Annotated in this window: 44 protein-coding genes; 7 read left to right on the top strand and 37 right to left on the bottom strand. The window is 44.7% G+C overall.

Going from position 1 to position 56307, the window contains the following annotated elements:
* Positions 1-216: 216 nt before the first annotated feature.
* Both BJR36_RS14950 and BJR36_RS14945 read left to right on the top strand, forming a co-directional pair.
* Entirely contained in the window at positions 217-1188 is a 972-nt protein-coding gene (locus tag BJR36_RS14950) for an ABC transporter permease (RefSeq protein ID WP_091235819.1), read from the top strand.
* A gap of 1 nt (position 1189) precedes the next feature.
* Positions 1190-1984, top strand: a complete 795-nt coding sequence (locus BJR36_RS14945) for an ABC transporter ATP-binding protein (RefSeq protein WP_091235818.1) — start codon at positions 1190-1192, stop codon at positions 1982-1984.
* Between the two features lie 124 nt (positions 1985-2108).
* Here the strand turns inward: BJR36_RS14945 and BJR36_RS14940 are convergent, their stop codons facing one another.
* The 8 genes from BJR36_RS14940 to BJR36_RS14905 form a co-directional block, all read right to left on the bottom strand.
* Positions 2109-2792 (bottom strand): DUF4956 domain-containing protein, encoded by a 684-nt coding sequence (locus BJR36_RS14940; RefSeq protein WP_091235817.1) that lies wholly within the window; start codon positions 2790-2792, stop codon positions 2109-2111.
* 34 nt (positions 2793-2826) lie between these two features.
* Entirely contained in the window at positions 2827-3534 is a 708-nt protein-coding gene (locus BJR36_RS14935; protein WP_091235815.1) for a polyphosphate polymerase domain-containing protein, read from the bottom strand.
* Positions 3524-5296: a CotH kinase family protein gene (locus tag BJR36_RS14930; protein ID WP_169823724.1), complete on the bottom strand. Its 1773-nt coding sequence runs from the start codon at positions 5294-5296 to the stop codon at positions 3524-3526. The genes BJR36_RS14935 and BJR36_RS14930 overlap by 11 nt, the downstream gene beginning before the upstream one ends.
* Positions 5283-6767, bottom strand: a complete 1485-nt coding sequence (gene pelG / locus BJR36_RS14925; protein WP_091235812.1) for an exopolysaccharide Pel transporter PelG — start codon at positions 6765-6767, stop codon at positions 5283-5285. The genes BJR36_RS14930 and pelG overlap by 14 nt, the downstream gene beginning before the upstream one ends.
* Complete coding sequence (gene pelF, locus BJR36_RS14920; RefSeq protein WP_091235826.1) at positions 6768-8168, bottom strand: GT4 family glycosyltransferase PelF; 1401 nt, start codon at positions 8166-8168, stop codon at positions 6768-6770.
* A gap of 62 nt (positions 8169-8230) precedes the next feature.
* Complete coding sequence (locus tag BJR36_RS14915) at positions 8231-10048, bottom strand: DUF2194 domain-containing protein (protein WP_091235811.1); 1818 nt, start codon at positions 10046-10048, stop codon at positions 8231-8233.
* A gap of 3 nt (positions 10049-10051) precedes the next feature.
* Complete coding sequence (locus BJR36_RS14910; protein WP_169823723.1) at positions 10052-10885, bottom strand: tetratricopeptide repeat protein; 834 nt, start codon at positions 10883-10885, stop codon at positions 10052-10054.
* Positions 10886-10963: 78 nt separating this feature from the next.
* Complete coding sequence (locus tag BJR36_RS14905) at positions 10964-13066, bottom strand: NAD-dependent epimerase/dehydratase family protein (RefSeq protein ID WP_091235808.1); 2103 nt, start codon at positions 13064-13066, stop codon at positions 10964-10966.
* Positions 13067-13462: 396 nt separating this feature from the next.
* Here BJR36_RS14905 and BJR36_RS14900 point away from each other — a divergent pair, with 396 nt between their 5' ends.
* The gene (locus tag BJR36_RS14900) at positions 13463-13948 is read left to right on the top strand and encodes a ferritin-like domain-containing protein (protein WP_091235806.1); all 486 of its coding nucleotides are present in this window, start codon (positions 13463-13465) and stop codon (positions 13946-13948) included.
* A 177-nt stretch (positions 13949-14125) separates the two neighbouring features.
* Here the strand turns inward: BJR36_RS14900 and BJR36_RS14895 are convergent, their stop codons facing one another.
* The 3 genes from BJR36_RS14895 to BJR36_RS14885 all read right to left on the bottom strand — a co-directional run bounded on the left by BJR36_RS14895 (position 14126) and on the right by BJR36_RS14885 (position 18403).
* Complete coding sequence (locus tag BJR36_RS14895; protein WP_091235805.1) at positions 14126-15124, bottom strand: LacI family DNA-binding transcriptional regulator; 999 nt, start codon at positions 15122-15124, stop codon at positions 14126-14128.
* Positions 15125-15373: 249 nt separating this feature from the next.
* Entirely contained in the window at positions 15374-16981 is a 1608-nt protein-coding gene (locus BJR36_RS14890) for a transposase (protein ID WP_091235804.1), read from the bottom strand.
* Between the two features lie 375 nt (positions 16982-17356).
* Complete coding sequence (locus tag BJR36_RS14885) at positions 17357-18403, bottom strand: AraC family transcriptional regulator (protein WP_169823722.1); 1047 nt, start codon at positions 18401-18403, stop codon at positions 17357-17359.
* A 211-nt stretch (positions 18404-18614) separates the two neighbouring features.
* Here BJR36_RS14885 and BJR36_RS14880 point away from each other — a divergent pair, with 211 nt between their 5' ends.
* On the top strand, positions 18615-19688 hold the full coding sequence (locus tag BJR36_RS14880; RefSeq protein ID WP_091235801.1) for a family 43 glycosylhydrolase: 1074 nt from the start codon (positions 18615-18617) through the stop codon (positions 19686-19688).
* Positions 19689-19788: 100 nt separating this feature from the next.
* Here BJR36_RS14880 and BJR36_RS14875 read toward each other — a convergent pair whose 3' ends face one another.
* The 15 genes from BJR36_RS14875 to BJR36_RS14805 form a co-directional block, all read right to left on the bottom strand.
* Positions 19789-20622 (bottom strand): alpha/beta hydrolase, encoded by an 834-nt coding sequence (locus BJR36_RS14875; protein ID WP_091235798.1) that lies wholly within the window; start codon positions 20620-20622, stop codon positions 19789-19791.
* 72 nt (positions 20623-20694) lie between these two features.
* On the bottom strand, positions 20695-22875 hold the full coding sequence (locus BJR36_RS14870; RefSeq protein ID WP_091235797.1) for a glycoside hydrolase family 3 N-terminal domain-containing protein: 2181 nt from the start codon (positions 22873-22875) through the stop codon (positions 20695-20697).
* A 199-nt stretch (positions 22876-23074) separates the two neighbouring features.
* Positions 23075-24457: a carboxylesterase/lipase family protein gene (locus BJR36_RS14865; protein ID WP_242875597.1), complete on the bottom strand. Its 1383-nt coding sequence runs from the start codon at positions 24455-24457 to the stop codon at positions 23075-23077.
* 284 nt (positions 24458-24741) lie between these two features.
* Positions 24742-25632 carry a carbohydrate ABC transporter permease gene (locus tag BJR36_RS14860; RefSeq protein ID WP_091235793.1) on the bottom strand — a complete coding sequence of 297 codons (891 nt, stop codon included), beginning with the start codon at positions 25630-25632 and terminating at the stop codon, positions 24742-24744.
* 11 nt (positions 25633-25643) lie between these two features.
* A complete protein-coding gene (locus BJR36_RS14855) occupies positions 25644-26576 on the bottom strand; it encodes an ABC transporter permease (RefSeq protein ID WP_207648882.1) in 933 nt (310 codons plus the stop codon).
* Between the two features lie 120 nt (positions 26577-26696).
* Complete coding sequence (locus BJR36_RS14850; protein WP_091235791.1) at positions 26697-28235, bottom strand: ABC transporter substrate-binding protein; 1539 nt, start codon at positions 28233-28235, stop codon at positions 26697-26699.
* A 328-nt stretch (positions 28236-28563) separates the two neighbouring features.
* Entirely contained in the window at positions 28564-29328 is a 765-nt protein-coding gene (locus BJR36_RS14845; RefSeq protein ID WP_169823721.1) for a response regulator transcription factor, read from the bottom strand.
* On the bottom strand, positions 29328-31031 hold the full coding sequence (locus BJR36_RS14840) for a sensor histidine kinase (protein ID WP_169823720.1): 1704 nt from the start codon (positions 31029-31031) through the stop codon (positions 29328-29330). Before BJR36_RS14840 ends, BJR36_RS14845 begins: the two co-directional genes overlap by 1 nt.
* Positions 31032-31083: 52 nt before the next feature.
* A complete protein-coding gene (locus tag BJR36_RS14835; protein WP_169823719.1) occupies positions 31084-32004 on the bottom strand; it encodes an SDR family NAD(P)-dependent oxidoreductase in 921 nt (306 codons plus the stop codon).
* Between the two features lie 11 nt (positions 32005-32015).
* A complete protein-coding gene (locus tag BJR36_RS14830) occupies positions 32016-32492 on the bottom strand; it encodes a nuclear transport factor 2 family protein (protein WP_091235823.1) in 477 nt (158 codons plus the stop codon).
* A 560-nt stretch (positions 32493-33052) separates the two neighbouring features.
* Positions 33053-34432, bottom strand: coding sequence for an ATP-binding protein (locus BJR36_RS14825; protein ID WP_091235782.1), 1380 nt, complete (start codon positions 34430-34432; stop codon positions 33053-33055).
* Positions 34432-35136, bottom strand: coding sequence for a LytR/AlgR family response regulator transcription factor (locus tag BJR36_RS14820; RefSeq protein ID WP_091235779.1), 705 nt, complete (start codon positions 35134-35136; stop codon positions 34432-34434). Before BJR36_RS14820 ends, BJR36_RS14825 begins: the two co-directional genes overlap by 1 nt.
* Before the next feature lie 112 nt (positions 35137-35248).
* Entirely contained in the window at positions 35249-38134 is a 2886-nt protein-coding gene (locus BJR36_RS14815; RefSeq protein WP_091235777.1) for a glycoside hydrolase family 3 protein, read from the bottom strand.
* A 265-nt stretch (positions 38135-38399) separates the two neighbouring features.
* A complete protein-coding gene (locus tag BJR36_RS14810; protein ID WP_091235822.1) occupies positions 38400-39365 on the bottom strand; it encodes a Gfo/Idh/MocA family protein in 966 nt (321 codons plus the stop codon).
* Between the two features lie 134 nt (positions 39366-39499).
* Complete coding sequence (locus BJR36_RS14805) at positions 39500-40282, bottom strand: helix-turn-helix transcriptional regulator (protein WP_091235774.1); 783 nt, start codon at positions 40280-40282, stop codon at positions 39500-39502.
* Between the two features lie 148 nt (positions 40283-40430).
* Between BJR36_RS14805 and arfA the strand changes: the two genes are divergently transcribed.
* The gene (arfA, locus tag BJR36_RS14800) at positions 40431-41936 is read left to right on the top strand and encodes an arabinosylfuranosidase ArfA (protein WP_091235772.1); all 1506 of its coding nucleotides are present in this window, start codon (positions 40431-40433) and stop codon (positions 41934-41936) included.
* Positions 41937-42060: 124 nt separating this feature from the next.
* On the opposite strand, the gene BJR36_RS14795 is transcribed toward arfA, so the two are convergent.
* From BJR36_RS14795 to BJR36_RS14760, 8 genes are all read right to left on the bottom strand, one after another.
* The gene (locus BJR36_RS14795; protein ID WP_091235769.1) at positions 42061-43632 is read right to left on the bottom strand and encodes an ABC transporter permease/substrate-binding protein; all 1572 of its coding nucleotides are present in this window, start codon (positions 43630-43632) and stop codon (positions 42061-42063) included.
* Between the two features lie 3 nt (positions 43633-43635).
* Positions 43636-44763 (bottom strand): ABC transporter ATP-binding protein, encoded by a 1128-nt coding sequence (locus BJR36_RS14790; protein WP_091235767.1) that lies wholly within the window; start codon positions 44761-44763, stop codon positions 43636-43638.
* Positions 44764-45060: 297 nt separating this feature from the next.
* Positions 45061-45687 carry a GntR family transcriptional regulator gene (locus tag BJR36_RS14785; protein ID WP_091235766.1) on the bottom strand — a complete coding sequence of 209 codons (627 nt, stop codon included), beginning with the start codon at positions 45685-45687 and terminating at the stop codon, positions 45061-45063.
* Between the two features lie 127 nt (positions 45688-45814).
* Entirely contained in the window at positions 45815-47587 is a 1773-nt protein-coding gene (locus BJR36_RS14780; RefSeq protein ID WP_091235765.1) for a putative glycoside hydrolase, read from the bottom strand.
* A gap of 20 nt (positions 47588-47607) precedes the next feature.
* Complete coding sequence (locus tag BJR36_RS14775; RefSeq protein WP_091235763.1) at positions 47608-48732, bottom strand: polysaccharide deacetylase family protein; 1125 nt, start codon at positions 48730-48732, stop codon at positions 47608-47610.
* A gap of 104 nt (positions 48733-48836) precedes the next feature.
* Entirely contained in the window at positions 48837-49685 is an 849-nt protein-coding gene (zupT, locus tag BJR36_RS14770; RefSeq protein WP_091235760.1) for a zinc transporter ZupT, read from the bottom strand.
* A 66-nt stretch (positions 49686-49751) separates the two neighbouring features.
* Positions 49752-50459 carry a DNA alkylation repair protein gene (locus tag BJR36_RS14765; RefSeq protein ID WP_091235758.1) on the bottom strand — a complete coding sequence of 236 codons (708 nt, stop codon included), beginning with the start codon at positions 50457-50459 and terminating at the stop codon, positions 49752-49754.
* Between the two features lie 107 nt (positions 50460-50566).
* Positions 50567-51133 carry a DUF1801 domain-containing protein gene (locus BJR36_RS14760; protein WP_242875595.1) on the bottom strand — a complete coding sequence of 189 codons (567 nt, stop codon included), beginning with the start codon at positions 51131-51133 and terminating at the stop codon, positions 50567-50569.
* Between the two features lie 215 nt (positions 51134-51348).
* Here BJR36_RS14760 and BJR36_RS14755 point away from each other — a divergent pair, with 215 nt between their 5' ends.
* Positions 51349-51537 carry a type II toxin-antitoxin system HicA family toxin gene (locus tag BJR36_RS14755; protein ID WP_091235756.1) on the top strand — a complete coding sequence of 63 codons (189 nt, stop codon included), beginning with the start codon at positions 51349-51351 and terminating at the stop codon, positions 51535-51537.
* Positions 51538-51556: 19 nt separating this feature from the next.
* Positions 51557-51955 carry a type II toxin-antitoxin system HicB family antitoxin gene (locus tag BJR36_RS14750; protein WP_091235753.1) on the top strand — a complete coding sequence of 133 codons (399 nt, stop codon included), beginning with the start codon at positions 51557-51559 and terminating at the stop codon, positions 51953-51955.
* An 82-nt stretch (positions 51956-52037) separates the two neighbouring features.
* Here the strand turns inward: BJR36_RS14750 and BJR36_RS14745 are convergent, their stop codons facing one another.
* The 3 genes from BJR36_RS14745 to BJR36_RS14735 all read right to left on the bottom strand — a co-directional run.
* A complete protein-coding gene (locus BJR36_RS14745; RefSeq protein WP_091235751.1) occupies positions 52038-53351 on the bottom strand; it encodes an MATE family efflux transporter in 1314 nt (437 codons plus the stop codon).
* Between the two features lie 288 nt (positions 53352-53639).
* Positions 53640-54188: a DUF5104 domain-containing protein gene (locus BJR36_RS14740; RefSeq protein ID WP_091235749.1), complete on the bottom strand. Its 549-nt coding sequence runs from the start codon at positions 54186-54188 to the stop codon at positions 53640-53642.
* Positions 54149-56307 (bottom strand): DUF4474 domain-containing protein (locus tag BJR36_RS14735; RefSeq protein WP_091235746.1); only part of this gene is annotated, 2159 nt, incomplete at its 5' end. The genes BJR36_RS14740 and BJR36_RS14735, both read right to left, overlap by 40 nt.

Below are 56307 nucleotides of genomic sequence, written 5' to 3'. Positions count from 1 at the left end.
ATTTGTCAAGTTTTTTCGGTGAAAAAGTGGGTGATTTTAAAAATAAAGGAGTTGAACCCCTTATAGAATAAGGGCTAGAGATTCCGAGAAAGTATATAGAATAACGGGGTGTCGTAATCTTTCGGCATCCCGTTATATGATTTCAACAATCAACCGCTCTATCGGTTTGTAAAACTGCTGAGCCACTTACTTCACTAAAATAAGGAGAAAAAAAGAATGAGTTATTTTGTTTCCCTCAATCCCCTCAATCTATTGAATGCCCTGCCCGGCTGCATCGCACAGGGCCTTATCTGGGGCATTATGGCGCTCGGCGTCTATGTCACCTTCCGTCTGCTGGATTTTGCCGACCTGACCGTCGACGGTTCTTTCGCAACCGGCGGTGCCATTACGGTTATGCTGACCTTGTCCGGTCTTCCAATCCCCGTCGCTTTATTGATCGCAGTGATCGCTGGTATGGCTGCCGGTACAGTCACAGGGCTGCTGCATACCGCTCTTGGAATCCCTCCGATCCTGGCGGGCATTCTGACTCAGATCGCCCTTTACTCCGTCAACCTGCACATTATGGGCATGGCTGCAAACCAGGCGATCAGCGTACAGAAGTATGATCTCCTGATTTCCCTGATGAATGTTTCAAAAGCAATTCTTGTGGGCAGCCTCTTCGCTGCCATCCTGATCGCAGTCCTTTACTGGTATTTCGGAACAGAACAGGGCAGCTCCATCAGGGCCACCGGCTGTAACCAGGCAATGAGCAAGGCAAACGGCATCAATATCAACTTCACAAAAGTATTGGCGCTGGCCCTTTCCAACGGCATCGTCTGCCTGGGAGGCGGTCTGATGGCCCAGTACCAGGGCTTTGCCGACATCAACATGGGCCGTGGTTCCATCGTCATCGGTCTGGCTGCCGTTATCATCGGCGAAGTGTTCGGTGACGCCTTACTCAGAAAACATATGAATTTTGCATTCCGCCTGATCTTTGTAGTACTCGGCGGTGTCATCTACTATATCGTCGTAGGCATCGTCCTCTGGCTGAAACTGAATTCCAATGATCTGAAACTGTTCACCGCAATCATCGTTGCTGTTTTCCTGGCGGTCCCTTACCTCCAGAGCAGACGGAAAAGCTCTTTTGCCCGCACTGCAAAGGCATCTGCGGCTGCCTTAAAAGCACTGAACAACAAGGAGGTACAGTAGTATGTTACAGATTATCGACGTTCACAAGACATTCAATCCCGGCACCATCAACGAGAAAGTCGCTCTGAATGGCGTCAACCTCCATCTGGATGCAGGTGATTTCTGCACCATCATCGGCGGCAACGGCGCAGGAAAATCCACCACTCTGAATGCTGTTGCAGGCGTCTGGCCGGTGGATCAGGGCATCATCCTCCTGGACAAGAAGAACATCACAGGACTGCCCGAGCATAAAAGGGCCGCTTACCTTGGCCGCGTTTTCCAGGACCCCATGACCGGAACAGCTGCCACAATGGAAATTCAGGAAAATCTTGCCCTGGCTGCACGCCGCGGCAAAAGCCGTACCCTGAGCTGGGGAATCCACAAACAGGAAAAGGATAAGTACCGCGAACTGCTGAAAATCCTGGATCTCGGACTGGAAGACCGTCTGACCTCCAAAGTAGGACTGCTCTCCGGCGGCCAGCGCCAGGCGCTTACCCTGCTGATGGCTACTCTGCAGCAGCCGAAGCTGCTGCTCCTGGACGAACATACCGCTGCACTGGATCCAAAAACCGCTGAAAAAGTACTCCGCGTAACGGATCAGGTGATTGCTGAAAACCACCTGACTGCACTGATGGTTACCCACAACATGAAGGACGCCATTGCCCACGGCAACCGTCTGATCATGATGCACGAGGGCCGGGTCATCCTGGACATCAAGGGCGAGGAAAAGAAAAAGCTCACCGTAGCCGATCTGATGCATCAGTTCGAAGTCGTTTCCGGAAAAGAGTTCGACAGCGACAAGGCTATTCTGGCTTAAGATATCATATCACCACCGTTGGAACGTGCGCCCGCCGGGCGCACATCATGAGAGGGGGCATTCCGCAACACACGGAATGCCCCCTCTCATATATACCGGGTCTGTCAATGCCACCCTTTTCTTTTTATCCATTATACTCCCCATTGTATTGTATCAGGGTCAGATCCCTGACCTGTGGAATTGATCGTATGGTCTCAGTAAAATGAAGATTATCCTGCCTGCCCGAAACCTGCACTGTCAATTCAATCTCATCGTTACGCATGGTCTTCGATTTCACAAAATATTTCATTTTCGCCAGCTTCCTGAAAATCTCATCGCCCGTTTCATCACCCGCATAATGGACGATCATGATAAAGATATTCCCTTTTTGACTGCCGTTACATAAAATCCAGATCATTCCAATTACAAAAACAGCCCCCATTGCAGCCAGTATGTACATGCTGGCGCCGATTGTGATCCCGGTAGTGATTGCCCAAAACATATAAAGCAGGTCTAGCGGCTCCTTTACGGCCGTACGGTAGCGCACTATGGATAATGCACCTACCATACCAAGGGAGATCACGATATTCGTGCTGATGGCCAGCGTGACCATACATGTCAGAACCGTCATTCCGACTAATGTTATGGCAAAGTTCCTGCTGAAAACCACTCCTTTGTAAAACTTCTTATAAATAAAGTAAATCAAAAAACCCATCAACAGGGCTGCAGTCATATCTATCAGAATCGTCAGTACGGTTCCCAGGCTGATTGTCTGGTTGTACATATCCGATTCCAGGATGGATTTCTTAATCATTTCTTCAACACTCATTACTTCCTGTTCCTCCATTTGTTTTTTCGCTTTTTCAGCTTATTATCCCATATTTTTTTTCATAGCATAGCACGTATTTGGATGCTGCCGTCAATTCACTGTTCTCCGGCGGCAGAATATTTCTGATGATCTGGGGAAGAAATTCGGTATATTTCACCTCCATAATCAGCTCTTCCGGAGTCAGGACCCCGATGGCAGGCAGGGACTTGTCGAACAGGTCATAGCTCAGCATTCCTGCCCGGACGTTCATATCAAAGGTGATCCTTACTGTGCCTGCCTCATATACATAGGGAATCCTTTCATAATCGACAATCACCTTCGGCCGCATGACGCTTGTCATGCATTCGGCATAAAACTCCCTGCAGAGGGCTTCCTCACGGCGTCTTAGAAAAACATAATCGCCTGCAAGTATCTTGTCAGCTTCCTCCCGGCTGAGATTCGCTGCTTCCTTACAGATATAATTGCCCTGTTTGCTCTTTTTCTCTAATTTGATCTGCCCGTCGCTGCAATTGTACACGCGGATCCTGTATTTTCTCCTGCTTGCGATTCCAGACATCTTTTCTTCATATGCGCTGTTCCAGATATCATCGAAATAGAGGCTCCTGATCATATACTGGCCGTTTACCGCATTGGTATCCAGGCTTACGATATCTGCAATCCTGGCAATGATCTTTGCCTTCTCCAGTTCACTGATGCGGAATTTGAGTTCATGGCGATAATTTGGACTATTCTCATTTTTCATAGGTATCCCCCTCTATGCTGCCGTCTTCCAGTACATAAAAGCATTTTATACCGTATTCAACTCCTTCATCAGTTCTGTAATAGTCAAAGGCGTGCTGCCTGTAACCAGATTCGTTTTCAGCCGTTATCCGTATGAAATACTGGCCCGGCTCCAGTCTGTCTGTCTGATATCCAGGAACTGCAATGCCTTCCTGTCTTATGACAGGGTTCTCAAAAGTATAGTCTTTCGCAAGTTCGAATGTATAGGTTATCATTTCATCATCAAAATCGTAAGCGTTATCCCACGAATAGAGAAACCCTCCGTCCTGCAATGTGGGAGCGCCGATATAAAAAGGCATGGGTGATTCCAGGCTCTCCTTATACAGCTGATAATTCTCTTCAATCTCTTTTGGCATTCCCTCACATACCTGAAGATATTCCTGATCTGTCAGTCTGCTTGTCATCTTATCGGGCAGCTGGTTCTTATATTCCCTGACCAGGGTGCTATACCCCGTTATCATCTCTGCCAGCTTCTCTTCTGCCAGCAATCCCCGGTACTCTTCGATTTTATCCTCCAGCTTCTGACGGTAGTCATCGGATTTCAGCACCCTCTGGATCAGTATATTACCCCAGTAATTGCTTACGCCATACTGCCACCCATTCTCGACTGCAGCATTATCCAGTTTCTCCTGCGTCAGCTTCAGCGCACCGTCGTTGTCCCAGGATATGAAATACCATTTATCCAGATTCGTGGGGCTGTACATCAGTGTGTTTCTTGACTGGGTGTCCGTATTTCCAACCAGGATATGGAATGCCATCCACGAGAAGAAGTTCTCTTCATCAAACCATTTTCCAAACACTTCCTCGACCGGTTTTGCATAGTTGTTGACGTCCTCCAGCATTTCTATTAATTTGCTGTGGTCGTCATTTCCTTTGCTCTCAAGAATTTCATTGAATGCCGCCTCATCATAACCGGCATCGCTTTTCAACTTGATCAGATCCTCGTATCTGTAGAATTCGAATACATTCAGCTTATAGAGATGACCGAAGCGGTCCAGCCCGTGATTTTCAAGGAATGTCTTATTGGGCTGTTCCACCTGCGTATACAGACCATAATCTACAAATCCCGTATCTGCCCCTGCTGTTTCATCCTTTACATACAAGTGCACGAACTGGGTCCTGAGGCTTATCATTCCCGGCAGCTCTTCCATCAGGTCATAGCAGAGTTTATTCCTGAAGCCGACTCCGTCATAGACATGCTTATTCAGGTTGATTGTCTGCTGCTCCCTCCACGCTCCCTTTCCATCTTTGATTTCGATTTTATAGGACTTCACCGCTGCTGCCGAGGATGACTGCCCGCGAATGCTGACGATCGCATTCGGAATCATGGCGCCATATCCCAGCTCTCCGGCAACCGGTCCGTTTTCGTTTCCTGCCTGAAGAATGCCCTCGACCTGATAGCGTTCAATGCCCAGATCCTCATAATAATAGACAGAGTGCCCGTTCAGCTCCTCCCATGTATGATTCGTATTTTCTGCTGCATTCCCCTGTCTCACCGTAAGATACATGGTGACGACGGACGTATCCTCATCATTCACATACAGCATGTCATTATCTTTGATGGCTGTACCTGCTGAAGATTCCTTTTTAACATAATCGGAGCCATTTGACTGGATCTGCGCCTTTTCATCGCTGCTGTCATCCATCACGAATGAACAGCCTGACAGAACGGCAGCACATGACAGCACACACAACAGCAGGCTGCATCCTTTATTTTTCCACACAGGCATTTTCTCCTTTCAAATATTTATTTTCATATCTTCGATCCAGATATTCACTCAGATCAGTAATAAACGTTCTTTTTTCCCGAAACACGACTGGCTGGCGGCAGAGAACATGGTACCCCAGCTTCTGCAGATAGCTGCCGAGCCTCAGCAAAGCATACACAGAGAAGGCAGCGCCTCCTGCCATAAAGCCAAACCCATAATACCGGATGCTTCCATTCATCAGAAGCACGGTCCCCAGGATGCTGAATGCCGCAAACAGCGTTCCGCTGACCAAAGCCCCCCTGTTATCGGCAAAATACAATTGTATGAGCATAATACAGTTCCCTATTGCATAAAAAGCATATCCGACACAGAGTACTCTGTAGATTCCCAATGTTTCGTCTGAAAAACTCATCGGAATCCTGGGCAGGAGAATGGTTCCTCCTATAATAAAGACAATGGTTGTAAACACCTGCTTCGTAAACGTGTATTCCAGCTCTTTTACGAGGGTCACCTTCATTTCCTCTTCAGCCTGCAGAATATCAGTCAGGGAACCGCCGTCATTAAAAAGACTGAAGCAGTTGCGGTATTTTGGATAAAAATTCACTTCCACTGAGGTTACAAAATTGATCGTCGTGATCAATATGGAAAGGAACGCAAACAATGCTGGAATATCATAGGACGGGGCCCCGTAAAAAGAGCCCTGGATCTGAATCCCTACGGGGCTGAACCACATCAGGACCAGATGGGCGAACAATCCTGATACCATAAGTATTCCCAGCACAGCCAGCGCCGGACAACGGTCGATCCATTTCAGAAAATGGAAGGAACTTCCTGCTCCTTTCGGGAAATACTGAAGCAGCAGCGAGTAGTACCATACCATCATAATGCCGTACCCTAATGTCATGGTGCATAAAAGGGAAGGAATGGGCGGCTGGCCGTTCACAATCAGAACATAGCCCGCCAGCAGCGCCGCTGACAGAGAGAAGAAGAAGGTCAGAAGAATATTCTGGTAATCCTTGATGGCAGTCAGGTAATTGATTTCAGTCCAGACCACGACCAGTTCCCCGAACAGAATCAGGCAGAGCAGCTGATCGGTTATCGAAATTCCTGCGTTCCAAAGGAAGATTCCGTAAAGAACGCTTCCGATTCCAAGCATGATGGAAACGCTGCCGTGAAAGCTCGGCATAACCAGTTCATTTTTCTCCTCATAAAGGGCATCTGCGATAAACCTGGTGGTCACCATGGAAAACATGCTTGACACCGCAAGGGATGCCAGAAGGGTATAGGTAATCATGCAGTTAAGCAGCTCCTGGCTATGTTCATCCGCGCCTCCATAGGCCGCTAAAATACGCACGCCAAGAAGCAGCAGGATGCCAAGAATCATGGGACCGGTACACACAATGCCTGCATATCCATATGCCTTCAAAAGAGCAAATATGCCCTTTTTTTGAAACAGTTTTTTCAGTTCAAATCCAATGCCTGCCATCTATACCACCTCTTTATACAATTCTTTATAACGGCTCATGCTGCTCTCGTGGGTATAATATCTGCGGACCCTCTCCTGACCCGCTTCACCCATGTTCATTCTCATATTTTCGTCCGTTGCCATCCGGTACATGGCATGGGTAAGTGCCTCCTTATTCATTGGCGCCACACATATTCCCGCCGCTCCTATGGCATCTTCGCGGCTTCCGTCGATCAGTTCCCTGCAGCACCCCACATCTGTCACTACGCATGGCCTTTTTGCTGCGAAAGATTCCAGAACTGACAGCGGCTGCCCTTCTGATATGCTTGTAAGAATTGTAAAATCAAATTTCTCCATATATTCGATTACATTCACAACTCCGGTAAATATTATGTCTTCTGTTCCCAGCTGCTGTACCAGCTGCCTGCATTCTGTGAAATATTCTTCATCATCCACATCCCCCATGATATGAAGCCTGGACTCTGGCAGGGAAATCTTCAGTTCTGCGAACGCATAAATCATGGTCTTGATATCCTTTATTTTGGCAATACGCACTACTGCTCCTATATCGATATATCCATCCTTTTTTTTCACAGGAATTCCCGAAAACCTGTCATAATGGACGCCGTTAGGCAGTACCCTTAATTTTTGCGGATTGCAGCCCAGATCCTCCTGAATCCGGTTCGCCCTCTCAAAAAGGGCAGTGATTACATCTGCATGGCTATAGGCGCAGTCCGAGAAGGTATAAAACAGATCAATCCATTGCTGCTTATAATATGGAATCACCCATTTTGCACGGAGGATTTCTTCCTCACGCTCTCTCGTATAAATACCATGCTCCGTAAGTATAAACGGCTTTCCATACTTCCATTTTCCCATGCTGCCAAGCAGTCCGCTATAGCCGGTTGCGGTCGCATGATAAATATCTGCTTCGGGAACTTCTTTTGTCATCAGGAACAGTTCCGGAAGCAGCATAGAACGGACAGTATGAAAAAAATCCGAAAATGCTGCGAACGGATATTTTTTCAGACATATGTTTTCTAATATATTCCAAAATTCAAGGCTCGTCATAAGCGCCATGGGTTTCATCCGCTTATTCTGAAAAAGTTCAAACAAGGTATCCCAGTTCAGGCTTCTGCACTCCAGAAGCTTTTCAAGTTCCTCTGCTTCACATTCCCTGAGCTTCACTTTATTTCTTCCGGATGCCTTCATTTTCAACGCATCATCCAGAAATACCTCATGTATTTCCGTGACATTCCCGGGTATCTGGAATTTAAACTTTCCTCTTTCCTCTGCTTTTGCGGCAATGCACCACAATATGAATTCCACATCCGGCATTGCCTGAATATATTGATGGGTCCAGCTGGACACACCCCCGTAAACATATGGATAGCTTCCTTCTAATATCAAACAAACCTTCAAATTATTCCTCCCGTTCCCGAGTCTGCCTCCTGCCATGCTGCAGTGATCCTTCTGTTTCAGCCTCACCAGGTAATGGTAACCTCATCCTGAAGCGCATGTATCAGATACAGATTCCCTTCTATATGTTCATATTCTCCGCCATCAATGGTGCCAATCCTGCCCTGGTTAAGACGCAGCATCAGATACGCTTCCTTTGAAAATCCACCTAGCTCGATATGCAGCTCACGATCGCCATAGGATTGTTTCACCGACAGCTTGTCATACTGTTCGACCGCCTGTCCCATCTGGCTTCCTGTAACGTTCCTGATGTCCGGTGCTGAGTCGCCGATCCAGCCCAGATAATCCTCGAACCTCCTGCTCAACTCTTCCCATCCCAGATCAGCGCCCCTCTCTGCATCCAGTGCATCATCCTGATGCAGGAAATGGGACTGCACATAGTGAAAATTCAGTTCTGAAAAGGCCGCCAGCTCCATATAGCTATCAATAATACATCCTGAGACAATTCTTGGCGTATCAATCAGGCCGTCCTCTCCAACCCCGAATTCCTGTATGTATTCACAACCACCGGCTGATGGCAGATAGACACTGGATATGGTCGTGATATCCGGAAAATAGTCTGCAATCATCTTCCGCCCCTCTTCCGACAGGATATTGGACGGCGGTACATAAACCGAAAATTTTTCATATGGAAACAGCTCCTGTGAAAATCTTAACAGTTCTTCCAATGAAGCTTTCATCTCATCTTCATCTGGCCACAGCCTGTAACCGTCATAAAGCCCAAGATAATTAAACCCTTCCATACAAAGGGGCATATGATTATAGCCGTGAAGACCTAATTCTCCACCGTTGTTCAAAAGCAGATTACCATATAATTCAAATTTTTCTGACTCCGCCTGCTCTTCGAATGGTCCCTTTACCCGATCCGAGTAAGTTTCTACAATCATTCCGGTATGGACGATGCCGTATTTTTCTTCCCACTCCAGCACTGTCGGCAGCCAGATATTCATATAAAAATCCTTGATGCTTGTCTGGTAATCCTTTGTGATGTACTCGTTCTGTCCGTCAGGAACCGGTGCCGGGAAATCATCAATATAGTAGGCCGATGCATTAATAACCGGATATGCAAAAGCGTCCTGGAGCAGGCTATATGCCGCCGTCAGAAAGCCTCTGTTAATCTTTCCGGTTTCACCCATATTCATAACTACGAATCTGCCTTCTCCATACTCTCTCTCCCACAGAAGCGGAACACCACTGTCTGCCGAATCAACCAGCACCTTACATTCGTCATCAAGCTGTACAACAATGGCATACCCGGTGCTTTCTCCAAAATCGAAGTCCCTGCCGCCTCCAATCATAAATCCATCTTCAACATGAATTTTCGAAACTGTCGTAAACCCATTTCCCCCTTCACTGATCCCCATTTTTCCAGACAGAATCTGAAAGTAGCTATTTGGCTCATAGGTATCCGTATTCATAAGTCTTCCGCCATTTTTTACCCAATCGCTTATCTTGACGATATCCTCTTTCAGATGTGACAGATCTGAAACTGCAAGTACCACCGTCTGATATGGTCCCAATTCCGGGAGGGTCTCCTTTTCCAGATCCACAACATCATAGCCTACCGACAGGCTCTCAAGGATATAGGACATGCTTTCCTCAAATACAACGCTGGTCTCAACTGCCGAATCCATGATAAGCAGACAGTCCTTCCCTGCATCGACAGCGCCCGAATAGACGGTAGTTTCTTCCATTTCCGTTTTTACACTTTGAATATCCTGCTTCTCCCCGCCTGCAATTCCCTTTCTTTCAGCAAGAAGGACCAGCCCGCAGATTGCCAGCGCAAGCAGTGACCATATAATTTTAAAGGAATTCGTTTTCATGATTTAATTCACCTCTGCGTTCCAAAAGCCGAACCATTCTTTCCCTTTTCTTGACAGATATATTTTGTTTTCCTGGATTTCCTTAAAAAGTTGCCTGATTTCGACTCCTTTACCAGAATTCCTGTAATAATTCAAATAAAGCATATATATCTTTTCTTCCTCGGGCCATCTGGCCTTCGCAGTCTTCAGCATCCCTTCAATTCCGGCATACTGGCCTGCTGCAAGTTCATTTTCTATAAACAGCAGGTATATCCTCTTTTCATCGGGAGCTCCTTCAAGCGCTTTCTCTAAGGCCTTTTTCAGTTTGCTTCTCTGTATTAAAAGTATGTTTCCGGAAATCAGCCCGGAATCTATATAATTCTGAAGCAGATTTATATAACCCTCCAGAAGCTCCCAGTCTTCCGGACATTTTTTCAACTGTAAATAGCTTTTCCTAATTTGCTTTTCAAAATCGCTTTGTATCTCCATAATCGTCGTAGTCGCATAATGGGTCAATTCCGTGTCATCGCTTAAACTTACCCTTTTCAGCATATGCACATACTCATTCGGATTCTTATGCAGGATATCGAGCATCAGGGAGCGACGTGTTTTTGCATCATTGATCAGCATGGCCTCTTCTAAAGGAACCGTTACCGTTTTCTTTTCAGTCTTTTCCACCTCAATCCGCCTGTATTTCTGGTCTCTCAGGTTCAGCTTTTCGATGCCGACCGTCTTTGTTCCCATTTTTTTTCTTCTTATGATGCACTCTTCAATCAGCAATGCGCAGAACCCCCAGAATGGAATCAGGACCACCATCGGCATAATTAGACTGCCGGTATGAAATATTCTTTTTCTCATAAATATATATACGAGAATGCATATGAACATATGCATTCCAAAAATCAGCCACAAAGTCATACTATTCCCTTCAACCAGTTAAGAATGAACCAGTTCAAACTGGATTTGATTTTTTTGAAGCCTCTCTGCAATGACAGAAAGATAGCCGCTGTTCGTTTGGGAAAGGATCAGATATACCTGCTCATCTTCCCCTAATCCGATGATATCATTATCCCTTACCATCTTCGAAACCGTATCGCTTAATTCCGTTAATTTTCTGCCCGTATTAAAAAGTCTGATCAGCAGATATTCCGATATTTCCTTTTCCTTCATCTGCCGCTTCACTTCCAGCACCTTCTGGAAATGTTCTTTCCTGAGTATCCTGGTATTAGGAATCATGGTTCCGCATTCTGCCTGTTCCCTTCTCTCAATGGCCCTGATCAGAGAATTCTTGATCAGCCCGGAAACTATTTTGAACCTGTTTGAAAAGTCGAGGTTCATCTGCCTGTCCTCCGCATACTGCAGACATATCAGGCCTGCTATTTTTTTATTATGGGTGATTGCGATCGCATAGGCTGGATAATCAGGCAGACATTTTGTATTTATCCACGTTTTATCCGCATTCAGCCTGTCCATCATTTCCGGATAATCAGAAATCCTGACAGACTTCTGCAATACGGTATGAAGAGCCTTTGAGCAGACATTCAGTCTGGCATAATCACTGTCTTCCTTAACGGAATAGATTGCTACATAACAATTCTCCAGAACGTCCTCCAGAACTTGAACGGCTTCGTAGAATATCTGTTCCGGAATGGTGGATTCCAGTTTTTTCGTCACCTCATAAATTCTTCCATAACTGTTTTTATACCCGATAATCTGGCTGTTGAATGCATCCTTATTTTCCAATGCCTTCATATATAATTCACTGAGAAATATATATTTCTGTTCCAAAACCTCCTGCTCCTGCTTTAAAAATCTGATGGCATCATTGCTTTTATCGCTTGTATATCCGGAAACGGAACCTGCCAGAAAATAAGCCGCAAAAGGCAGCCAGTTCTGCACGTTATAGAAGACGATCTGCCATTGCAGTTCAACCGTTGCACTGAAAACATAACCGATACATGCAGCTGCAGCGGCCAGCATACCGATATCCAGCCCCCTCAGAACCCCCATTACTACAACGAAAATGAGCCGGAAATCCAAAAAACCAATCTGCGCATTATCTGCTGTCCAATAATCCAGGTATGTTGTAAGCGCAAAAAAGAAAATCAGCTCAATAGATACTGACAGCACATCCTTTACTTTCGTATTCGCTCCAAATAAAAAACTCTTTCTCTTCTTGTACTGGCTTCTGCATGATGCAATCATTCCCGGAAGCTGCTCATCCAGGCTGCCAACAGGAAACCATCCGTATTTTTGCCTTGCTTCCGGTCCCTTAGCATATTGTGGTATGGCAATTCTTTTATGAATATAGCTCACCTCTATATCAGCTACGTGACTCCTGATCATTTCTGACAGCTGATGATAAGTCATTCCATTTCTTCCAGCAATGTTCATCTCCAGATATCCTTTAGGCGGATCGTCCAGTATCCTGTCCAGCAAGATGCCAAGGTCTTCATCCCAGAGAAAATCCACCTCATCATCCGGATTTCCCGGGAACGCAATCTTCTTCTCAAGGACAGCTGCATTTACCCATATTCCCAATTGGGAAAACAGATGCGGCTTCACATTCATCTCCGTGTTATATATATAGGGTACTCTGACCAGCGTAAGATTGATGCCGTATTCCTTTGACGAATTCCGGCACAGGCTTTCACAGGCCTGCTGCAGGATGAATCTGCTGCTATTGCTGTTGTTTTCATGCGTTCCCTCTTCAAAATCATTGTCAGTAATATAGATAAAATTCGTCACTTTATTCTGTCTGCAGAGATAAAGAGTATTTTCAAGATTTTCAAGTTCGTCAAAGGCCTTGATTGCCCCATCTATCGTATTCGATATATAAATGACTGTTTTAAAACTATAAGTTTTGAAGATATTCTTAAATTCGGCTTCATCAATGTTATAATCGTATGGCGTCACGCTCAGATTGCCGAAATCCTTAATGCCGCTCTTTCCACATACAACGATCTTATGGTTCTGATCAATTTTTCGAAAAAAGCCACTTGCCATAGGTGATAAATTTCCAGTAAATAAGATGCCCATATTCCTGTTTTCTCCTTTTGGACTTACCTGAATAATAACGCTTCAGAACTTCGTCCTTCCTGATCTGATAAGACACTATTTTTGTATTTATTCAATCAAACATATACAAACAAAAAAACACACACAAATATTAGTTATTTTATCACTTATGTTATTATTTAACAATCAAATTCAACAACTCTTTTTTCCTATTCTTTGCATTTCCCAGGTCCTTGCACAAATGACTGAACTCCTCTCTGCATATCTGGCTATAATCATCAAAAACCATAATTTTTCATTTAAATATCCTGTTCTTATGCTATAATATAAGCAGAAACGGGGCTTCGAACAGGCCGGATCATCAGACGCCTGATTACAGATTGCTGGCGTTGCATAAACGAAAAGGAGGATTTTTCTATGAACACATTGGAATTTGCAATTCAAATGGAACTTGATGGTGAAAAATACTACCGTGAACAGGCAGAACTTAACAAAGGTACCCATTTAAATTCAGTCTGCAATCTGATGGCAGATGAAGAGAAGACGCACGCTGAAATCCTGGAAGGCAAAAAAAGCAACCTTGCCTATGAACTCCCGGATTCCAAACTGCCTGCCGATGCAAAAAACGTTTTTGCTGACGCAAAAGACATTGAAGTTAGCGGCAAACAGCATGCTCAGCTGCTTTTCTACCGGACAGCTGCCGAAATGGAAAAGAAGAGCATCGATCTGTACAGCGAATTCCTGGCAGGCGCTTCTACGGATGATGAGAAGAAGCTGTTCGAATACCTGGTCCAGCAGGAAACGAAGCATTTGGAGCTCATAGAAGAATTGGACCGCCTGCTCACCCATGCTGAAGACTGGATTGAATCTCCGGAATTCGGAAGACGGGAAGACGAATATTGAAAAAAAGGGGAACTGTTCAGATCATCTGTGACTATGAAGGACGTAGTCCTGAATAGTTACAACAAAGGATTGCTATCTGCCTTGCGGCAGATAGCAATCCTTTTTCTTTCAAACAAACCATATTCCTGTTTTCTATAATTTACTATTCTTTCATAAGTTCAATACATATTCCGTTTGTTACGTCGTTTCCCGCTCCACCAGCGAAGCATCAAATACTACATGCTGCCGGTTCGGCTGATGGTCCGCATCTGCATCGATGTGCTCCACAATCATTCCCGTAAGCCGGACCCCCATCTCTTTAGCCGGCATTTCCATGGAAGTCATTGTTGTTTCCATCATACTTCCGATAGAATGTCCCGTAAGGCTCATTACCTTGATCTCATCCGGAATCTTTATTTTTCTTTCTTTCAGGGCCCTTATCACGCCTAATCCCTGAAGATCCGCTGCAACGATAATCGCGTCGAGCTCCGGATCTTTCTCCAGCAGTTTCGCCACGCCGGCATATCCATCCTGGAAGTAGTCCCCCAGATGCTGCGTCGATTCTGTCACCATCTCTTCGCATCCGCATTCTTTCATTGCCCTGTGATATCCCCTGTATCTCTCCTTATAAGGTATGATATCCATAGGTCCGTTTATGAATCCGATATGCCTGCAGCCCTTTGCATACAAGTATTTTACGCCCTCATAGCCGCATGCATCATAATCCGCCACCACGCTGCTGAATTCCTTATCCTGCTTTCTGACCATCTGGACGACTGCAATGCCTGAAGCACTAATATCCCGCAGGAGCCTCATATTCTGTCCTGTGGACGCAATGATGATCCCGTCCACCAGGCCATTACGGAAGCGGTTCAGGCATTCCTCCTCGGAATCCGGATTGTCATTGGTATTGCAGATCATGATGCTGTATCCCAGTTTACGCGCCTCGAGTTCTATCCCCTGTACAATTTCACTGAAAATCGAAAAGTTGATACCCGGAACCACGACGCCGATCGCATTCCGTTTGCCCTGCCGCAGGCTTTTCGCAATCAGGTTTGGTTTATAGCTGAGCCGCTCCACCGCTGCATAGATCTTTTTCTTAGTCTCCGGATGGACGTAAGAGGTATTGTTCAACGCCCTGGATACGGTGCTGACATCCACGCATGCCAGCTTTGCAACATCTTTTAAAGTAGCCATCTTTGCACTTCCCCTCTTCCACATACAATTTTATGCAATTTATATGCAATCGTTTGCATCTATCTCAGTTATACCATATTCCGCTGCATTTTTCAAACCTTAATATTGATGATGTTGGGGTCAATTAAGGATTTTTATTCCCCCAATACTTTAGCACCTTGAAAATTTCACACATATTTTTCAAAAGAACATTACTTAAAAAGGATAAATCGTTAATCATCCACTAAATAAGCCTGTTTTTTTATTATATCAGCTGGCTAACAATGAATTTTGCGCATAGTGTCCCAAGCCATTTCGGAAAGTAAATAGCTTACGTACATTCAATGCTGCAATTTTGCATCCAAAGAAAAATCTACTCCGGATTTTTCCGCGGACAGACATTCGATCTACCTGATACTGACTTCTCAAAATAGAAGGAATGGTCTCAACCCCGTTGCGTAGTCGGGCGAGTGCTTTAAGTTCATCAGTTTTCATGTAACGACGTGTTTTAGCACGATATTGTGCTGTAGCAGATATATCCACTGAACAGACATTTTTATATATTTTAACTCTGCATTCATTCTTATGTGGACAGTTGAGACAAAGTTCTTTTAAAAAGGAAGCATGCACATGCCCATTACTACTAGAACAGCAACAGCTTTTCGGAGAATATCCAGCCGGGCATTTCATAATTAGGGTGCCCTCTTTATTCATTTCGAAATCAGCATAAATATCTGGTACATCTCTTCCGGTTAAATCAGTTGTAACCAATCGGATATTTTTAGCGGCTGCCAGACTTGTGTTCTCTGCTCCGCTATACGCGCCATCTGTAACAAGGATTGTAGTTTCCTTTTGTAGTTCTGTTTGTTGTAAATTATCTTTAAGAAACTGACTGTCACTATAAGTATTTTGTTCGAATTGGTAATCCGTAACTACAGAACCATTTTCGCCGACGGATTCTTCAAAGTTTGCCACGTAGCCGCGATATTTCTTACCGGCTTTTTCGCGATATGTTGCATCTGGATCAGTTGGATTTTGAAGCATGGATGAAGAAAATCCACCATCTTCTTTGTTACGAAGCCTTCGTACTGAATTCTCAACGACTGTTTGTTCAGAAAGGCATCTTATTAAAAGTTGATATTCGGTAATCGTATCATAGTCAGAATTGCATAACTTCAATAGTTTATCTGCATCACGGAGAATAGCATTGGTGCGCTCATCCGTCCCAGTGCTGTCATTGTAGTAAAATGTTTGATTGAAATCATTTGGATTATAGTAATGCTCCAAACCTTCCAGAATATCATCTCTGTTTTCCTTGTGAATGTATGCTACAAGTTTTGCTACACAGGTATAAAGTAGCTCTGCACGGCTAAGATTTTTGATGTTTGCTTCAATCATCAGAGAATCCATTCGCTTAATATGGGAATTTATATTCATCATCTTAGCAATCTTACCGCTTAAATCGGCTACACATTCATGCAATAAGTCAATCCCATAAGCAGACTCGTAATCATAGCAGCGTTTTCTAAAACGAGAAAGTGTTTTATCACTCAGAGGCTGTTCTTCATAACTGGTTGTATGCAATGCATACTGATATCTTGGGTCAAGCATTAGATTTTCTACAACTTCATCATCGGAAATTTGGAACAGTTCCTTAATAATAAGTGCGCCAACGCTGACATTCACTGGTGTATTGGATCGGCATTGGGTTCTGGTTGAGTAAAGCACACGAAAACGTCCTTCATCTATAAATGGAAAAATCTCTTCCGCAAAGATTTTGGCCCATGAGTTTTCCAATACTTTTTTCTCACGAGCTGTTAATATATTTGTGATATCCGCTAATGAGTATTGTTGTGAACTATTGGTATGGAATGCCATAAAACACCGCCTTTCTGATATATCCATTATAACAGAAAGCGTCAAAAATATATGTGTGTAATTTTCAAGGTACTAAAGAGGGGCTATTTGACCCCAACATCATATTGATTAGAGCGTCAAAAGCACATCATGAACCTCGGCTTCGTCAATTTGCACATCCGCCACCTGACACGCAGTGATACAAAACATTGTTTAATGAGCAGCTTTATGAAGACGTTGGTATTTGGGCCGCGTATTCTGCGGCCCTACGTACCACTACGTCTTCATCTAAGCGAGAGCGCGCTGCGAATGAACATGTTTTGCATCACGTCCTCATTGTTTAAACTTGTGCGAATTGACGAATACTATTTTGTAAATGGGCTTTTGACACTCCACTCAATGTTGAAAATCAGCGGCTTTCCTTCTATACTCACTTGGCGAACAGCCATGGAATTTCCCAAAGGCTCTGTAAAAACTGCTGGCATTTCCATAACCAACCAGTTCTGCAATTTTTTCTGCACTCAGGGACGTCGTAGCAAGATATCCGGCAGCGTTGTGCATTCTCAAATCAAGCAGCACTTCTGAAAAGTTACGGTTCGTAGCCGCATAGATAATGCGTGTCAGCTGGCGTTCGCTGTAGTTGAACTGTTCTGCCAGATCCTTCAATGTGACTGTGTGATAATGATTCTGTATATAGGAAAAAATTTCTCCAAAACAGGGATTCCAATGGAACGACGCATCCGAAGGCAGGTATACCTCATTTTTATAGCTGCGCAGCAGCTGGATGAAAAACATGCTCATTATGGAGTTCATCATCTGAGGACTGTATATGTCGCCACTCTGGTATTCCTTATAGATCTCGTACAGCAATGACTGAATCCCTCCGTCTTCCCGGGTTTCAAAATGGAGATAGGACTTGCCGCCTTCTCCGTTTAGCGCTTTCTTGAAAAAGGCAGACATCAGGTTCTGGTCCGTCAGATTGTTCCAGAACACCATATTGAAGGTACTGGTGCGAATCATATAATAGAACAGGACACAATCGTCGCTGTAGCATGGGCTGGCATGGCGGGTTGCAGGCGAGAGCAGGACAATGGTCCCCGGACCCATTGTAATCACTTCATTTTCAAAATGCAGTTCGCAGCTTCCTGTAAAAACATAGTAGAGCTCAAAGTAATCGTTAGTATGCCAGTGGGCCGGCATATATCGGAGCATTCGTCCTACAGAAATATCGAATTTCTGAGGTATAAACGTTTTTTCCTGCTGGCAGTTTCTGATGTCACTGTCAATCCAGCTCCAATGCTCATTCTCTTTATTCTGGAATTCTTTTCTCGTAGCGAAATATTCCCCGAGAAACACAGACAGTTCAGAAGAAGTCAGAATTCGATCCTTCCATTCCGGATGAGAATCTGTGTAGTTTTTTAACGAATATTCAAATTCTGTCATTGGCAGATGTAATAACTCGTCTATATTGTGCAATTGGATCGCCCTCCATTTATTCTGAAAAATCCGCAGGTGTCAGGGTGCAAAATACCTTTTGACACCACCGCATTATAACTGCATGTCCGATGCTGCAAGAACTTCTGTCTGCTTGTGAAATGGCAGATATTCTGTCTGTATTATACAATAACCTTATAAAAAAAGGAGTGTGCTCATAATGAATTATTCTTCAATCCGTCCAGGCCAGGTATGGCTGGACACCAACGGAAACCGGATCCAGGCCCATGGCGGCTCTATCATGTATCTGGACGATACGTATTACTGGTATGGCGAGAACAAAGAAAAGACAGTTCCCGGCAGTGGAATCTGGCACTGGGGCGTGCGCTGCTATGCTTCAAAGGATTTATATAACTGGGAAGACAAGGGTCTGATCATTCCACCCGAACCGGATGATTTGACAAGCAGCCTGCATCCAACTGCATGCATGGACCGCCCTCATATCATCTATAATGCGCAGACAAAAAAATATGTCACATGGCTCAAAATCATGAACAAGGACCAGACACAAAGCGAGACAGTTCTGACTGCCGATGCGTTCCTGGGCCCTTACACAAAGGTAAGGGAAGGATTGCGTCCGTTGAACATGAGTGCAGGGGATTTTGACCTGGTAGTTGCGCCAGACGGAAAGGCATACTACTATTTCGAGCGCGTACATAGCGAGACCATCTGTGCCGACCTTACGGATGATTATACCGATGTGACCGGCTATTACAGCACTCATTTTCCCCGTCCCTATCCTCCCTATGTACGGGAAGCAACCGCACATTTTATGAGGAACCATAAGCATTACCTTGTAACCAGCGGCACCACAGGCTATTTACCAAATCCAAGCGAAGTCGCCATAGCCGACAGCTGGCATGGACCATTCCAGGTACTTGGCAATCCACATCCTTCTGACGAAAGCAATACCAGTTTCCACAGCCAGATTACCAGTGTGTTCAAGGTGCCCGGCAAAAAAGATCTGTACATTGCCCTCGCAGACCGATGGCTTCCAGAGCATATGGATCTGTCCTATGATACTTATTCACAAATATTTGAGTCCATGTTCAAATATGGATCCAGGGAGGAAGCTCTTGCCAACGCCACTCCTGAGGCACTTGCGTTTGCAGACAATATGGATATTGAATCGAACACCGCTATCGCAGATTATGTCTGGCTGCCGATCCGATTTGATGGGGAAATGGCTTATATCGACTGGAAAAACGAATGGCACATAGAGGATTTTGAATAACTAAAATCAAAACTCCCAACGATACTCTTTTCTGTTCAGAATATCGTTGGGAGTTATTATTCTTAGATTTTCAGCAAACAACAGTGAAAAAGTATCCTGCTTATATTCCTACATTTCCGCTATTTATCCCAAGCCCTGCCGTTTCCACCGGCAGCCACTCAATACCTTTTTTAATATAGGTATCCCAGAAATCCCATTCGTGGTCACCAGGTCCCACTTCAAAGGTGATCTCTGCCTGATTCTCTTTTAAAAAGTCGGCAAAATCCTGGTTTACGCCAAGCAATGAATCCTGGTCTCCACAGGCCATAAAAAATGCCGGTAATTCTTTGCCTTCCTTGATCAGCTGTTCCACTAAATACTTTGGATTCTTATCACTTGTGAGCACTTCATCCAGATTGCCAAAGCAGCTTTCTGCATAATCTCTCGTTTCCAGGAAAAACGGCGCTTCATTTGTGCGGTCCGGCAGGCTCTCTGTCAGCAGCGCAGAGGAAAGTGCCACAACATATCCAAAGGTATCACTGTATTTCAGGCCATTGCGGATTGCTCCATATCCGCCCATGGAAAGCCCGCCGATGAAGGTATCTTCCCTTCTATGAGAAAGCGGAAACATCTTTCTGGTAAGTTCTACCAATTCTTTTCCAATAAATTCTCCATAATAATTGTTGCCTTTTGGCTGATCCACATAAAAAGCGTTGTCTCCGGAAGGCATTACGACAACAAGATCATTTTCCTCGGCAAAACGCTGGATTCTTGTTCCGTTTACCCAGTCTGTATAGTTGCCGAACACGCCATGGAGCAGGTACAGCGTCTTGTAAGGTTTGTCTTCTCTGACCGGCATTCCCGGAAATACCATTTTGTCAGCCGGCAAAATAACATTTACCGGTACTGTACGCATAAGTGATTTTGATAACAGATTCATTTGAATAAAAGCCATATTCTTCTTCTCCTCGCTGGTTTTTTGTGACTTTTCAGGACTATTTTCTTCAAAGCTGCAATTTTTTGATATTTACAATTCTATCATATCTTTGAGGCATTCAGCGGAATTCTTTCCAACAAATATTTCAAATATTCCTTCTTCAACTATATACTCCATATTCATGTCGTAATATCCCAATTCTCTGTATGGCACTTCGAATGTGACAGTCTTCTTCTCCCCTGCTTTTATAAATACTTTCTCAAACGCTTTCAGCTGCTTCACAGGGCGCGCACGCCTTGCAACAAGATCCCTGACATAGCACTGCACGATTTCATCCCCGTCTCTGTCCCCGGTATTCTCCACTTCTACACTGGCAGCAAAGCCCTCTTCCTTTTCCACAACCGTCAGATTGCTGTAGGCAAAGGTGGTGTAGCTGAGTCCGTATCCAAACGGATAGACCGGAGCCAATGGCGTGTCCAGGTATTTGGACGTGAATTTACCTTTTCCGCCAGGTCTTCCAGTATTAATGGCAGCATAATAAATCGGACACTGTCCAGTTGCATATGGAAATGTAGTCGTTAATTTGCCGCTTGGGTTTACATCACCAAACAAAATATCCAGAATTGCATTTCCGGCTTCTATCCCCGGGTGCCATGCTTCTAAAATAGCCGGGATATTTTCTGCCACCCATGGCATTGCAAGGGGTCTGCCATTGAATAAGACTGCTACGACCGGCTTTCCTGTTGTCAGTAAGGCTTCTAAAATTTCCTTCTGATATTCCGGTATGGTGATGTCTGCACGGCTGGCAGCCTCTCCACTCTGGTCTTTCACTTCACCGATTGCAGCAATAAGCACGTCACAGCCATCTGTCGCTTTTAATAATTCCAGTGGATCCACCTGTTTTTCTGTATGTCCGGCTGTGTATGTATATGCCACATTTTGCCCTTTGCATGCATCAACGATGCTGACACATGTATTACCATCAGCTCCGATTGCCCAGGCTCCGGTCATTTCACCACGATTATCCGCCAGATCGCCAACGATTCCTACTTTTATTCCCCGCTTCAGCGGAAGTATGCCTTCATTTTTCAGAAGTACCATTGATTTTCCGGCTGTCTCTCTTGCAAGGCTTCGGTATTCCGGCTTCAAAAGCTCTTCTTGTTCACGTTCTTCTGATGTCTGATATGGATTTTCAAATAATCCCAGTTCAAATTTGACACGAAGGACATCCGCTACTGCCTTGTCTAAAATGGCTTCTTCTACCTGGCCGGATTCTACCAGGTCTTTCAAATTCTCAATATAGGAATTCGAAGACATATCCATTTCCATTCCGGCTATAATCGCTTTTTGGGAAGCCTCTTCCTTATCTTCGGCAATTCCATGGTTCACGCACTCTGCGATTGCATTTGCATCACTGACTGTCATTCCATCGAATCCCCATGTATCACGGAGCAGATCTGTCAAAAGCCATTTGTTAACAGAGCAGGGAACTCCGTTGATGTCGTTAAAAGCCGGCATAATTCCGCGTGCCCCTGCTTTTACACAAGCTTCGAATGGCGGGAGATATTCTTCATGCAGCTTCTGCATAGACAGATCAACACGGTTGTAATCACGTCCTGCTTCTGCCGCGCCATATGCTGCAAAATGTTTCACGCAGGCAGCCATGGAGTCTTCTTTTGATAAATCATTGCCCTGGAACCCTTTTACCTTTGCTTCCCCGAACTTTGAGGTCAAGAAGGTATCTTCACCTGCACCTTCACTGACACGTCCCCATCTGGCATCCTTGGCTACGTCTACCATAGGTGCAAAGGTCATGTGCACACCGGCCGCCGTTGCTTCCTTTGCCGCAACACGGGCTGTCTTCTCCCAAAGCTCCGGTTCCCATGCGCAGGCTTCTGCCAATGGAATCGGCATAATTGTCTTGTATCCGTGGATCACATCGTAGCCAAATATAAGCGGAATTCCAAGCCGCGTCTCTTTCACCGCTATTTCCTGAAGCCTGTTGGCCGTTTTGGCATTTTTGATTCCATTATAAGATCCTATATTTCCTGCTTTTAAGTCTTCATCATGGAAATCTTCTTCTGCCGTGCTCATAAGTCTTCCGAATTCTTCCTGACTGATCCTGCCATCAAACATCATATCCAGCAGCTCTTCAAAACTGACTTCAAATGCCCCCACCAGGGATGGTCCGCACTGCTGCAGCTGCCCCACTTTTTCTTCCTGGGTCATTCTGGCAATCAGCTCTTTTATTCTATCTTCATACTTTTTCATAACAAAACCTCACTTTATTATTTTCGACAAACGTGTCAGTGCACTTGTCAGGACTGCGTCCTTCATAATCAAAAAGATGCGCACAAATTGCAAAACCAGCAATTTGGCGCATGCAGTATTCAGATTTTTATGTAGCAAATTCAGCGTAAAAATACCTCGCGGCACTGGATCTCTGAACAGTTACCTGCAAACACACTGACTACACATCAAATCTCTTCACATAAAAATCCAAACTATCACAAGGCTTCCATTCCTCCAGGGATTCCCCGTTTGGATTCCCTGTCTTCATAAAATTGGTCCAATAGGCAAGCATCCTATCGCTCAGTTGATAATCTTCCTCCGTCACCGGTCTCCAGCATCTGTCTAAGGTGCCAAAGGTATACCATAATTCAGCGGAATGGAATGCGCCCGCCTCATCTCCCGGCAGCTGTCTTGTGAAATAATATACATAAGCTGGTTTATGATGAAACGCTTCCCTTTTCTGGCTGAATGCAATGGTTCCGTCAAACAAGTTGCCTTTATGCCCGGATTCCAGATCTTCTTCCGTCACAAAGATATCATTTTTATTGCTTCCCAGAAGATAGGGAATATCTTTTATGGCATCCCTGTCGATCAGGCTGTAGTATCCATCTTTCAAAACATATCCGTCAATATTAGGGATTAAAACAAGGCCTCCGCCTGTTTGAAACATTTCTCCCATGAATTTTCCGATTGCCGGTGTTAATTCCTCTGTTGTCATTCCGCGTAATTCTTCAAGGCTGCCTGCGCCTGTTTCCGCTACAAACCGCTCTCCAAATTTCATTGCCTCTTCAAGCAGCATATCCCTGTGCAGACCTTTGCCGTAACTGCCGCCGCTCTGCATAATCGCTTTTGCAATCATGTTTCCCGTCAGTTCAGAGGATACCAGGGTCTGAACGCTCATGGCACCTGCTGATTGTCCTGAAACTGTAATATTATCTCTGTCTCCGCCAAAAGACCCGATATTTTCATAGACCCACTGTAATGCCATAATCTGATCAAGGGTTCCATAGTTTCCGGAAATGCCCCGCTCATTTTCGGCACTAAGCCAGGGATGCGCAAGAAAACCATAAATATTAAGGCGATAATTGATGGTAACCAGAATAACGCCTCTTTTACAAAGCGCTTCTCCGTCAAATTCCATTTCACTGCCATATCCGCCCATGAACGCTCCGCCATGGATCCAGAATTCTACCGGCAGCTTCTCATCTGTCTGCTCTGCCGGGGTACAGATGTTCAGATAAAGGCTGTCTTCACTGATTGGGACCTCGTATGCCGGGTTTCCGTAAAATTCTTTTTTATAGAAACCATCATTGCTGTTTTCCTGTACACTCTTGCAGGAAAAGCAATCTGCCATGTATATATCTTCCCAGCTCTCCACAGGCTGCGGCGCTTTCCAGCGCAGCTCTCCAACTGGCGGTTTTGCATAGGGAATCCCCTTAAAAACTGTGTATCCCTGTTCTTCTATCCCTTTTATTCTGCCGTATTTTGTAGCTGCAATCACAATGCTCATAGGAACCTCCATTATTGTCTGTTTGTAACTATTCAGGACTACGTCCTTCATAGTCACATATTATGCACACAAATTGCAAAATCAGCAATTTGGCGCACGCATGTCTCGGGTTTTTATGCAAACTCAGCATAAAAACACCTCGCGAGACAGGTATTCTGAACAGTTACGTCTGTTTTTACATTCGCCAGCCATCACGCAGTGATACAGCACATGATTTAATGAGCAGCTTTATGAAGGCGTTGGTACTTAGGACGCGTACTTTGCGTCCTTACGTACCACTACGCCTTCATCTAAGCGAGAGCGCGCTGCGAATAAACATGTGCTGTATCACGTCCTCACCCTTTAACCGCACCCATGGTGAGACCCTTTGAAAAGTACTTTTGAAAGAAAGGATATACCATTAAGATTGGTAAAATACCGATTACTGCGATTGCCATTCTGACTGTTGTTGTCGGCAGATCAGCCAGGTTGACGCCAGCCGATGCATTTGAGGCAAGGAATGCTATGTTGTCATTGATATTGTTCAGAATATTCTGCACTGTGTAGTACTGGGATCCGGCGTCCTTGCTCAGATAATACAATCCGTTCTGCCAGTCATTCCAATATGCGATGCCCATCATCAGGCCAACTGTTGCAAGAATCGGCACTGACAGTGGAAGTGCAATATGGAAGAAGTTGTAGAACTCGCTGGCTCCGTCAATGCGGGCCGCTTCATAAAGTTCTTCCGGGATGCTGTTTTCAAAATAATTGCGGACCAGCATAATCAGGAAAGCACTCATCAGAAGATTCGGAATGATCAATCCCCAGATCGTATTCTTAACCTGGAAGGTCTTTACATACATAATGTACGTCGGAACCAGCCCGCCATTGAACAGCATGGTAAATACTACAAAGAAGTTCAATATTTTTCTTCCTGGAAGCTTTTTCTGTGAAAGCATGTAGGCAAGCATGGAAGTCATGACGATTCCTACGCCGGTGCCGATGATCGTAACCAGAATTGTCATCAGGTATGCACGGCCGATCATTGCTGCCTGACTTAAAATATAGCTGTATGCCGCCAATGACCATTTTGCCGGCCAGTATGTATATCCATCCGTCATTGCAACTGTTTCATCTGTAAAAGATGCAATAATCAGCAGCAGAAATGGCATAATTGCCAGCAGTGACATAATAGAAAGTATGATGTTGGCTCCAAGAGACCACCCTTTTTGTCCTTTTGTCCTCATTTTTCTGCCTCCTAAAATAATGCGCTGCTCTTATCAGCTTTAGATACAATCTTATTTGCGACTACAATAAATATAAATCCTACTACAGACTGGATAAAACTTGCTGCAGATGACATACCCACATCATTTACTTTCAACAATGCGTTGTAAACATAGGTATCAATCGTCTGGGTCACAGGATTCAATACACCCTGGTGCATCGGTACCTGGTAGAACAGACCGAAATCGGAACGGAAAATCTGTCCCATGCTTAAAATTAAGAGCATAATAATGGTTGGTTTTAACAATGGGAGTGTAATCAGCCTGTGCTGCTGCCATTTGGTGGCGCCATCAAGCTGCGCTGCTTCATAATAGCTGGTGTCGATTCCAATGATGCTGGATAAATACAGAATCATACCAAATCCAATGCCTTTCCACTGGTTGACAAAGGTAAGGATAAATGGCCACCATTTTGCTTCCTGATAAAACTCAGGCGCATTTCCTGTGATTCTTTCGATTATTTTTGTAAACAGGCCTGACGTCGGAGAAAGGTATGCATATACCAGATAAGCAATAATAACCATGGACATCAGATATGGAAGCAGAATTGCTGTCTGATAAAACTTCTTTGCTTTTTTCCCGGCAACTTCATTTAGGAGAATTGCTGCTGTTACACCAAATACCATTCCCAGAATAATCCATACGATGTTATAGCAGATCGTATTTCGAATCATAATAAATGCGTCTTTTGTCTTGAACAAGAACTCAAAGTTTTTAAACCCGCTCCATTCGCTATCCCACATTCCTTTTGCATAGTTGAACTTTTTAAATGCAATCTGGAGGCCCACCAGCGGCATATAGTTATTGATAAACAGGTATGCCAGTCCGGGGAGGCCCATCAGATAAAATGGAAGCCAATGCAAAAATCCCTGTCCTTTTTTCTTTTTTATTTTCTTCTGCTCCATTCTCTTTCCCACCGTTCCTATCAATAAGGCTGCCACCAAATATTTCTCTATGTGGCAGCCTCAATTTTTCAATTATTTATAATTATGAATGTCTATGTCTTTCATAGCCGCAATCAATTTCTATTTTGCAAGATACGCGTCTAACTGTTCCTGGTTTGCTTTGATCACATCCTCAATTCCTGCCGCTTCAATTGCTGCAATCAGTTCATCCATTGCTGTATCCACATCCGCAACCTGACCTGCATTTAACATCGGCAATTTTTCCTGAAGCACTGCACTGATGGCACCTGCTTCTGCAGCGTAATCAGATCCGTCAAATGCATAACCGAAGCTTAATGATTTTTTTGCGCCGTCCTCGAATGCCTGCAAATCATCATAATAGGAATCTGTTAATGGGCTGACAACCTTTAAGTCCATTGGATTTCCAAAGTGAACAAATGGTGAGAAATAACTGTTTCGGTCTGCATTTGCAGTTCCGTCTCTGGTAATCACGTTTTCCGTTCCTTCAACAGCTGCGTAATCTGTTCCTTCGATACCGTACTGGATCAGGTTCGCAACTTCTGCATCGCCATAGATCAAGTTGATTACGTCCATTGCCTTTTCAGGTCTCTCGCATGTAGATGCGATTCCAAGCATGAATTCTGTTGCCGAAGAAGTAGAGATAACTGCATCTGTCAGCTGTATCATTCCGGTTTCAAAATCAGGGCTGAGCCAGCTTGTAATCTGATTAACCGTATAAGCCGATGTAGTTCCGAAAATCTTCTGCTGTGAAAAATATTCCTGAACCGTTGTCGTGTCTGTTAACTGGCCTTCAGGAAGATAACCGGCATCTGCCCATCCTTTCACACCCTTGAAATAATCTCTGATTCCGTCAGTTGCATAGATATTTTCTACAGTGGTGCTTTCAGTGGGATCCGTGATTCCTCCATAAATGGCCGAATCACCATAACTCTCGATGCCTGAAAAGAATTTGTAATTTAACTGTGCTGAATTTCCAAAATTTGTAAGATATACGCCATTTTCTTTTAAGATTTCTCCAGCTGCTGCCAGATCATCCAAGGTCATATAGTCTTTCATTTCAATACCGTACTGATCAGCCATTGTCTTGTTATATACAAAACCAGTTCCCATTGCTGCATATGGATATCCGGATACTGCATATACATGTCCGTCGATAGTTCCTGCTTCCATTACGTTTGCAGTCACTTTGCTGACATCCGCTCCACGCTCAGCGATCAGATCATCTAATTCAAGTAACAATCCATCTGGAACTGCGGAACTGAGTGCCTGTGTCAAACCAACCGTGATCACATCGATTTTCTCGCCTCCGGCAACCTGTAAGGATGTATTGGTAGGCAAATCACCGATAAATGTAGGTACAAGGTGTACGGTACAATTGATTTTTTCTAATGCGATCGCATTGATTGCATCCTCAACTGCCTTGATGTTTTTATTTTCTTCAAACAATCCAACGTACTGGACATATACTTCATATGGATCCTCATCGAAATCAATCTTTGCTTCACCGGTTCCTTCTGAAGATGTCTCTTTGTCCCCTGCATCGCCTGAAGCAGTTTCTTTCTCTGTTTTACCGCAACCTGATACCAAAGAAGCAACCATTGCAAGTGCTAAAAGTGTACTCAATACTTTCTTTTTCATAATTCGCTCTCCTTTTACATGATTTTTCGATGTCAGCTGGTGGAATAGCTAAGGCTCATAACCGCACCGACTTCATGTATTTATCCTACCAACATTATGACATATTTAATAGAACAATAATGCTATCTTCTTAGCACATTTATGACTTATGTTGCTTTTTACATGATTATACAATAATAATGTAATGATTTTTAACTACAGACAAACAATCAAAGAATGAAATAATGAAAAATAAACCAATTGGCTCCGACACCCACAAGGACACCGAAGCCAACTGACTTAAAGATTACGATCTATTGAATTATTTTGCAAGAAATCCCAGTTCGTTCTATTTTTGATTCTGGCGATAGGCAGCCGGTGTCATTCCTGTGTTCTTTTTGAATATTTTTGTGAAATATGAATAATTGCCATATCCTACACTGTCTGCCACTTTATTGATCGGGTAATCCGTTTTTGCCAGCAGCTCTTTTGCCAGCTTCAGACGTTCATCCGTAATATATTCCAGAATGGAAAGCCCGGTTTCCTTTTTGAACAGGCGCATTAAATACTGGGCATTCAGATGGACCTGGTCTGCTATTTCTTCGATGTAGATATTTTCCTGAATGTGCTGTAAAATATACCGTTTTGCCTGATGAACCACGTTGTCCTGTTTCTCTTTTGATTCTTTTTCTGCAAGGGTGCGGATAATCGTTTCCGGAATCTCTTCTAATTCCGGCTGCTTGTTCAGGCGTTCTATGAGCTGCGTCAGTATCTGATCCAGCTCCTCATAATCAATGGGCTTTAAAATATAATCTGCGGTTCCAAGCTGGAGCGCTTTTCGGATATATTCATATTCCGGATGGCAGCTCACATAAATGCATTCCACTGCCGGATAATAGATTTTGACCCACTCATATAAATCAAGCCCATTCCCCTGAGGCATCTCGATATCGCAAAGCATGAAATCTATTTTTTCATTTTGGAAAAGCGTTTGTGCCTGCTGCATTGAATTTGCAGTATATACATGTTCAATTCCATATTTGCTCCAGTCCACTCTTCTTTTTAAAGCATTTACCGCTACCACTTCATCGTCAACTAGTATGACATTCAGCATCATATATCCTCCTGTTTCCTGTATTTTTCTCTGACCAGGGGTACAATCATTTCTACACGCGTTCCATGGGGATGTTCCCTGGCTATTCTGAATGCAATTTTTCCGCCATACAGAATGTCCAGCCGTTCGATTGCGTTTTGAATTCCAACTCCCAGGCCGTCCTGGTATTCCCTTGTTCTACAGAATCGTTCTATTTTTTCGATAAGCTCTTCACTGATTCCTTCTCCCGTATCCGACAAACGAATACGCACCTTGTTATCTCCCAGCTTTTGTGCAATCACAAAAATATCGATCTGATTTCCGATTTTCAAGGAATGTTTGATTGCATTTTCCGCAAAATTCTGTATCAACAGAGGCGGTACCAGGCAGTCCCCGATTTCTTCATCATATTCCACCACTGCAAAAAAAGTCTCCGGGTATCTTGCCTGCTGGATCTCAAAATAATTCCTGATATGATCCATTTCTTCATGCAGCTCCACAAAATCTGATTTTGCGTTCACGATATAACGGAAATATCTGGACAGAAACAGGATCATTTTCTGAATCAGCGGAAACTCCTCCTGCTCATAGCTGTAAAGAATATTCATGGCATTCAGAATAAAATGGGGCTGTATCTGCTGACTCAGGAAACGCATCCTGATCTGCTGCTTTTCCAGCTTTTCTTCATATACGTCAATTTTCAGGTTCGCCACTTCATCCATCATATGATTGAAATTACTGTTGATCTGTTCAAATTCACTTCCTGATTTTTCTTCTTTGATTCTGATATCCATATCGCCCTGTTCGATTTTTTCCATTGCGCTCAATAATTTATTCAATGGCTTGATCATCCATTTTTTGATAGACAGAATGATAATCGGAATAATGCAGAGCGCTATGACAGATGCAATCTGAAGCATACGGATCATGACAGGAAGTGCATTTGTCATCTCGCCCTTGGACATGATCTGCACCATATTCAGGTCAGAATCATCAGAAGGTGCACTGATCAAAACATATCCGACGCCATTATGCTGATAATAGGATTTCCCCAGATCGAGCTGTTCCAGCGCATCTGCATTTGCATAGCGGACCCTTCCATCATCATCGGTAAATGCTTTGATAATACCGTCATCCATGTTATTCAGTTCCATGGCAGCTGCCAGACGTTTCAATTCAATCCAGGCTCCATAATAGGCATTCTTATAGTGGGCCACCAGTACCACGACCTCTACTTCGTTAATGGTAACCACTTTCCATTTTCCAATCTGATCCGGGCTGTTTTTCGCAACATCAGCCACATATTCCGGCAATTCATCGGCACAGTCTGAATAATCGCACTGTACCAGATCAATATCCTTATCCGGGAAAAGGGCATAGAATCCTGTCATCCAGCTGTTCTCCGTGCCTGCATCCTGAAGCTCCTTATAAAGCAGGACAACAGACTGCAGCTGTTTATAATATTCTTCCTCATCTGTGACCTCTTTGGAGTTGAGTCTGCCAAAATTAACACTATCCCTCGACATGTAATGAATTTTAGCGGCCGCCCGTTCCATGGAACCATCAATCTGGCTCATATATAATTCCAGTGCATTCCTGGTTTCCTGGGAAATCTGTTTCTGTACCTCATTCACTGCAGTATTACTTAAAATCAACGTCAGGATATTAATTGGAATGATTACGATAACGACAATTAACACCAGCCGGAATACTGATGTTTTCATGATTTTTTTCAAATTGAAGCGTGTCTTCATATACTCTCCCTTATTACCAGCATCAATTTATTATCCCTGCCATCTGCCTGCTGAGTTCCCATATACGCTTTCCCATTTTGCGGTCGCGTGCATGAGGGGCCGGCTTTTCTTCGATGGTCAGGTGAAAAAATCTTCCGCTTACGCCGTTCATTTCAGGATCGGCAGCCAGATAATAAATCGCCTCTCCTGCTATGACGGGATCTTTTAAGAAATGCCAGGTTACATGGTGCAAAAACCATTTATAGAGCGGTCCGTTGTTACTGCCTACGTTGGTCCTGACGTCCCCCGGGTGAATTGCATTGATCGTGACCCCCGAACCCTCCAGCAGATCTGCGAACTCCCACACCGTAAGGAGCTGGGCTGTCTTAGCGGCACCGTAGCCTCTTAATCCCGTGTAATGACGCCTCCTCCAGCTGAGGTCATCGGGGTCGAGTCCATTGAACCTGTGGCCTTCCGAATTCACATCAATGATCCGTGCCGGGGCGCTCTCCTTCAGCCGGTCAAGAAGCAGATTGGTCAGCAGAAAAGAGGCCAGATGGTCGACGCAGAAAACCAGTTCATAACCCTCTTCCGTATACAGGGGGCTGGTGGAATGCATGCCCGCATTGTTGATCAGCACATCGATTTTCGCATATCTGTCAAGTATTTCCCCCGCTGCCCTCCGCACATCCTCGAGGCGGCTAAAATCCGCAATAACAACATCCACTGGAACATGGTATGCAGCTTTAATTTCCGTGCTGATGTCTTCCGCCTTCTTTGTATTCCGGCACACCATAACAATATGGGCGCCTCCCTTTGCCAGCCTCTTTGCGGCTTCAAGCCCGACTCCGGAAGTTGCACCGGTAATGATACAGATTTTACCGGTCATATCCGCACTGCTCTTCTTCTGCTCTGCCTTTGCATTTTTGATAAACATAAGCTCATCAGGTAGTTCCCGCTTCATATCCCCGCCTCCTATCCGAAAAATCTGTGCATGAATTTTCTGTACATTTTCCCAAATCCGGGAATCTGATTGAAGATATCCCCCCATAGATCATAATAATCCCTCTGCATCAGGATTCTTCCATCTTCATGAAGAGTGAGTTTTGTGCAGCCAAAAATCGGCGTATCGGGCGACTTCTTGAAGGACATCGTCATCTTCCATTCCAGAATGATGACATTGGAATCCTGGACCACACTGGAGAGGTCCATGCGCAGGCTCCTGCACCGTTTTGTCAGCCGTTCGCACATGGCGATAAAGTCCTCGATGCCTTCAATCCTTTGGATGGCATCCTGGAAAATGATCTCCGGATGGTAATAAGGAAAAATATGGGACCAGTCGGGTTTTCCGTCGGTATTATAAGTCTGTGACCAGAGTTCACGGACCGTATCTACGTTGAGTTCCGCTAAATTTTCTCCGCCGGCATTCTTTGGCAGTTCTGATTGTGTCATAAGCATCCACCTCTCCACTATCTGCATTTTTGTATTTTTACATTTTTTCTTTCTTCTTCACAAGCCGGATAGCTTGACTCTTGTTTTTATATTACCACGGGAACCCTGCAAGAAGCAAAAAAAACCTGCCTCCTTCATATAACCTTTTCAGTATGGGTTACTGCTCACTTCGTGATCAGTAACACGCTCCGCGATGTGCAGAAATGGTTGAAATTCACCATTTCGTGCTGCAATCCCCGGGTTTTATATGATTTTCACTTCGCTACACTCACGAAAATACCTTACGCCAGATGACATGTGAACAGCAACTCAGAATGTTCACTTAATTTTCAAAATATGTTCATAGATTGAACATATTCCAAAGATATAATAAATATATCAAATAACCCACTTACATGATTTTTTCATTTCACATACTCTTTTTCATAATAGCCGGCAGGATGAACTCCTGACGGCTACTCCTTTTTTCAATCAACCGTTTAATAGTTCCTCTCCTATAAAAAGTAAGCCGCAAGCTCCGTTCAAAGGAGCTTGCGGCTTGCTTTTTCATTTCACCATAATCATCTTTTTCCAGTTTCCGCTTCCTTCAGCAGCCGGGTAAACTCTGCGGGAATTGGTATGACAATCTGCAGCATGAAAATTCCATTTTCCAGACTTGTATATAAGGTGCCTCCGTATTTTTCCGCCAGATGCTTCATGCTCTTCATGCCAAAGCCATGGAAATCCCAGTTTTTCTTTGTGGTTACCGGTATGCCGTCCACAATCTGCAGATTCCCCTCATAATAATTATTGGTCTGGATGCAGAGGAAGCTTCCATTGGCAGAAATCGTAAGGCTGATGACCCTCTTCTCCTTGTCCCTCTGCCTGATGACGCATTCAATGGCATTATCAATCGCATTTCCAAGAAGCGCATAGATATCAAGTGTGCTCATAAAATCCAGCTGGTTTGCATCTACAATACAGGAAAGGCGGATGCGGTGTTTTTCGCAATAAAGGCTTTTTTCCGACAAGATCGTGTTCAGCACCTCATTCTCCGTCTTCACCACCGTATCGTATATCATGATGGACTCTTCCACTTCTTCAATATACCTTTCCAGCTCTTCACTTTTCGCTTCCTTCAATGCCTGGATCTGATGCTTCAAATCATGGCATTTATGGTTGATCATCTCGATGTTTTCCTTGGACAGCCTGTACTGCTTCTGCCTCTCATGGAGCAGCTGCTTTACGATCTCCTTTTCCCTGTTCAGGGTACTGATGCGAAAAATGCTGTACTGTACCACCAGCACCAGCGTACAGCTGAAGAAATCATAAGTTGCACCCTTATAGTTGACCTGGCTGTAATCCGTTGTTCCGCTCAGGAATATATCCTGTCCCAGAAAGGCAGTGAAGAACAGCACCACGAGCATGACTAGGAAATAGAGGACAGTCTGGATACTGTCTTCATACAGGATTCCACCGCAGGCTTTCAGTTTCGCGGCAAATATCCGAGCAATCAGATAATACCAGAGAGCGCAGGTCACAATGCATATCAGAATATATAGCCACAAGTTATTTGTAACTTCCTTCCATATACCCCTGGCAATCACTTCGTTTACCACAACATATTCGATATGCTGTACGGAATATCCGGCTATGCCCATAAACAGGGCATCGCTCAGGGTTATCACATAGCACATGCGGATATGTATCAGGGACAGGATCACCAGAAAAATATACCAGGAAACAGATACCGATTTTGTTAAGAAAGAAGAATGAAAAGCTTCTGTCCATGACTGGATCTGCAGATAATTGACTGCAATCGCGATAAGCAGCGCATATCCTATGCTGGATTTCATCCAGAAGTTTTTCTTTCTTTTTGCGAAGGCCCATACAAAAAGCTGCTCAGCTACAAGAAGCTCAACAATAAAACGTAGTTCTTCAAACACATTAAGTGCATCCATTATTGCATCCCTCCTACATATCTGGTGAATTTCATCAAAAATTCATTCTTTTTATTCCTGCTGATCTGCAGATCATCACCGCCGACTTTTACGATATTGCCACTGATTGATTCCACGTATTTCAGGTTTACCAGGTAACAGTGGTTGCTCCTGACAAAATGGTATTTTTCAAGGCTCTCCTCTGCTTCCTTCATTACCCCTCGGACTGTGTAATTGCCTTTGGCAGTATGATACAGCAGATAATGACGAATCACTTCAATATAGCGGATGTCCGATACATGCAGGTGTACCACGCCTTCCTGTGCATGCAGAGTCAGTTTTTGGTCCTGGTTTCTGGCGATATAGCGGATTGCTTTCTGAATTTTCAGGACAAAATCAGGATAGGATACCGGTTTTATCACAAAATCGACAGCTTCCACTTCATAACCGTGAATGGCATACTGGGCCATGTTGGTGATGAACATCAGCACCACACGGGAGTCCATGCGCCGTAGTTCTTTTGCGGTCTCAATTCCATTCAGTCCCGGCATCTCGATATCCATCAATACCAGATCATAATCCCTGCTGTAATTGTTCAAAAAGTCATTGGGGTTATGGAATACTGATACCTGTATGCTCATATTATTTTCTTTTTCAAATCTTTTGACATAATCATCCAGTAAATCCGTTGCCTTTTTATCATCATCGATCACAGCCAGCTTCATAGTTATCCTCCCAGAAACATTTTTATAGAAATCATCATAACGATTCAGAGCACCTGATCGTTTAACCTCAAAGAACTCTGCAGCCGTTTCCGGCTACAGAGTTTCAATCTGATTATTCTTCTGTTACAATTTCAATATTGCGTTTTTTTTGTTTCATCAGTCTTCTTGTTAAGGATATAACTGCTGTGGCAACCAGAATGCCGGCGACTGCATCAACTGTAATTAATGCCTTCTGCCAAAGCGGCATGACTGCGACCACTTTACTTCCTGCTGATAATCCGTTCATTGCATTGCTGTTTGCAACTGCATATACAACATTCTTTGCTGCTCTCTGCATGTTTGTTAACACAGTCGGTGTCATATCCTCGTCTGTCAAAGTCCAGAGTGTTGCATCCGTATTCAGCCACAAGTCTGTTCCTGCTTCAAGTCCTTCACGGAGATCCTCGTAAGCAAATACAGAGTAGGATGCCTGGTCTGTTACAACCATTCCTTCGAATCCCCATTCATCCCTCAGAGTTGAAGTCATAAGTCCGTAATGCCCACCAGTCCATCTGCATCCGATCCTGTTCATGCTTGCCATCATGCCAAGCGCATCGCCTTCACGAACAGCAATTTCAAATGGCTGTAAATAAAGTTCCCGGACAGACTGCTCATTTGCAAACATTGCACCGCCGACGCGGTTGCATTCCTGATCATTCAGGGCAAAATGTTTTACTGTAACCACAGTTCCTTTTGACTGTGCTCCGGCAACTGTGCCTGCGGCCATCTTACCTGAAAGGAAACCGTCTTCTGAGTAGTATTCAAAGTTTCTGCCACTGTATGGCGAGCGATGGATGTTGCATGCCGGCGCATACCATACTGCCACGCCAAGCGCCATGCTGTCTTCGCCTATACATGCACCGAATTCTTCCGCTAGATCCAGATTCCAGGTAGAAGCGATTACTACTTCCGGTGGATAAGAGGTTCCGCTTTCACCACCGACCAATGTACCCGATATGCCGGCAGGGCCGTCTTTATCTATTGTAGCCGGCAACTGAATCGATTCGACGCTATTGGTTGCATATCCACCGACACGTACCAGCTGATCCAGCTCTTCAGCAGACATCTGTTCTGTCAGGACATTCCACAATTCATTCTGATACTCTTCCCCGATCAATGTAGCGGCATTCAATTCGCCAATTTCTTCACTGATTGTATCTGTTACAGGCCCTTCCGCATTTTCAGCTTCAGAGAAGGAAATCTCTAAATCTGCCAGCATTTCATCAGATGCTGTCAATACACCGTCCGCATATGTTGCCGGCCAGGTCTCGGTCCAGCTGCTTCTGCTTAAATACTGGAATTCAGGATCGTAATAGCTCATGTCAGCTTCTTCAAACTGATTTGTAATCGCATTTCCCGTATCCTGGGATACCGCATAAGTTTCTGCATCCAGCTTGTCTACCGTTACTTTTGTCGTAAACTCTGCATTTCCATCATAATCCATACCGTCTGCCGTTGTTTTTCCTTTTGCAGCCAGTATATTGTTCAGCGCGTCATGGGCATTTTCGCCTGCCGCGAAGTAGTAGTCTCCGGCGTCAACGATATAAGTGCTGTATCCCTTTGCGTCATAGGTCTTCATTTCTTCTTTGTCTACTGAAACGGTTACGGTCTCACTCTTACCAGCTTCGATTTCAGCTGTTTTTTCGAACCCTGCCAATTCGACAGAAGCTTTTTCAATCCCATTCTCTTTGTCATAATCGGTATATGGAGACTGCATGTAGATCTGCACGATTTCCTTGCCTGCCAAATCTCCTGTGTTTGTTACGGTCGTCGTGATTTCATAAGTATCCTCTGTTTCACTCACCGTGAAATCAGACCACTCAAACTCTGTGTAGGACAAGCCATATCCCAACGGATACTGTACTGCTGCCGTATAGTCGTAATTTGCTTTGTCTTCATTTCCCAGCACAACATCCTCATATCTTGTTTCATAATAATGATATCCCACATAGATGCCTTCGCCGTATACCATGTAAGCGTTACCGCGGTCCACTTCACTGTTTGCAATGCTGTATTTTCCAAAGTTTTCCATGCTCGGCGCGCTTAAAGAATCATATGCGTAGGTGTCGACCAATGCTCCGGACGGATTCACTTCACCTGCCAGCACATCGGCAACTGCATAGGCACCGGTTTCACCCAATGCACCGATCCACAGACATGCATCGACATCGTATTCTTCCAGGAACCCTAATTCCATTGCGTTCTGTGTATTCAGCAGCACAACAACCTGATCGAAGCTGTCGCATGCCATCTGAAGCATCGCTCTTTCATCATCATCCAGCTGCAGGTAGGCGTATCCGCTTTCCAGCGGCGCCGAAGAGAGATCTGAACTTTCACCTCCGGAACGGCCAATCACGACAACCGCTGCATCGCTATACTCTGCAAAGCTTGCTTTCACTTCATCTGTATAGACATCTTCCGGGACTTCGTTCACCGCAAAGGAACCCTTTCCGTATACGTCAGGAGTCGTTTTTCTGTAAGTGGAACCCTCTCCCGATTCATAGAAATCCCATAATGTCTGATTGAGTGCAAATCCTGATTTTTCAAATGCCATTTCCAAATCAACTGCTTTTGCAGCATCAACGGAACCAGCTCCGCCTCCGCCATAGACAGGGTCCACGCTGTCCTGGCCGAATATACTGATTCTGGCTCCGGATGCCAAAGGAAGTGCATCATTTTCATCTTTCAGCAGCACGATGCCTTCTTCTTCTATTTTCGTGCCAATTTCCTGCAAATGTGCAATTCGCTCTTCTTCACTGTCAAAATCGCTGGTATAGTACTCTGACGATTCACCCGCAGCAGATACGATCTTCTGGTTCGACTGATTGAAATGTACCGAAATAAGATTCTGATATTTCAGTGCATAATAGTTTCCAACTACAAGACCTGCTACAATTACAACGCACAAAGCATATGCAACTGCCGTTGTTACTTTTGAAATATGTTTTTTACCTTTCATTGTGATCCTCCCGTGTTTTTGTTTTTGTTTCTTTCTTACACGGAAAGAATAGCATAAGGGCATAACCTGTTGGGTTTTCAGGCACATCTTGTGATCTGTCTGGCATATCCTGTGAAACCTGCTACACAGTTCATAGGGTTCAAAGTCCCCCTATGTCCGTGTCTTTGTTGATTACTTCAAACTGAAGGCCCTTAAGCTGAAAATCGTCCAATTCGGCATCTCTCAACGGGATATCGGGAATTGTCGCAGGATGTTCATGGTTCCTCTATTCTCCATGTATCTGCCTTAACACATCTTCAAACACCCTGGCCACCGCAATATTATCCCTGTGAGGCATGATCCCGCTCTCTGTCTTTCCGTTCCTGAAAAGCTCTGCAAAATGCTGGATTTCATAGCAGAACCCGTCTTCAAATTCAGATTCGAACATTTCGCACAGCTGATGGTTCTTGTCATACAGTTCCGTTTTGCGGGATCCCAGGAAATCATAGACCACCACATATCCGTTATCACCATAGACATACGCATCCCGGTTCGTTTCAGCGCGGAGGCCGCAGCTCAGGGTTGCCAGTGCCCCGCTTTCAAACTTCATCGCCATTGCCAAATAGTCATCTACGCCCGTCTCGCACAGGGTTCCTGTCGCTTTGACTTCCAGAGGATTTTCATCCAGGATTCCGGTAGTGAATGCAATCGGATAAATGCCGGCATCATAGAGACTTCCTCCTGCCTTATCTGGATTGTATAGACGGTGAGCCGGATCAAACGGGAAATTAAAACAGAACGACGCCTGGACAAGCCTGACCTGTCCGATTCTTCCTCCTGTTACCCATTCCTTCGCCTTCTGAAAGGTCGGAATGAATCTGGACCACATGGCCTCCATCAGCAGCACTCCGTTCTCTTTCGCCAGACCAGTAACTTCTAATGCCTGCTGCTCCGTCAGGACCATCGGCTTTTCGCATATAACGCCCTTTTTATACCCGATGCAGAGCTTGATCAGCTCATAATGGCGGTCGTGGGTCTGGGCAATGTAGACCACATCAATGGATGGATCTGCCGCCAGTTCGGAATAGTCCCAGAAATACTTTTCTACGCCATATTCAGTTGCAAACTGCCTGGATCTGCCTTCGTCAGATGATGCGACCGCAGCCAGCTCCACCCCTTCCACCGTTTTCAGCACCTTTGCAAACCGGTGTGCTATGCCTCCAAGACCCATAATACCAAATTTCACTTTCATATTACTGTACCTCTCTTTCTTGTCAAATACTCCATACCTGACATGCTGCTTCATTTTGTTCTGACTCTATTACACACAAATAAAATTTATCCAAAAACATCATTCTCCCACAGCTTTTTTCCTGTCCCTTATTTCTATGTATCCATCTTCCCATACTGGCTCGGCGCACATCCGCAGATCTTTTTAAAGCATCTTGAAAAGTGGTAGATATCATGGAACCCTGATTTCTGTGCGACCTGGCTGATCTGCAGCGCTTCGTTCGTCATCAGATATTTTGCTTTGTCGATGCGCGCCTGGATCAGCTCTGCTTTGGGGGTCGTATAGAACAGCTTCTTATATCCGGCATAAAGCTGGCTTTTTTCCAGATTCATGATCCGGCACATCCGCTCCACGGGCCAGTCTTCTTCGCAGTAGGACAGCATCTGCAGGCGCAGGGACTGGAATTCCGCATACATGGAGTTCTTCACTGATTGCTTCTGCGAAATGCTCCGGTATTCACGGTCCATATAAACCAGAAGCTGCCGCACGTATGCATCAAGCTGGTTTTCATAATGCAGTGCCTTCTCCAGATATTCCCTGTGAATTTTCCTGATGTACCAGTTGATTTCATCAATCCCTTCCGGGTAGAAGATGGTGTTGAGAGGTATCCCGTACTCCGCTTCCACGTCCTGTTCAGAATCGGGAATGAAATGCACAAAGCTGTTATAGAATTCCGTACAGGCCTGATATTTCTGCGCAAATCCAGGTGTGTACAGCATACATGCGCCGGGCTTTGCCAGAACCTCCTGTCCGTTTATTTCAAAATTCATGGGGGCCAGAACCAGAAGAAACAGATAGCTGCTGCTTCCATTCGGCCGGTAAATTATGTCATTATCCGGATTATGGATATTATATCCACAAAAATCAATCATATACATCGTCACTGCTCCTTCCTGTTCACTATCGGACAAAATGCCAAATCAAACGGATGAAAATCTATTTATAGGAGATGTTCCCTGATGCTATAATACAACAAAATCCACGAAAAAACACTACTACTTTACCAGAAAGGAATTTAAAATCAAAATGAAAAAAGCAGCTATACACATTGACAGACATTTTATCGTCGGAGAAGTTGACAAACGCATCTTTGGTTCTTTTATCGAACACCTGGGCCGCGCCGTATATGATGGCATCTATCAGCCGTCCAGTCCCCTTTCCGATGAACAGGGATTTCGCAGGGACGCCCTGAAACTGATCCGCGACATCAATGTCCCGATCGTCCGCTATCCGGGCGGAAATTTTGTATCGGGCTATCACTGGGAGGATGGAATCGGCCCGAAATCCGAACGCCAGCCGAAGCTCGACCTGGCCTGGACGGTCATTGAAAGCAACCAGTTCGGCCTGAACGAGTTTATGGACTGGACGAAAAAAGCGGATACCAACGCCATGATGGCAGTCAATCTGGGAACCAGAGGCATTGAGGATGCAAAAAACATCGTCGAATACTGCAACATCAAAAAAGGCTCCTACTACAGCGACCTCCGGAGAAAGCACGGCTACGAGGAACCATATGACATCAAGCTTTGGTGCCTCGGCAACGAGATGGACGGCCCATGGCAGATCGGCCATAAGACGGCAGAGGAATACGGCCGCCTCGCCCAGGAGACAGGCCGCATCATGAAAATGGTCGACCCTTCCATCGAGCTTGTGGCATGCGGAAGCTCTTTCCTGCAGATGCCCACATTTGCATCCTGGGAAGCGACCACCCTGGAGCACTGCTACGACCAGGTAGATTACCTGTCCCTGCACCAGTACTACGGCAATCCGGACAGCGAGACTCCCGACTTCCTTGCAAGCTCCGTTGCCATGGACGAATTCATCAACTCCGTTGTCTCTATCTGCGACTATGTAAAAGCAAAAAAAAGGAGCAAAAAATCCATCCATCTGTCCTTTGACGAATGGAACGTATGGTACCACTCCCATGAGCAGGACAGGAAGCTGGAACGCTGGACCCAGGCTCCCCATCAGCTGGAGGATGTCTACAATTTCGAAGATGCCCTCCTGGTCGGAAGCATGCTCATCACCTTATTGAAACACGCGGACAGGGTAAAGATCGCCTGCCTGGCACAGCTTGTCAATGTCATCGCTCCGATCATGACCTCGGACACCGGCGCATGGAAACAGACCATCTACTATCCATACATGCATGCCAGCGTCTACGGCCGCGGCACCGTCCTGCATACAGTAGTGGAATCCCCTGTCTATGACAGCAAATACGGCGATGCGCCTTATCTCGATTCCGTACTGATCATGAATGAGGAAGAGGAAACGCTCACACTCTTTGCAGTGAACAAGAGCCTGGATGAGAGCATGGAAGTCAGCTGCGATCTGCGCCAGTTCTCCGATTACAGAATTGTGGACCATATGGTCCTGGCCCACGACGATCTGAAGGCAGAGAATACGGAAGCGAATCCTGACAATGTTGCCCCGAGATCCTCCGGTAACGCTGCAATCAGCCAGGGACAGCTGACTGCGGTACTGGAAAAACAGAGCTGGAACGTGATACGGCTTGGGAAGATGGGCCGCTGATTAAGGCAGGTACCTGTGACAGATCATTGGCGCCGTGCTTATCCATATCAGTACGATTTTCGTTAACTATCAAGCAAGGCGTCTTTCCCCTCAATCCTGAGGGCAAAGACGCCTTGTTTGATTATTATTGAATAAATCCATTGGTGATCAGGAATTCCCTGGCAACCTCGTCCGGTTCCATCTGGAGTTCATCCACCTTATAGTTCAGTTCTACCATCACTTCATCTGACAGGGCTCTGCCTAGTTCTCCCACAATATCCTTAAGTTCAGGATAGGTTTCCAGCACTTCTCCCCTGATCATAGGTATCGCATAGTATGGCGGGAAGAAATTCTTATCATCTTCAAGGGTGACCAGATCGAATTTTTTCAGGAGTCCGTCTGTCGAGAAGGCATCCACCACATCTGTTTCACCATTCATAAGCGCTACATACCTGGGCGAACCGTCAAGTCCTGTAGCATCTTTGAATTCAAATCCATAGTGCTTCTTAATTCCTATGATTCCATCTTCCCTGTTCAGAAATTCAAGGGTTGTTCCGGCTCTCAACTCTGATCCATAGGCTGCAAGATCGCTGATTTTACTGAGTCCATATTTTTCTGCAGTCGCTTTTGTTACCGCAAGCACGTAGGTGTTGTTGAATCCCATCTGGTCGAGCACTTCAATACCAAACTGATCCTTCATGTCTGCTTTCACAGTATCATAGACTTCCTGCATGTCGCTTATCGGCGGGTAATTCAGCGTGTCGCCGTATGCCGTTCCGCTATAGTCCACATACATGTCTATATCTCCTGACTTCAATGCCGAGAAGCATACCTGGGTTCCGCCAAGGTTTATTTTTCTGTCTACCTGGATATCTGTCCTGTCTTCAATCAGATCTGACAGCATATGGGCAAGGATATGCTGCTCCGTGTAATCCTTGCTTCCAATTGTGATTACTTTGTTCCCTGCCACAGCACCTCCGATTGAGGTGAATCCAAACATTACGGCAATGGCCGCTGCCGTTAAAGACAAAGCCCATTTTTCAAGCTGTCTGATTTTTTTCTGCGCCTTCCTTGATCCTTTTGCATTCTGCAGGCTCACAGGAGTAACGAGCTTTTCAACAAGTCCTACAAGGAAGTCTGTGAAAAGTGCCAGCAGGCAGGCAGGAATAGCACCTGCAAGTATCTGGCTGTTGTTGACGGTTCTTATTCCGGAGAACACCAGGTATCCCAGGCCTCCGGCACCGATAAATGCCGCCATTGTCATAAGTCCTACTGCCGTCACGGCAGATATCCTGACACCGGCCATGATGACGGGAAGCGCCAGTGGTATCTGGATTTTTGTCAGAATCTGCAGCCTGTTAAGTCCGATCCCCTTCGCTGCCTCCACTGTCTGAGGGTTTATGCTCTGTATACCGGTAAAGGTATTCTTTATAATCGGCAGAAGGGAATAGAGGACAACCATTACAATTGCCGGAAGTGTCCCGATTCCCAGAAACGGGATTGCGAATCCAAGGAGGGCCATGCTCGGAATGGCCTGGATCACGTTTGCGACTCCAAGCACGGGCTTATTCAGACTCTTTGCATAGCTTATCAGAATCCCCACCGGCACACCGATCAATATGGCCAATCCTACCGCTATGACCGTCAGCTTAATATGTTCTATCGTAAGGGAAAGTACCTGTTCCCTGTTCTTCATTAAAAATTCAAAAAAATTCATCTATTACACCGCCTCTTCTGAAATGTACTGCTGGCTCAGGGTATTCACAAGACTGCTCTTTGTGATCAGTCCAACCAGCCTTTCCTCATGATCGATTACCGGAATATTGGAAGCTTCATTCCCATCAAACAGCTTTAAAATATCTATCATGGATTCTTCAGGCAGCACACTTATAAATTCTGTATTCATAATATCTCCGACCTCTTTTGTACGGTCGCTCATTTCCTGTATCTGTTTTGCATTTACAACGCCGATCAGCTTTCTTGATCTGTATTCAATTACCATCAGACTGTCCACATTGCTTTTTCTCATCTTTTCCCTGCAGCTCAACAGGGACATATTGCTCTGGCAGGTTACCGGCGAATCCAGCATGATATCTTCGGCTTTGATAAACTCTGGAGAGGCCCATATCCTGTTCTTTCCGACGAATTCAGAAACGAATTCATTCACCGGATTTTTTAGTATATTTTCCGGCGTGTCATACTGCAGAACCTCACCGTCCTTCATGATGCATATCCTGTCTGCAATTTTTATGGCTTCATCCATGTCATGAGTGACAAATACGATTGTCCTTTTCAGCCTGGACTGAAGATCCACGAGCTCTTCCTGGAGTCCGATCCTGGTAATAGGGTCAAGCGCCGAGAAAGGCTCATCCATAAGGATAATCTCCGGGTCCGTTGCAAACGCTCTCGCAACTCCTATTCTCTGCTGCTGTCCGCCGCTGAGCTCCGACGGATATCTGTCCAGAAATTCTTCAGGATCCATCCCGACCATATTCATAAGATCATAGGTACGGTTCTGGATCTGCTTTATATTCTTCTTTTCGACCTTTGGAATAATCTCAATATTCTCCCGGATGGTCATATGCGGAAACAGCCCTGTCTGCTGGATGACGTATCCGATATTCCGGCGAAGCGCTATGACATCCTTCTTTTCAATATCCATACCGTCTATATATATTTTCCCGGATGTCGGTTTGATCAGCCTGTTTATCATCTTCAGGGTGGTTGTCTTTCCACAACCGCTGGCACCGATAAATACCACCAATTGGCCGCGTCCTATTTCAAGGGATACATTTTTCAGAACCTGCTTATCTTTAAAACTTTTAGTTACATCTTCAAATTTAATCATGTAAAACCTCCTCATTGCTTCAAGCAACAACTTTACATTTCGATTGAGTTGTCGGCAGTGACAACTTCATTCTATCACAAGGTTGTTTGTTTTGTCAAATCATGAGCGAAGCGAAAGTCACAGAAAACCCGAGTCATGTAACGCGAAATGGTGTATTTTGTACCATTTCTGTGCATCGCGCAGCGTGTTGCTGGTCACAGAGCGAACAGTAACCAATACTGAACAATAACACACACTCCTGTGAGACAAAAAAACTGCCGGCAGGGAGATCATCGTTCATCCCTGCCGGCGGTTTTTTTATGAATAAAGAAATTTTTGGACACGTGACTTGCAGTCTTCGTCTCCAACAAAATAGAAGATGTCATTCTCCTGAAATATTGCATAAGGTCCAGGGGACATGATCAGCCCATTATTTCGTTTTATGGCAACAATCGTTGCTGATGTATTATGCCAGAAGTTGACCTCTGCCACTGTTTGATCCACAAACGGGCACTCCGAAGTGATCTCCGTTTCGAATGGAATAAAAGGATTGATATACTGAAGCCTCTCAGTCTTATCCATGAGCTGCGTCAGGCAGCTGTTGAAGTATTCCAGTTCTTTCCTCTGCCTTGCCACACTGTTTTTCAGGTCATTTTTGATATCATTCACGGACTCTGTCGCATCATAATGGTGGATGAATTCCAGGGCCTTTTCGTAGGATTTTATGATTACTCCGCTTCCCTTTGTCGTCTCCACTATCCCCAAATCGGAAAGTATGCAGATGGCCCTTCTTGCCGTTTCAGAAGATACGCCGTACTGGCTCGCTATAGCCGATCTTGCATAAATCTTCTCCCCTATTATGTAATTCTTTTTCACTATTTTCGAAGCAATATCCATTGCTATCTGCTGATATCTTGGGCTTTCCACCCTGATTTTCCTATTCATCTGATCCCCCTGATAATTAATAACACTGTTCTGTTCTTAAAACACGCTAATCGTATCATGATATGACGACGCTTTCAATCATAAAAACCGCTACAGGATGAATTCCTGCTGCTTCTGGTTTCTAACGTTATTTTTTTATTACCTTATATACATCGTTCTCAAGAACGATATGATATGTTACTTCTTTCCTCACAGCCTGTTCTGTGCCGGAGCCGTATTCTGCATTTACCGTTGCCGCATACTTCCCGTCTCCGCTTTCCGCAACATTGAGAATTTCATAGTTCCCAAGCCCTGGCAGTGCGGCTTCCATTTCCGACGCGAACTGATCATAATCTTCCTTCCGTTCGGAAATCGGGGTCAGGAGATAGAGATGGCTGTAACGCCTGCTTTTTTCGGCATCCAGATATCTTTTCAGCGCTACCTCCGGCGTCCGCGCCAGAATATCCTCCCCGGCATTCCGGATGCTTTGGTTGACACGGTCATGAAAAAAGAAGCTCATAGGATCATAGTTGTTCGAAGCGCTCCAGATGATATACTCTTCGATTCCCAGTTCCAGCCCTGCCACCATCTGATCTGAAATGGCTTTTGCATCATATTCGATGTGGCCTTTGATCCAGGATGCAGTGAATCCCTGGAACCACGGCCTGATTGCGCCCGGCTTCTTCTGGGCCGCATTCCTTTCGATCGCTTCCATCAGTGCGGCTCTTGAAATCTCGTAAGGATGCTGGTCAGGCACCTCAAAGCCGTACAGCCCGGTTCCGTAATGGCTCGGATAGATCATGGGGCAGACAGAATCGACCTGGTTCGCGATTTTTCTCCAGGTCTGCCCGATATCTTCCGGTATATCGTCCCAGGACCTGGTTATGAAGCCGAACACATCCGCAGACAGGTTGACGTTGTAGGGTTCCAGCTCCTTGCGGGCATACTGCAGAAACGCTTCAATCCCCTCATCCTTATTTCGGTCATTCCTCCCCGGGAAATCCGTGATCGGATTGTAGGATTTTGCCCCATCGGGAAAACGCACATAATCGAACTGGATCTCATCAAACCCTCTGAGGGCTGCTTCCTGGGAAACAGACACCACATATTTCCACACATACTCATCAAACGGATTTACCCAGGATATGCCTGCCCTGTCGGTGTAGACGCCTCCTGTCTTCAGCTGGATGGCATGTCCCGGCTCGGTTTGTGCAAAATACGGATCCTTAAATGCCACTACCCTGGCAATGCAATAGATGTCGTTCGCCTTCAGGTAGTCCATCAGTGGGCCGTAATTTTTCAGGGGTGCCGACCAGTTTGACTTGATTCTGTTGACAGCCTCGATATCGCTGTTCCATGCAACCAGTCCGTCGTCGTTTTTGACATCAATGACCAAGGAATTGACCTCTGTTGCTTTGCAGATTGCCAATGCCTTTTCCAATTTGTTGATGTCGTCCATCCGTCCTGTGTCCGCAGGCAGGCCTGACTGGCCGCTGATGGAGCTGATATAAGCCGCATAATATTCAATATCGGTCTCATCGAAGTTGAAGCCTGCCACATTCGCCGTCAGATAGAGAGCCTTCGCCTTTACGGTTTTGATTTCCGGCTCTTCTCCCAGGGCTGGAAGGGGCACGTAGAATTCCCCTGACTGCTCTTTTCGCTGCACTTCCAGGGCTTCCCTCGCTTTGAGCCGTTCCGCCAGTTCCCGTTCTTCCTGTTCCTTCTTTTCTTTTTCTTCTTTTTCTTCCTTCTCTTTTTCTTCCTGGCTCTTTTCTGCCTGCTCCTCCTTGGAATTCCTGCTGTCGTCCGAATTCGCATTCTCATTTACGGAAGCCTGGGGCGCAGCTGTCTTGGCTGAACATCCAGCTAACATCAGACTCAGGATCATAATAAGGACTGGCATCCGCATATTCTTTTTCATAACCTACCTCTTCTTCTATATTATTGCGGGGAATAGGGATTGAGTTCCCTGCCACCCGTGTTGCTGATCATCTCCTGTTTTCCTTCCGGGATGGTGACAATGCCCTCCACCCCGTCGCTGACGAACCTCTCCTGTGGATTCCGGTCGAAATAATCAAGATAATTATAAAGCCCCACGTTATCCACGTTCATTTCGCTGGCCCTTATTCTGGGTATGCTTTGATAGTCAAACCTTCCATCATAAGGGGAGTATCCGGGATTCCATCCGACATTCAGGACCGCTATGTTCTCGTAGGTAACGCCACCAAAGCTTCCCGAAGCCAGGTACCCAGTCAGAGTCTCATCCTTCGGCCTTGCACCAAAAGGCAGCGCAAGGGTATTCACCTGATAGCCCTCTTCTTCTATCATGCCTTCCAGGTACTGGGCCTGGGAACCGATCTGCTCCTGTATTTCCTCACCTGCTGCACTCTTGAAGTTGGCGTGTCCCTTCGTATGATTGCCCACATCCATTCCCTGATCAATGAGGAAATTGATCTTCTGGCTTTCAAGCCCTTTTTGGCCAAACGGTCCGTCTCCATTCAGAAAGAACGTCGCTTCAATGGGGAAATCCTCATGCTCCTCATGGAAATCCAGCAGCATCCCCACGGCTGATTCCGGATCGACAAGCCCGCTGTCGAGATATTGGAAATTATTCAGATTCCCGTCGTCAAAGGTTATGACCACCGGGGTATAGCCCTGCTCCGTTGTGATCTGGCCCGTCACATACTCCTTCAGGCTGATCGGCCTGTAGCCTTTTTCATATAAGGTATTCAGGTCCTTCAAGAAGTTGGCCGGAGTCCTCGTCCATTCCTTTTCTTCATTTCCGATATTATGATACATCAGCACCATTATTTTTCCGGCTTCGTTGGGCTTCAGGTTCAGATCGATACCCGACTTCGGATCTGCTGCCGCAGACTCATCAGGCACCGGATTCCCGGTATCCGTCTCTTCCTGCTGCATTTCCTGGGACGTTTTTTCTGTCTCTGCTGTTTCTGTTTCATTTACTGCTTCTGTCTGTTCTTTATTTTCATGCAGGGGCACCGAAGCACGACCGCACCCTGCAACTAAAATGGCGGTTATGATAACCGCCATGATTTTCTTTCTCATATGGAAACCTCTCAATCAACATACTCTTCAAGACAACATGGATCTTATCTGTCTAGTATACATGATTTTTCTGGACTTTTCATCAAATGCGGACAATTTGTTCACTAAATAAAGAGCAGCAGACTGACAGCCATGACCATCATTCCTGCCACAAGGCCATACATCGACAGATGGTGTTCCCCATATTCTCTGGCTGAGGGAAGCAGTTCATCCAGAGAAATGAAGACCATGATCCCCGCCACCAGGGCGAAAATAATTCCCATCAGCGCATCGCTCATGATCGGCATTAAGACCAGATAACCAAGCAGGGCGCCTACCGGTTCCGTGAGACCCGATAAAAAAGAATACAAAAAAGCTTTCCTCCGGCTTCCGGTTGCAAAGTATATAGGGACTGAAACAGCTATCCCCTCAGGTATATTATGGATCGCAATGGCCACGGCAATGGGAATGGCAACCTTCGGTTCCTGCAGGGCCGCAATAAAGGTGGCAAGACCTTCCGGAAGATTATGGATGGAAATTGCAATCGCTGTGAAAAGTCCCATGCGCAGGAGTTTCTGGTTCTTGATTGCCTCTTCCCTCCTTCTGATCTGCTCCACATGATGGCCCTCGTCCGGGTGTTCTTCGTTCATCTCTTCAATCGAGTGAAGTTCATGGGGATTTTCAGAGGACGGGACCAGCTTGTCAATGATGCCGATCAGAAATATGCCTCCAAAAAAGGATATTACTGTTATCCAGGAGCCTTTTACCGGGCCAAGCTCGCCCATCAGGCTGGTCCGGGCCTTAAAGAAAATTTCGATCATGGATACATAGATCATGACTCCCGCCGAAAACCCGAGACTGATTGCTAAGAATCTTGTGTTGCTCTTTTTTGTAAAAAATGCGAGGGCGCTGCCGATGCCTGTACTGAGGCCAGCAAACAACGTGAGCGCAAAAGCAAATAAGACATTTTCCATTGTTTTTTCCTCCTTGAGTCATTTCTTTTTATGGCGCAAAACGTAATGTTTCAGAGCCGGGCCCTGTCAACACCTTACATGTTTACGCTTAAAGCCAAGCCTTCCTTTTTGGGCTTCCTTTTCAATATATTCGATTGCAGGAGTCGTCTGGTAGGGACTCTTTTTTACTGAAAGCTCTACCATTCCTACCTCTCTGGCAATTTTCTTTGCTTCCTCATGAAGCGGCATATAAGAAATCCCGACCGCCATAATAAAATTGTTCATTGCATATTTCGTACGGTCAGGCTGGCCATTTATGGTTTCACCCACCCGGATAAGCATTGACAGGAGCTTGTCTTTATCGAATTCGCTATCCTTCCGATTCCCTAGCAGCCAGTTGTAGCAGCTCCAGCCTGCAGACATTTTCAGATCTTTACCGCTGTCGATCCAGGCGTCGGCGACCTGGAATGCGATGTCTGTTTCAGCAAGGGTTACCGCCACGATAAAATCAGAGATCATATAACAGTAGGCGCCTTCCATCCATCTCTCAAAATCTTCTGCCGTCATTTTCTCAGGTTCTGCAATCATGCCCGCCAGATACATGGCGTCATAATTCCCCGTTTCATAAAGCTGCTCTGCCAGAGGCTGGTTGTATTTCAGCTTTTTAAACAGCGGCTTCATATCACTGATTGTTACGCCAAAAACCGGTTCTCTCACGCCGTTGCTCATATAGCTCTTTTTCGTGCGCTCTTTCCCCAGTGACTTCAGTTCATTCATGATTTCCTTTACTTCCATGCGCAACTTTCCCCCTTCATTTTGCCATCCGACTCACAACTAAAGTCACGAGAATGCGATGGTTGTTTTTCAAATCAGCATGCAGCCTGAAGATGCGATGTTCCACCTTATTTTTCCGGCCGGCTTTTTCTATAAATTTCTATATATTCCTCCACAGTCATTTTTGTGCAGAGTTCTCCTATTAATTCCTTTGGGATTCTGCTCATTTTCTTAAGCCTGATACAGCTTTTCCCCATGTCCAGTTTTCCAATCCCCAATGCTTCATAGGATTTTTCAAACCATTCCGTAAGGGGTTTATCCGCATACAGGCCCATGTGGTAAATTGCAATGTAGCCCTTCTGGTTTGCCAGCCCCATAAAGGGCAGCGGTTCCCCTGGATTGGCATGATAGCCCTCGGGAAAAAGCGCGTGGGGCACCGCATATCCGATCATTCCATATTGCATCACCTCTTGAAACCCTTTGGGCAGATTCTCCAGAATCGCCTGCCTCAGTTCCGTTAATGCAGCCCTGCGCTCTTCCGGCTGCCGGCTGATATAGTCTTCCGGGGTCATTGGCTTTTCGATAGGTCTGCTTTCCTTTTTCATGGATTCACCTTCCTCTCTGCATAGATTTCTGGTAACTGCTTTCTGTTTTCTATTTTCTGTTTTCTGTTTTCTGTTTTCTGTTTTCTCCATTATAATATAGATTGGCTTTGCTTTCCAGTCTGGCTGCTTCCTTCCCTGATTTTCAGATTCTATTGCTTCCTCCGGCAGAAGCATTCATGTGTATTCACGGTGGCGTGCATGCCCTGACTTTAAGATATTTCGTTGGATTTTAATAAGCGCCACCCTTGACGTACGTATTATTACGTGTTATATTTTTCATATAATAGCAGAAGGAGATATCAAGCATGCCGATGACACCAAAGGAAATGATAAAGCTCCTTGAGCAGAACGGCTTTCGGGAGCTTGGACAGGACGGTTCACATAAATTCTTCGAAAACAAAGAGACAAACAAGAGAACCACCGTCCCTTATCATAGCAAAGCCTTGGGCAAGGGCTTAGAAAACAGAATCTTGAAGCAGGCGGGGCTCAAATAGCCCTGCAGGAGGTAATCATATGAAAAACAAATTATTTTATCCTGCTATCTTCGAACCAGACGAAGATGGAGCTTTTACTGTATTTTTCCCAGATGTTGAAGGATGTGTGACTGGCGGAAGCAATATGGAAGAATCCTACGAACTCGCTTTCGATTGTCTCGGACTTGTCCTCTCCTATCTGGAAGATAACAAAGAAGAGATTCCGGCTCCATCCAAGCCCCAGGACATCAGCCTTGAAGAAGGGCAGTTTCTGGTTGTAATCGAGTTTGACATGATGCAGTATAAAAAGAAAAACAACTCTAAGGCCGTAAAGAAAACCTTAAGCATTCCTGAATGGCTTAACGAGGCAGCCATCGCACAGGGTATCAACTTTTCACAGGTGCTCCAGGAAGCTCTGATGACAAAACTTGCAAGATAGTGCAGAATATAATATTCATGGGGATTGAAAAAGCGCGCTGGCTCTAACCAGCGCGCTTTTTTATGGTATGGAGGTATAAGTCTTACTTTTCCCCTCTAAACCCTCTGCCAAAAAAAGCAACAGCCAAAACTGTAACAACCCCTTCCGTAATCGGAATAGTCAGCCATACCCCATATAGCCCTGCCGCCTGTGACAGCAAAAATGCCATCGGGATACTGATCACAATCCCCCTTGACAAGGATACCACCTGTGCTGACAACACTTTTTCCGTGGATGAAAACAGCATGGCCGACACGATATTAAATCCCATAAATGGGATTGCAATAAAATAAAGTTTTAATCCTGTCGTTGCAATCTCGTGCATCTTCACATTGTGTCCGCTATTGAATATTTCAACAATCGGTTCTGCCATTCCAAACGTGAACCCATAAATCACAATAGAAATTACAAGCATTGTAAGGACCCCATAGCGGAATATCTGCCGAATGGTTTTCGTATCACCGTGTCCATAGGCACGGCTTGTAAGGGGCTGCATTCCCTGTGCAATCCCGGTATAGATGGCGGTAACCACCAGTGACAGGTTGGCGATCACCCCATATGCCGCCACCCCAACATTCCCCTGGATATTCAGAATAATCATGTTGAATACGATCATGACGATTCCCGAGGCAACTTCTGTAATCAGCGATGGGAAGCCAATCTGAACAGTCGCTTTCACAAGGTCCAGACTGACTGGCGTTTTTATAAGGTAAAACTGATTCTGCTTTTTCATAAAATGAACCGACAATATACAGAGGCTGATCACCGGAGCGAGTCCTGTTGCCAGCACGGCTCCCAGGATTCCCATCTTCATCGGAAAAATGAACAGATAATCCAGAATGATATTGGAAAAGCTTCCTGTCAGCATCGCAATCATAGACAGCTTCGGATTGCCGTCGTTTCTCACAAAGCAGATCATAATGTCATTCAAAATAAATGCCGGTGCAAACAGAAGGATTACTTTCAAATATGTTTTCGTCATGGCAAAAACAGTCTGGTCCGCCCCTAGCAGCGATGCAATCTGCCCTGAAAGGAAAATTCCCGCCAGGAAAAAAACGGCCATCATCACAGCCCCTGTGAAGACTGCATTTGTGAAGACTCTCTCCGCATTCTTCCTGGATTGCTGTCCTTTAAAGATGGCATATTTCGTTGCTCCTCCCATGCCGATCATAAGTCCGGATCCGTGCACGAAACTATAGACCGGGATTGCCAGGTTCAGCGCAGTCAGCCCGTTTGCGCCAAGCCCTTTTGATACAAAAAAAGTATCCGCCAGAATGTAGCAGGACAACCCTGTCATGCCGATCACATTCATTACGGTATAATACATAAATTCTTTTAAATTTGACAACTGTTTCATTTTTCCTCCATCATTATCCTACGCAGAACGTTTTTTTATCATAGGGCGAACTTCCGCTGACAAAAAAATAGCGCCAGCCTTTCCATCTTCTTAGACCTAACGATGGAAAGACTGACGCATAACTCTTTTACCCGGTGGCAAAAGACCGTCTGATATTTTATTTTTGATTATAGTAACATATTGGCTGATGGCTTGCAACCCCTGAACCTGTTTATGGTGTCAGGTACCGCATACTTCCTATTTTCATTGCATTACCCCTTCATACCAGTTTATCCATAACATGTTCTTTTAATCACCACTTTCCTCCGCGTCAATAATATACTGTATAATCGGTGTATCATCTTTGTCATTGTTTAACACCACATTGATATATGCAATACCTAACAATTCCGGATTTTCCTTATTAATAAAATAGTACATATAGCTAATAGTATACTTCTTACCACCAGTCGTTTTTATATTAACTATTTCAGGAATGGCAGATTTTTCTACCCATTCCCAATCTGTAGTAGCACCACCAGAAAGAGCACCGTCTGGTTCATCATAGGATATGATGTCCCCATCCATAAAATCAAATATACCACTGATTTCTTTATCCAGCTCTGAGTGTGTTTCTTGAAAATACGGACACAACAATGCCTTTACAGCCTGTAAATCTTCAATTACCAGGGCTTCCATTAATTCATTGCTGACTTGTTCCGTTATCTGTTCATCCGTAAGATAATCCCCACTGGACCTGACGCATCCGCTTAATGACAAGAAGATCAGACACAAAAACGAACTCAAAAATATCTTTCCTATTTTCGTTGCGTTACCCCTTCGTACCAGTTTATCCATACCATATGCTCCTTATCATCAAAAATCATCTCTAAATTATACTTAATATAAATACCTCTATCTTTATCGTATTTATCTTTTAATGATGCATATATCTCAGTATGTTCTGACAGATCAACAGTTCCAATTATTGCCATTAATTCTCTGTCCGGTTCTATAAAATCCCGATTCTGTCCACTAAAGCCTGTAATCCACCACTGGTCTTCCTCCGGTGACCAATTGAATATATTTTCAATACTGCTCTTTCCATAATAGTTGTACAAACTCAAGTTCATAGGCACTTCAAAATCAACGGCATCATACTGTTCGGTTCCTGAATAGATGTCAGGAGATGTATACAAGCCCATCTCTGCTCCGCTGTGCAGATTCCAGTAATCTCCTTTCCATAACCATAACACATATTCTTCTGTTCCAACTGAAAATTCAACTGGTTTATAATGCATATATGAGCCAATCCTGAACACATCATCATAAAAGTCATTATACCCAAAGTATCGCTGCCACGTATCCGGTTGGGAATGATAAGCAGCCTTATCTTCGTCATATACAAAATTCAACAAATATGCCCCGGCAACAGTCGCTGCCTTTCCTTTACAAAATCGTTTGATAATCAAGGCGGCTGTTCGGATAGCGTATTTATTGGAATTTACCGATTCTCTTGATTTTAAAATGATTTCTACACAAGCATCTGCTATTTCCTGACTATTTGGAATACTGACTCCCAATTCTTCTTTTATCAATGCTGATAATTCCGGAATCTTTAATCCATAATCATTATTATATTCTGTTGAAGCAACGCCGCATTGCTGTCCCTCCACATGGTTATCCCAGAAACCAGTTAATCCGTTTTTATTAGCAGGTTCTGGATCTATCGGTGCCACAACCACTCCTTTAGCTATTCTGGCTGCGTTATCATACAAACCATCTCCATCTGTATCAATACTTGCTGGATTGGATTTGAATTTTCCAGTGACACGCACCTTGGTTTTGTCTTCATTATATTTATATTTAAGCTCGACAATTTCCTCACCATCAAGCAAGCCATCTCCATCTGTATCCGGATTGTTTTTATCCAACTTAATTTTAACACCATTAAAAATGACCATATTATCTTCGTAGTAATCCGCTATTCCATCCGAATCACTATCCGTTCCGATATCGATTTTATTGTTTATATCATTATAAATTTCTTCCAGTTGACCTGCATAGGATGCAAGATAAAACATACCAGCTGTATTATTTGCCAAAGACACAACTGTTGAATGCTGACTGGTATCAGATGTTTCACCATCACTTAATACCACCATCATCTTTAAGGTTTTCTCATCTGTTGATTCAAATAATGAAATGCCTTTCTTGATTGCAGTATACATATAAGTACCACCAGATGACTTGAAATAGCTGCTATTTAAGAAAGATTTTGCTTCTTCTTTGTCTTCTGTCAGTGTTGAAGTCAATGCTGTTGCTGAACTGGTAAATTTAATAACACCTACTTTACTATCAGCAGGAAGCTTTTCAACCAGACTCTGCGCCACTGCCAATCGTTGGTTTGTTCTATCATTTGATGTCATGCTGCCTGAATCATCTATCACAAGTACAAGTTCAACACTGTTAAAACCTTCTGTATCCCATTCGTCAATCCATTGATACGAATCTTCATATACCACTCTGTTTATCAGAATGTATGTGGAAAAATGGTTTGTCCGGGCACTTGCTACATTTCCAGAAACGGTTGTATCCAAGGGTTCTAATTGCTGCTCCTCTTCATTAAAATAGTATATAATTGGTTCAAAGTCTTTTGTTTCCAATAGTTCTTCTGCAAATTCAAAATGAATCGTTGCTGCATCAAATGTACCATCCACACTAAAATCATATGCTTCCCCTATATAACCCGGGATTGTTTCTGGAAATAAAAACTCATTTTCTGCGACTTCTACATTCAGTGTTTCCACCTGCGCACCCGTAAGTTCTATATCAACAGACGCTTTTACCTGTCCAGCATTTTCTGATGATACAGATACCTGAAAACTTGTCTGAAGTGTAAGTGGATCTGTTCCTAATTCAATCTCTTTTCCATCTGAAACTCCATCTTCATCTGTATCTGCCTTTAATGGTTCTG

This window comes from Anaerobium acetethylicum, from assembly GCF_900096945.1.
GTDB lineage: Bacteria > Bacillota > Clostridia > Lachnospirales > Lachnospiraceae > Anaerobium > Anaerobium acetethylicum.
The sequence above is the reverse complement of the archived record's forward strand: the minus strand, read 5'-3'. Positions and strand labels throughout refer to the sequence as shown.

What these genes read in the sequence shown, in the direction of transcription:
- BJR36_RS14915 (WP_091235811.1), bottom strand. Translation starts at nt 10,048, where the DNA reads ATGAAAACGAATTCCTTTAAAATTATATGGTCACTGCTTGCGCTGGCA.
- BJR36_RS14900 (WP_091235806.1), top strand. Translation starts at nt 13,463, where the DNA reads ATGAACACATTGGAATTTGCAATTCAAATGGAACTTGATGGTGAAAAA.
- BJR36_RS14815 (WP_091235777.1), bottom strand. Translation starts at nt 38,134, where the DNA reads ATGAAAGGTAAAAAACATATTTCAAAAGTAACAACGGCAGTTGCATAT.
- BJR36_RS14940 (WP_091235817.1), bottom strand. Translation starts at nt 2,792, where the DNA reads ATGAGTGTTGAAGAAATGATTAAGAAATCCATCCTGGAATCGGATATG.
- BJR36_RS14880 (WP_091235801.1), top strand. Translation starts at nt 18,615, where the DNA reads ATGAATTATTCTTCAATCCGTCCAGGCCAGGTATGGCTGGACACCAAC.
- BJR36_RS14865 (WP_242875597.1), bottom strand. Translation starts at nt 24,457, where the DNA reads ATGAAGGACGTAGTCCTGAATAGTTACAAACAGACAATAATGGAGGTT.
- BJR36_RS14810 (WP_091235822.1), bottom strand. Translation starts at nt 39,365, where the DNA reads ATGAAAGTGAAATTTGGTATTATGGGTCTTGGAGGCATAGCACACCGG.
- BJR36_RS14890 (WP_091235804.1), bottom strand. Translation starts at nt 16,981, where the DNA reads ATGGCATTCCATACCAATAGTTCACAACAATACTCATTAGCGGATATC.
- BJR36_RS14830 (WP_091235823.1), bottom strand. Translation starts at nt 32,492, where the DNA reads ATGACACAATCAGAACTGCCAAAGAATGCCGGCGGAGAAAATTTAGCG.
- BJR36_RS14910 (WP_169823723.1), bottom strand. Translation starts at nt 10,885, where the DNA reads ATGAGAAAAAGAATATTTCATACCGGCAGTCTAATTATGCCGATGGTG.
- BJR36_RS14760 (WP_242875595.1), bottom strand. Translation starts at nt 51,133, where the DNA reads ATGGAGAAAACAGAAAACAGAAAACAGAAAACAGAAAATAGAAAACAG.
- BJR36_RS14860 (WP_091235793.1), bottom strand. Translation starts at nt 25,632, where the DNA reads ATGAGGACAAAAGGACAAAAAGGGTGGTCTCTTGGAGCCAACATCATA.
- BJR36_RS14805 (WP_091235774.1), bottom strand. Translation starts at nt 40,282, where the DNA reads ATGTATATGATTGATTTTTGTGGATATAATATCCATAATCCGGATAAT.
- BJR36_RS14775 (WP_091235763.1), bottom strand. Translation starts at nt 48,732, where the DNA reads ATGAGAAAGAAAATCATGGCGGTTATCATAACCGCCATTTTAGTTGCA.
- BJR36_RS14740 (WP_091235749.1), bottom strand. Translation starts at nt 54,188, where the DNA reads ATGGATAAACTGGTACGAAGGGGTAACGCAACGAAAATAGGAAAGATA.
- pelG (WP_091235812.1), bottom strand. Translation starts at nt 6,767, where the DNA reads ATGGCAGGCATTGGATTTGAACTGAAAAAACTGTTTCAAAAAAAGGGC.
- BJR36_RS14820 (WP_091235779.1), bottom strand. Translation starts at nt 35,136, where the DNA reads ATGAAGCTGGCTGTGATCGATGATGATAAAAAGGCAACGGATTTACTG.
- BJR36_RS14750 (WP_091235753.1), top strand. Translation starts at nt 51,557, where the DNA reads ATGAAAAACAAATTATTTTATCCTGCTATCTTCGAACCAGACGAAGAT.
- BJR36_RS14885 (WP_169823722.1), bottom strand. Translation starts at nt 18,403, where the DNA reads ATGACAGAATTTGAATATTCGTTAAAAAACTACACAGATTCTCATCCG.
- BJR36_RS14870 (WP_091235797.1), bottom strand. Translation starts at nt 22,875, where the DNA reads ATGAAAAAGTATGAAGATAGAATAAAAGAGCTGATTGCCAGAATGACC.
- BJR36_RS14875 (WP_091235798.1), bottom strand. Translation starts at nt 20,622, where the DNA reads ATGGCTTTTATTCAAATGAATCTGTTATCAAAATCACTTATGCGTACA.
- BJR36_RS14895 (WP_091235805.1), bottom strand. Translation starts at nt 15,124, where the DNA reads ATGGCTACTTTAAAAGATGTTGCAAAGCTGGCATGCGTGGATGTCAGC.
- zupT (WP_091235760.1), bottom strand. Translation starts at nt 49,685, where the DNA reads ATGGAAAATGTCTTATTTGCTTTTGCGCTCACGTTGTTTGCTGGCCTC.
- BJR36_RS14855 (WP_207648882.1), bottom strand. Translation starts at nt 26,576, where the DNA reads ATGGAGCAGAAGAAAATAAAAAAGAAAAAAGGACAGGGATTTTTGCAT.
- BJR36_RS14790 (WP_091235767.1), bottom strand. Translation starts at nt 44,763, where the DNA reads ATGATTAAATTTGAAGATGTAACTAAAAGTTTTAAAGATAAGCAGGTT.
- BJR36_RS14765 (WP_091235758.1), bottom strand. Translation starts at nt 50,459, where the DNA reads ATGGAAGTAAAGGAAATCATGAATGAACTGAAGTCACTGGGGAAAGAG.
- BJR36_RS14935 (WP_091235815.1), bottom strand. Translation starts at nt 3,534, where the DNA reads ATGAAAAATGAGAATAGTCCAAATTATCGCCATGAACTCAAATTCCGC.
- BJR36_RS14755 (WP_091235756.1), top strand. Translation starts at nt 51,349, where the DNA reads ATGCCGATGACACCAAAGGAAATGATAAAGCTCCTTGAGCAGAACGGC.
- BJR36_RS14795 (WP_091235769.1), bottom strand. Translation starts at nt 43,632, where the DNA reads ATGAATTTTTTTGAATTTTTAATGAAGAACAGGGAACAGGTACTTTCC.
- BJR36_RS14780 (WP_091235765.1), bottom strand. Translation starts at nt 47,587, where the DNA reads ATGAAAAAGAATATGCGGATGCCAGTCCTTATTATGATCCTGAGTCTG.
- BJR36_RS14785 (WP_091235766.1), bottom strand. Translation starts at nt 45,687, where the DNA reads ATGAATAGGAAAATCAGGGTGGAAAGCCCAAGATATCAGCAGATAGCA.
- BJR36_RS14745 (WP_091235751.1), bottom strand. Translation starts at nt 53,351, where the DNA reads ATGAAACAGTTGTCAAATTTAAAAGAATTTATGTATTATACCGTAATG.
- BJR36_RS14905 (WP_091235808.1), bottom strand. Translation starts at nt 13,066, where the DNA reads ATGGGCATCTTATTTACTGGAAATTTATCACCTATGGCAAGTGGCTTT.
- BJR36_RS14845 (WP_169823721.1), bottom strand. Translation starts at nt 29,328, where the DNA reads ATGCTGAATGTCATACTAGTTGACGATGAAGTGGTAGCGGTAAATGCT.
- BJR36_RS14825 (WP_091235782.1), bottom strand. Translation starts at nt 34,432, where the DNA reads ATGGATGCACTTAATGTGTTTGAAGAACTACGTTTTATTGTTGAGCTT.
- BJR36_RS14950 (WP_091235819.1), top strand. Translation starts at nt 217, where the DNA reads ATGAGTTATTTTGTTTCCCTCAATCCCCTCAATCTATTGAATGCCCTG.
- arfA (WP_091235772.1), top strand. Translation starts at nt 40,431, where the DNA reads ATGAAAAAAGCAGCTATACACATTGACAGACATTTTATCGTCGGAGAA.
- BJR36_RS14945 (WP_091235818.1), top strand. Translation starts at nt 1,190, where the DNA reads ATGTTACAGATTATCGACGTTCACAAGACATTCAATCCCGGCACCATC.
- BJR36_RS14840 (WP_169823720.1), bottom strand. Translation starts at nt 31,031, where the DNA reads ATGAAAACATCAGTATTCCGGCTGGTGTTAATTGTCGTTATCGTAATC.
- BJR36_RS14835 (WP_169823719.1), bottom strand. Translation starts at nt 32,004, where the DNA reads ATGAAGCGGGAACTACCTGATGAGCTTATGTTTATCAAAAATGCAAAG.
- BJR36_RS14850 (WP_091235791.1), bottom strand. Translation starts at nt 28,235, where the DNA reads ATGAAAAAGAAAGTATTGAGTACACTTTTAGCACTTGCAATGGTTGCT.